The organism is Alteromonas lipotrueae, assembly GCF_019249215.1.
In the GTDB taxonomy this organism is placed as follows: domain Bacteria; phylum Pseudomonadota; class Gammaproteobacteria; order Enterobacterales; family Alteromonadaceae; genus Alteromonas; species Alteromonas lipotrueae.
The window spans coordinates 1-57,671 of record NZ_JAESDI010000002.1; the positions used below are offsets into that span (position 1 = coordinate 1).

Below are 57,671 nucleotides of genomic sequence, written 5' to 3' on the forward strand. Positions count from 1 at the left end.
GAGCGGGAAACGAGATTCGAACTCGCGACCCCGACCTTGGCAAGGTCGTGCTCTACCAACTGAGCTATTCCCGCATACAAAAAAAGGCACTTCGTTTTGAAGTGGTGCGCATTGTACAAAAATAATTTTATTTGGCAACCATTAATTGGATTTTTTTGTACAAACGCACCTTTCCCGCTTAAATCGTGAACACTTTCTCACGATAGTAGCGCATTTCTTCAATAGACTCGCGAATGTCATCAAGGGCTAGGTGAACCCCCTTTTTATCAAATCCATCTAATACTTCTGGCTTCCATCGCTTAATCAGCTCTTTTACGCTGCTCACATCAATACTGCGGTAATGAAAGTAATCTTCTAGCTCTGGCATGTACTTCACCATAAAGCGTCTGTCTTGCCCTATAGTGTTTCCGCACAAAGGAGATTTACCGGCATCAACATAGTCAGATAAAAACGCCATTGTTTGACGGGCGGCTTCAGCTTCATTCACCGAACTGGCTCGACAACGTGCAGTAAGCCCAGTTTCACCGTGTACACGCGTACACCACTCATCCATATTATCAAGTACATCATCAGGCTGATGCACTGCAATAACGGGGCCTTCAGCAAGCACATTTAGCTGTGCATCTGTCACTATGGTTGCAATTTCCATCACCACACAAGTCTCTGGATCGAGCCCTGTCATCTCCATATCAATCCACACTAAATTACTGTCGTGCTTTGTCATCGGCTTCCTCTTAGTACTGAGGCATGGCAACCATGCCCTACAAACGTTATTATAAGCGCAGTATACGTGAACTAGAAAAGAATCGTGGCGAAAAAACCAAAACTTACACATAGACAGAAACGCCAAGTCGCAGCTAACAGAAGCAAACGGCTGCAAGATAAGCATGGTGACAACAAGCAAACGTCAGTAGATGAAAGCCAACTAATGAGCGGCGTTGTGACGGGTCGCTTTGGCAAACATGCCGATGTTGAAGACGCCGAGGGCAATGTGTCACGGTGTCATATCCGCCGCACAGTAGACTCTGTGGTATGTGGTGATAAAGTACTATTCAGTAAAGGCGACGATGCCGACTCTGGTAGTGTACGTGGTGTTATTGAAATAGTTAACGATCGCCATTCAGTCCTCACTCGCCCCGACTTTTACGACGGCATAAAGCCCATTGCGGCTAATATCGATAAAATTATTGTGGTAAGCGCTACCCTTCCATCACTCTCTACGCACATTATCGACCGCTATTTAGTGGCTTGTGAAGACATTGGCATTACCCCTTTTATTGTTTTAAACAAAGTGGAGCTCCTTTCACAAAGCGAAAGAGAAACCATTAATGAACAATTAAAGGTTTATAACGATTTAGGTTATGAAGTGCTTTTCACCAGCTGTAAGACCGGTGAAGGCATTGATGAACTTAATGCCTATCTTGATAACAATGTAAGTGTTTTCGTAGGTCAATCGGGTGTAGGGAAATCTAGCTTAATTAATAAAGTATTACCTGGTGCCGACATACTCACCGGTGAAGTATCAGATAACTCAGGCTTAGGCCAACACACCACTACCGCAGCCAAACTACTGCATTTACCGGCTGGCGGTGATTTAATAGATTCTCCAGGCGTCCGTGAGTTTGGCTTATGGCACATTCCTACCGAACGCATTACTTGGGGCTTTATTGAATTTAGGGATTACTTAGGTGGGTGTAAATTCCGTGACTGTAAACACCTTAACGACCCTGGCTGCATTCTTCGGGAAGCCGTAGAAGAAGGTAAGATTAATGCCGAGCGTTTTGCTAGCTACCACAAAATATTAACCACCATGGACGAGCAACGTCCGAGCCACAGCCAACCACCTGGCGCATAAGGCTTATATTTACGCTTTGTTTGGCTTGTTGAAACAGAATATAGACACGACTTCAACAAGCCCAACCTTTCTGGCTTATTCCAAGTTTGTAGCATACATAATCTTAAAGTTGCTTACGCGCTTATAAGTTAGGGTACAATTAACCTGTCTTTTTAATGGAGAGCTTTCGTGCTGGACTGGCTTAAAATAAACTTACAATACATTACCCCTAAACATTTGTTGTCTCGCCTAGTAGGCAAATTAGCGGCAGCAGAGCTTGGTGGTTTCACTACGTTTCTTATCAAGCTTTTCATCAAGCAATATAATGTTGATATGAGCGAGGCATTGCATTCAGATCCTGCGCATTATCGCAGTTTCAATGCCTTCTTTACTCGCCCACTAAAACCTGAAGTGCGCACCGTTGACCCACGAGAAGACGTGTTAATTCAAGCGGTAGATGGGGCGGTAAGTCAATTTGGCGACATTGAAGCTGACAGTATATTTCAAGCTAAAGGACACGATTACAGCCTAACCAGCTTATTAGGCGGTAAGCCAGATTTAGCGGCGCCGTTTAAAGACGGAAAATTTGCCACCATTTATTTAGCCCCTCGAGACTACCACCGCATTCATATGCCGGTAGAGGGCACGCTTACCGACATGGTTTATGTGCCTGGTGAGTTGTTTTCTGTAAACCCGCTTACCGCACAAAACATTCCAAGTTTATTTGCCCGTAACGAGCGCGTTGTGGCGTTATTCGATACGCCCGTAGGCAAAATGGCTATGGTACTAGTGGGTGCTACGATTGTTGCCAGTATAGAAACCGTTTGGGCAGGTACTGTATCGCCGCCTACCGGTAAAAATGTACAACATTGGACTTACGAGAAAGATACCGAAGCGAGCGTTCACCTTGCAAAAGGTGACGAACTAGGTCGCTTTAAACTAGGCTCTACCATTGTGGTATGTTTCGAAAAAGACATGATAGATTTTGATGCATTAGCGCCTGGGCAAATAACTCGCCTAGGTGAACCTATGGCTTTTGTTACGAACGCGCCAGTAAATACTGATGCGAGCGCTGATTTAGGCGATAACACTGGCGATGACGCAAGCGCTGATTTAGGCACGCAAGCGACAACAAGCTAGTTTATGAATGCAGTAAAACGAAGTTTGATATCACTGCACTTTACCGTTGCATTGTTGGGCGGTACCGCACTTTTTTCACATTTAGTGCCCCTGAGTGCCAGTGATATCACGCTAATGCGATCGGTATTTGCCTGTATCGCATTATTTCTCTTTCTAAAATTTTCTAGCGAAAATTTGACGCTGGCAAGCCGCAAAGATTATCTGATAGCCATAGGGCTAGGTATCTTGATGGCCCTGCACTGGGTAACCTACTTCGCCGCAATGCAATACTCTAGTGTGTCGGTGGGTATGATTGCACTATTCACGTTTCCGGTGATTACGGTACTGATAGAGCCGTTCTTCGAAAAAGTAAGCTTGGTATGGCAAGATATTGTATCTGCGCTGACCGTTATTGCAGGCGTCTATTTTATTGTGCCTGAAACGTCACTGGATAATGACATCACTTTAGGGGTGCTGATTGGCGTAGGTTCTGCGGTGCTTTACGCGTTCAGAAACCTAATACATCGAAAACACTTCAAACAATACAGTGGCGCTAAAGCCATGGCATGGCAAACCTTAGTGATTGCTATTTTCCTGCTACCTACCGGCAGTAATGAAATTGCAAATGCCCCGATGAGTGCATGGTTAATGCTTTTGCTATTAGGTACGGTTTTTACCGCGTTGCCACATGCACTAATTGCGGCAAGTTTACGGCATTTACGCGCTAAAACTTTTTCGCTGATTGCCTGTATGCAGCCTTTCTACGGGGTTATTCTTGCCGTATTGCTGCTGGATGAAAACCCCAGTGGAAGCACACTTTTAGGTGGTATTCTTATCACCTCAGCATCTATCTACGAAACCTTAAATACCCATAAGCTACACGGTAAGTCAGAAAAGGACAGCGACTAAATGCTTATTATTGCCCACAGGGGCGCGAGTACGCTTGCGCCTGAAAACACGCTTAAAGCATTTACGCTAGCCTTCGAGCAGCAATCTGATGGTATAGAATTCGACACCTACCAGCATGATGACGCCATTATAGTATTTCACGATAAAACCCTTGTGCGCACCACAAACGGTTCAGGATTTTTATTACAAACTTCACTGGCGGATTTAAAGCAGCTAGATGCTGGGGAAGGTGAAGTTATTCCTACCTTGGAAGAAGTGCTGGCTACCGTACCAGATGGTGCGCTGTGTAATATTGAAGTGAAGCACTTGCGCAATGCTGAAGCCTGGGTGCAAGACGTAAAGTGTGCAGTAGAAGATGCACAGATAAACTCAAATTCCTTACTTATTTCTTCGTTTAATCACCATTGGCTAGCCGAAATAAGCGCATTATGGCCACAGGTGGCTATTGGCGCATTAACCGCCACCTACGCACTTGATGCAACGTACTGTGCCCGTCAGCTTAAAGCGAAATCGATTAATATTGCGTTAGATGTGGTGAATGCTGATTTTGTGAATGCGGCGAAGCAAGCAGGATTGGATGTGTATGTTTATACGGTAGACGAGCCAGAAGATATGCTGCAATTGAAGCTATGGGGCGTGAGCGGTATTTTTACCAACGTGCCGGATATTGCAAAGCGAGTTCTGGGTTAGGAAGCTAAAATTTAGCGTTATTTTTAAAGCTTGGGGCGTAAAGCTTGAGTTAAAAATTTATGCCAGTTAGCTTACGGAAGCGGCTATTCTACTTCGGTAGATAAGTGATTAGAGAATACCGTTTCTTTACAGCACTTACATTGACGGCACAAACGCATGTTAATCCAATGCCCTGCCACAATAAGTAAAGCCCCCACAGCGATGGTGAACGGCTCATAGGCTTCACCAAACATGTTCTTGTTCCAATAAATTGCACCTCCCGTAAACAGCAACGCCAACGGATAATAACGGCCGTGATAGCGTGTGGCCCCGCCGATAAGTGCAACCGCACCAATAAATAACGAAATGGTTAATATAGTACGTTCAAACCAAACCTGTGCGAAAAACGATGAACCAATAAGTGGCAATAATGGCACAACAACAGGCAGCGCTAGGCAATGCAACGCACACAAGCTCGACACCCAAATGCCAAGTCTGTCTAATTTTGTTGGATTGTCATCTACCGGATTCATTTACTGTACCTTTACAACATCAAAAACTTTAAAACACGCCACTTTACACATGCGCTTTAGTCTTAAGGGCATTGCTTATATTAACAATAGCCGCACGTGCACTGTAGACGCAGAGTAACTCTGCCAGAGACGTTATAATATAACATTTTAAAGGGAATGCGAAACTTTCCCCTATGATATTTTAAATCTTTAACAGAACAAAATGCCATAAGTGAAGATTCAGGTCCGGAAATGGCTGATTATTAAAAGATTAAATGTCGACCGGCTAATCACGGAAAAAGCAGAAAGGAAGAAAAAGGTAGCGCTTATTACTTCAATGAAACTAACAAGGGCTATTCATTAGGCGCGGCCGCTTCGGTTTCTAACAGCGACTTTTGATGAACCTCTTTTACCAAAGCGTTATTGGAGATGCTATAGGAGGTATTAGCCACCTGTGTGAAATAATCGTTTACCGACGCTAAAGAGATCCCCTCGTTAGCGAGGCTAGGCAAACTGTGCGCTAAAAAGGTAATAGTTTCTGGATAAGGGTGTGCAATAACCACAACGGTGCCGTTTCGTTTAGCCAATCGTTTTGTGTATTCGAATTGCTTACTAAGCGATGCTACTGAGCGATCGTTATCAAGAAACACCTGCCGACTTGCGTTCGGCACCCCCACTCTATCCGCCACCTGTTGCGCTGTGGTATTTACGCTGGTTCGACTATCTACAAAGAAGAGTCCTTGGCGCTTTATCTCTTCCATAATGGTTTGCATGGCAGGCTCTTCAACCGTAAATGCACTGCCCATATGATTGTTAACCCCCACTGCATTTGGCACACTTTTAAGTGCTGCTCTTAGCGTGTGAGTAATGGCAGCAGGATACATATCGGTAGATAACCCTAAGGGTCCCATGGCTTTGCCACTGGTCGATTGCATTGGCATGTGTAACATGACAGCGCGGCCTTGTTGCTCTGCTTTACGTGAAATAGTTTGCGCAAGAGGGGTTTGCGGAAGGATGGAAAAGGTCACTTCACTGGGAAGCGCAAATGCCGCCATATCTGATTTTCTATAACCCAGATCATCAAGAATAATAATAACACGAGGCTTTACTGGGATAGTCGCTGACGCAGCAGCATGACTGGTAAAGCTACTCATTAAAATTAACGATAAAATACACAGACGCCAAAGCACCTTCATCTACGTTTCTTCACTTCCATTATTGATTTTATTATTTCCACGCGCACTGCTGATATTAACAACGAGATACTATGCCTAAAAAGAACTGAGCCTAATAAGAGCTGAGCCTGACAACAATAGTTTGGCTACATCTTGGCTCCGTTGAACCAGCATTAATGCAGCATACCAATTTACAAAAAGGAAACAAGCACTGCTGAGCAGTTGTTAGCATGTAAAGGTTGCGTAAAGAGTGACCACTAAGCTCAATTTCCGCTTTAATAGTCGATAAGGTTAAAACGTATACTAATTATTGTGGAGTAATTATGATTTCTTCTGTAAACAGCTCGGCCATGCAAGCTGGCATGTCGCCTCGCCCTGAAGGCAAAGCACTTAGCGATACACAAAAAGAGTCCGTGAGTGCTATTCTGTCATCTTACGATCCCGAAAACCTATCAAGCGAAGATGCGGCTTCTATTGTAGAGCAATTCAAAGAGGCTGGTATTGAGCCAAGTAAATCATTGAATACCGCGTTAAGCAGTGCTGGATTTGAAGGTAAGAATATTGCTGAATTAGCGGGAATGGGTAAACCACCGCCTCCACCGCAACAAGAAGCATCGAATTTACCTGACAATTCAACATTTTCGATAACGGTGTAACCGCGGAAAAAGTTAACTTTTCGCAGTGTAGTGTGCTTGGCGATTAGTTAAACCAAGCGGTGGGATTTAACGCTTTTCCCTTGTGGCGTATTTCAAAATACAAATTAGGGTAATCTTGTCCGCCGCTTCTGCCTACCAAGGCAATACTTTCGCCTAAAAGAATATCGTCGCCAGCTTGTTTCAACAACGCTTGGTTGTGCCCGTAAACACTCATGTAACCTTCTCCATGATCGACAATGGCCACTAAACCAAACCCGCGAAGCCAATCGGCATAAAGTACTTTGCCCGATGCCACGCTCTTTACCGCTTCGCCTTCCGAACCATCGATAATAATACCTTTCCAGCGCACTTGTCCTTGCCTGCGATTGCCAAAGAGTTTACGAATGTGACCTTCAACAGGCACTGACAACTTACCCTTTAACTTGGCTAACCCATCTAGTGATACCTTAGCTCTAGCCGCAGCGCGTTCAGCGGCAATACGGGCAGCTTCAATAGCATCAAGTAAAGCCTTTTCATTTGCCTGCAAGGTGGCAATTCGTCCGCTTTCACTGGCAATGGTTTTGTTGAGTTTTACTAAGGTTTGCTTTCTATCATCTTGGCGAGTGAGTAACACCCCGCGCTGACTTTCTTGTGTCTTGCGAAGGGCAAGCAAAGATTCCGCTTTATCAGCAAGCTCTTCGGTTACCGCTTCAAGGCGAGCCACGTTGTCTCTAAATCGGGTAATTTCTTGCTGACGTGCTTTTGCCAAATATTGATAATACGTAATGACCCGTTCGAAATTACGGGCATCTTCTTGATAAAATAGCATTTTGGCGTAGTCGTAATGCCCCGCCATAAAAGCACTTTTCAATTGACTTGAAAGCAAGGACTGTTGCTGGCGAATGGCTTCTTTTAACCCTTCCTGCTCTTTTACCAGCGCTTCTTCTTCCGCTAACACACTATTTAATTGCTGTTTGTTTTGCGCCAACGCTTTCGCCACTTTCGCTATTTCAAGCTCTGAGCGCTTGAGTACTTGCTCAAGTTCTTGTGCGCTAGCTTTGTTATTTTCTAAAACCTGCTGACGCGCTCTTAATTCAACTTGTAGCTCTGCCAGCTTCTCTTGGCTAACATCTTGCGCCTTTACGGTAGATGAGACTAAACCCATACCGAATATGACAGCAAGTAAACAGACAATTGTGCAAAATCGTTGAATAAACATAAAAAGGTAATAGCGGCCTTTAGCGGTGTATTGGTGGCAAAAACAAATTGCAGAATCCGCCTACAATCATGATGATAGTTAGCGTATCAGTGTATCTGAGGGCTAGATTAAATCCCAGTGCAATTTGATTGTAATATCAAGCCGCTATTGTACCGCGCACAATTACAAGACACGCTTGACTATTGCAGGGTGGTTTCTCGCCCGTTTTTCTATATACTTTGCACTCTTTTTATGGTCTGTAGACAAGGTTAGAAGTAATGGATCAGCTAATAGCGTTTGCCAGCGATAATATTGTACTTGCTGGTGTATGGGTTGCTTTGGTAGGCATGTTGGTGTTTAGCTACATTTCAACGTTTACCTCTTCAATCAAAGAAGTAAATACACACGAAGCCACTTTGTTAATGAATAAAGACGACGCAGTTGTCTTTGATACTCGTGCGGCAAAAGACTTTAAAGCAGGGCACATTTTAGGTGCTAGACAAATAAAACCGGAAGAATTGCGCGAGAAAAACTTCGCTAAGCTTGAAAACAGCAAAGATAAACCCATTATCGTTGTATGCGCTATGGGCAATCAAGCTCGTGGTACAGCCGGTGCGATGTCGAAAGCAGGCTTCACTAATGTGAAAGTTCTTAAAGGCGGCATGAACGCGTGGCAAAGTGCAAGTTTACCGATTTCAAAATAATAGGCGATCATAGTGAGTAAAGTAGAAATTTACACCAAGGGCCATTGCCCATACTGCCATCGTGCTAAAGCACTTCTCGCACAGAAAGGTGTTGAGTTTCAAGAGTACCCTATTGATGTTCAGCCAGAGTTGCGTGACGTGATGATTGAGCGCGCGAATGGCGGTTGGACAGTGCCACAAATTTTCATCGACGATAAGCTTGTAGGTGGCTGCGATGACATGATGGCACTAGAAGCACAGCAAAAACTAAATCCTATGCTTGGGTTAGCATAACGCGTCAGCGCGTAAAGCAACGCAATACATTAAAGTAAAACGACAATTAAACAGGAAATATCATGGCTGACGATAATCAGACTACTAACGGCGCCGCAGCAGGCGACCAAGCGCAAGCCCCTCAATTCAACATTCAGCGTATCTTCACTAAAGATATCTCTTTTGAATCGCCAAATGCGCCGGCTATTTTCACGAAAGAGTGGAAGCCAGAAATTAAGCTAGATATTGACACTAGCACCAACAAACTAGACGAAAACGTTTACGAAGTGGTGTTATCAGTAACAGTTACCGCTACACTTGGCGAAGAAACTGCATTCTTATGTGAAGTTCAGCAAGCCGGTATTTTTGCCATTGGTGAAATGCCAGATCAGAACAAAGCGCATACGCTAGGTTCATTCTGCCCGAACATGCTTTTCCCTTATGCACGTGAAACGATTTCAAACCTTGTGAACCGTGGAACTTTCCCTCCACTAAATTTAGCGCCAGTTAACTTCGACGCTATCTTCGCTGCTTACGTTCAAAAGCGTGCACAGCAAGCACAAGGCGAAACGCCTAAGATGGACGCGTAAGCACCATTATGATGAACCCGAATTCGGTTTCAGTATTAGGGGCGGGGTCTTATGGCACCGCCCTTGCTTTTTGTTTAGCCCGAAATGGCAACCCTACTTTGCTGTGGGGTCGCGACGAAAAGCACATGGAAGCACTGGCCTCAAGTAGAGAAAACGCGCGCTATTTGCCAGGTGCTACCTTCCCTGATGCGCTTAGTGTAGATGCCAATTTAGAAACGGTCATTGCCGCAAGCCAAGATATCCTTGTGGTGGTGCCAAGCCACGGCTTTGCTGCAATGCTTCATAGCATTAAGCCTTTGTTGCAGCCTAACCATAGAATTATTTGGGCAACCAAAGGGCTTGAACCTAAAACCGGCAGATTGCTTCGAGAAGTTGCAGAAGAGATTCTGGGTACTGCCTATCCGCTAGCCGTATTATCAGGCCCCACATTCGCGAAAGAAATGGTGGCTGGCTTGCCTACTGCTATTTCGTTATCGTCCACCGACAACACTTTCGCTGACGAATTTGCCGCTAAGCTACATTGCGCGAAATCGTTTAGGGTATACAAAAACCCAGACTTCACCGGCGTACAATTAGGCGGTGCAGTGAAAAACGTGATTGCCATAGGCGCTGGTTTGGCAGATGGGTTAGGTTTTGGTGCGAATGCCCGTACCGCATTGATTACTCGTGGTCTTGCAGAGCTTACACGTCTTGGCGTGAAGCTAGGTGCTCAGCCGGAAACCTTTATGGGCATGGCTGGCCTTGGCGACTTAGTACTCACCTGCACCGATAATCAATCACGTAATCGTCGATTTGGCTTAGCCTTAGGCCAAGGTAAATCTGTCGATACTGCCATTGAAGAAATTGGGCAAGTGGTAGAAGGCTATCGCAACACGGAAGAAGTACATGTGTTATCACATAAAGTAGGTGTTGAGATGCCAATTTGCGAGCAGATTTATGCTGTGCTTTATCATGGCAAATCGCCCAAAGAAGCCGCATTAACCTTGCTCGGCCGCGATCTTAAAAACGAAGCCTAACTAAACAAATTATACAAAATTGATAAAACGCGCAGCGTCAACACTGCGCGTTTTTTATGTCTAGCGCGCGCCGTCGTAGCCTAACTGGCGCCAGCTTTCATACACAAAAACCGATACCGCATTCGATAAATTCATACTTCTGCTGTCGGGTAACATGGGAATACGTACCCGCTGTTCTGGCGGTAGCGCGTCAATAACATCGTCGGGCAAACCTCTGGTCTCTGGCCCAAACAATAAAGCATCACCCTTCTTGTATTGAGCGTCACTGTGAAATGCTTTGCCCTTCGTGGTGCAAGCGTAAATACGACTTGGCTTTTCAGTTTCAATGTAAGCTTCCAATGAGGCATGGCGCTTAACGTGGGCAAATTCGTGGTAATCCAGCCCTGCCCTACGTACACGCTTATCGTCCCACTCAAACCCAAGCGGCTCAATCAAATGCAGCATAAAGCCGCTGTTGGCACATAAGCGGATAATATTTCCCGTATTGGGGGGAATTTCTGGCTGGTAAAGTACGATGTCTAACATGCTGGCTCACTGTCGAAATGCTAAATTGCCACGCTTTTAAATGGCGATATGACGTACGGGCGCTCATCGCCCATCTACTTTATTTTACGCACTTAAAAAATCAAATACAGTAGAAAGTGCGGCATCGCGAATGTCGTCCGATTCGGTAAGCACCTCATGATACGCCACAGGTATAATTTCTACCTGAGCATTGGGGAACTTTGCCGCCACACGACGTTGGCGTTTGTTCTCTATAATACTGTCGCCATCAGCACTTAAGATTAACGATCGCGTAGTAATCGAGGCCGCATTGAGTTCAATGGTATTCATCGCGGCTTGCGCTGCACGTAACCATTCGGTGGTTACACCACCAAGTTGAATTTGGCGCTCTTCATCATACAGCTGACGAAATAAGCTGTAGCGGTTTTTACTATGCGTAAGCTTATTAAGGGCATAAGGAAAGGCAATATAAGGGGTTTGCCCAAAAAAGTAACCCGACTCGCGCTTTTTCAGTTTATTGATACTAAGCCCAACCTTTATAAGGCTATTGGCCAACCAGTTTGGTAGCGCAGGTTTAATACCAAACATGGGGGATGCGAGTACTGCTTTGTCGAACAAGCTAGGGTCTCTTAACAGGGTTAGTGCGCCAATAGCGCCGCCCATAGAATGGCAAAGTAACTGCAACTCGCCCTGTTGTCGCGGCATGACAATATCATTTACGAAGGTGATTAAATCATCCACATAATCGGCAAAATCTGCCACGTATCCGTGTTGAGGATCGTGAGTCATACGCCCCGATAGCCCTTGACCTCGGTGATCAAGAATGAAAACTGCAAAGCCATTTTGGTACAAATCAAACATGAGCTCTTTGTATTTTAAGTACGACTCGATACGCCCAGAACTGATCACTACCGTGGATTTCGGGTTTTCTGGTATGCACCACGCGTAGCGTACATCAATACTGTCTTTACCAACAAACTCGCCAAGGGTGACAGAAGTTTGCCAAAAAGGATTAATTGCAGTGGCAAACGTTGAAGCTAAGTCTTGCTCTGACGTAAACGTCCAGCTCATAGAAGCATATCCTAATAGAATTGTGACGCAGTGATGATTTGAACGCTACACGGCAGTGCGAAGCTATGCGCGTTAACGGTTTTCTAACTTACGAGGGAAGGACAGTGTGACACATAAGCCACCTTCTTCTCTTGTCACTGCTTTAATAGCGCCATGATGCAATTCTACAGCAGCTTTTGCAATGGATAAGCCCAACCCCACCCCGCCAGAGGCTCTTTCTCGGGCTAAGGTTGCACGATAAAAAGGGGCAAATACCCGCTCGCACTCCTCACTTGATAAACCTTCACCATCGTCGCAAATGGTCACTGCCCACTCCGATTCTGTAACGTTAAACTCAACCGTCGTTAAATATGCGCTGTGGCGGATGGCGTTACGTAATACATTCTCTACCGCTCGGCAAAGTAAAACTTGGTCTACCAACACGGTCAACTTGGGTATTTCATCGATATCGAGGGCTTTGTTGCTATTCGCGGCTTCAAACTGCCCGTCGGTAAAAATGTCGCTAAACAACAAAGATAATGAATAAGACGAGAAGGTAGTTACCCCGTTTTCAGCGCGGCTCAGTTCCAGCAATTGCGTCACTAAGGCTTCCATACGCTCGGCCTCTCGCTCAATACGCGCCAGCGAGGCTGGGTCTACATTTTGCTGATGTGCCAAGCCAAGTGCCATTTGTAATCGAGCCAATGGAGAACGAAGTTCATGGGATATATCTGCCAGCAAGCGCTTTTGAGCGCTCCACATTTTCTCTAATTGATTGGCCATAGAGTTGAAATCTCTGCCCAACTGGCCTAGCTCGTCTTGGCGCTTATCCGTGTTACAGATACGCGTTTCCCAGTGTCCACCGGATAACAAGCGTGCAGATTTCTGAATTCGCAGAATAGGACGGGTGAGCGATTTTGCGAACAACCATGACAGTAAAGAGGTAGTTATGATGGCAATACAAAGAAACAATATGAAAGGCGGCGCATTTTCGCTAGGGCCCTCAAATTTTGCTAAGAAAAGCCCGAAACGTCGTCCATCACGCTCAAAAAAAACGGGGCCTGTAATTTTTAGCGCGCCACGATTTAGTGTGATGGGCACTTTTTGATCTATGATGCGCTTTATGTCACGTTTGTCATCTTGGGGGATTGGCGGTCCTCCTGACGTTATTACCATGCCGGAATCAACATCCACAGCAATAATTCTGCCTCTCACACCCCGCGCATTCCTGTCTAAAACCATCCTTAGCGGCGTACGAATAGAGCGATCACGAGAGACCCCCTCAAGAACTCTTTCTAGCTGGCTAACTTCTTTTGGCGATGCACTATTGACTTGAAGCTCTTCAAAGAAAAAACGACTTCCCCACCCAGCCAGCACAGCGGTAACAATAAAGGTAGCCCAAAACCATAAAAACAAGCGCCCCATAATGGCGCGAGCAGGATTTATTTTACGAAAAAACGTCATTGACCAGATAGCAACATATAACCCACGCCGCGGATGGTTTTAATTTTTTCAATATGACTAATAGCGGCTATTTTTTTGCGCAAGTTACTTACGTGCATATCGATACTTCTATCAAACGCTTGAAGAGATTTACCTAATACCTTCAAACTGATTTCTTCTTTCGTCACTCGGCTTCCTGTGTTTAGCATAAGCAACCGAAGAATAGAAAATTCTGTACTGGTTAAGGTCATTTCAACCTCACCGACTTTGGCGACTTGGCTACTGGTGCTTAAAAACAATTCATTCACAACCAAGTCTTGCTCAATAGTACCACCGCTGTTGGTCAATGCTAGTCTACGGAATATGGCTTTAATTCGCGCGACCAGCTCTCTATGATTGAACGGCTTTGGCAAGTAGTCGTCGGCACCTAGCTCTAACCCTAGAATGCGGTCGTAGTCATCACCGCGCGCCGTCAACATAAGCACAGGTGTAGCATGACTTATTCTTAACTTTTTAAGTACGTCGAAGCCATCCATTTTAGGCATCATAACATCAAGCAGAATAAGGTCGTAATGACCGCCGGCCGTCGCTTCCGCCAACCCTGACTGCCCGTCATTACTGACGTGAATTTGATACCCCATACTTGAAAGGTAGGTGGCTAGCATGTCAGTTAGTTCATTATCATCATCGATAATAAGAATGGACTGCAAATGAAACTCTGAACTCATGTTTTTGAAACCTACGACGGCTTGATTCATCTTTCGGATACCCAAGTATAATGCATAGAGGAATGACAACGATTAAATACTGCGCGCTGCGTTAAAAAACTAGGAAACGCAACGAGCGACGACCTAGCCATTCCCACACACAAACGATGGAAATGATAAACTTTGTGACCGATAGAATCTGCGTATGGTTCAAACTTTACACAAGCTTTACAATGCGTTGACTGCTTTTGGCCGCAGAGCTAGTAATATTCTGGGGTGCGAATACAAAGGAGACGCCCGTGAAATCAATTCTCATTGCTGGGTTATTAGCGACCACTTTTACCCTAGCCCACAGCGCAAATGCGGCCCCTCAAGGCCCCAAAATGCGTGATCATGCTCCTGGGATGGAAATGATCAAAACCTTAAGCCGCCTTTCTCTTTCTTCAGAGCAAATGGATGAGGTGAAAAAGCTTGTTACCGCGTTTAAAGCCAATCATGAACGCCCAGACGCCTCGCCGGAGCACCCAGACAAGCCCGACCTCGCTACCCTTTCAGAAAGTGAAATTCGTAGCCTTGTAGAAACCAGAATACTGAAACAACAATCGCATCATTTTGCTAGTGCAGAACTTCGCAATGCAATTTATGGACTTTTAACCGAATCGCAGCGCGCGTTACTTTCTGAGCAAAAATCAGCACAGGATGCCAGAAGAAGCTCAATGCAAGATGAAGCGCAAAATAGACCGCAAGGCAAGCCATTTGGGGCCCGCAGAGGTAACCCGTTAAATAACCTTAGACCGCCGTTTGAAGCACTTCAACTGACTGACGAGCAGTTAGCATCACTTGAAACCTTAAACGCCACTTTTCGTGAAACCCGCTTTCAACTTAAAATGACACTGGATGAACTCAGAGACGCTGAGCAAGCCCTTGTGCGAAGTGGCAATTTCTCCGAATCTGCATGGGATGCACTTTACGCTGAATATAAAGATGATCTCGTTAATGCAGCAATAGAAAATATTACTCATAAACAAGCCACGTTTGCGGTACTTACCGACGCCCAGAAAACTGAGCTACAGCAAAGGCGAGAAAATGTGGACGCGCTTCGCCGTTTGTTCAGCGATAATTAACACTACTCGCTAGAAAAAGATAACAACATGGAACATAAGCAAAGACGCAAACTTTAGTTTGCGTCTTTTTTTTGTACTGGCGACACTATGTCATATAAGTGAACTGCCGATTCTGCGCCTTCAACCTTTAACACACTCACTTCATCCCCTAAATGGGTAATGGCGAATTGTCCATCTTCTACCGGTAACATAACGCTCTTAGTTGGTGATAAAAGTACCGGTAACGACTGCTGCTTGTACAACTGAAAGCTGTCGCCTTCGCGGATACCTTGGGCAAGACCTAAATCGACAATCAACTGCTGGTTACTGGTATTAACCACGCGCGCAAAGGTAGGCTCGCAGGTAATAGCGGCAGATATATCGGTTACTGCTGCATTTACGGTGTTTAATACCATTCGCCCATACTCACTGCGCCAGAATAAGCTGTTGTTAGTATCGACTTGATAGCTATTTTCAAACTCCCAATCTGCTTCACTGTGATAACTGTCGTTATAAATGATACGTTGCCTGAAGGTATCTAGCACGAACACTTGAAGGGTAAAGTTGCGCCTAACCGCTACCTCGTCGCTGCTAAAAAAGGACTCACTTTGTGCTATTTGCTCAAACAGACTTACATCTTTAATGTAGCCGAATAGTGCGAACTGCTGACCATAGGTATCGCGTAAGTAAGTCGATTTTTGTTGTAACTCTACGCCTGAAAGTGCTTCGGCAGACCACATATCGGCGCTAGTCATGGCTTGTGATATCTGCATGACATTAGGTGTATCCGCGGTATTTTTCAGTTGCTGCGCAAATCGTTGTGTAATGTGTTTACCAATATTATAAATACCGCCTGTGGCCGCCTGTCGTGAGTCGAGTAAGGCAAAGTGCGTCACCAGCAAACGCTTTTGAAAACGATTGGGTTCACAATCAAACAAGGGAGTTAGATTGACATTCACCACTACCGATAGGACATTGCCTTTAACGCTTTCGCTAATGATTTCAACCCGCTGTATTCGGCCTGCTGTACGAAGCTCGGCTTTGCTGCTGAGTATTAACCCATTGATTAGAACATCTTCGGCAGCAATAACACTTCCGCTCTTGTAAGACGCATCCGCGATAGCATTTTTAATCACTGTAGGGCGCACAGAATCTAAGTCTGCACCGGTAAAATTGAGACTTGCTTCACCTTGTACCCATATCGCCATGGCCGGGACATGCCACAGCGTTAATAGTGCTATACCCAGACGAAGATAGCCTTTCATACTTTTCACCTATTAACCGAATATTGCGAACAATTTGTCTATCACAGAGCGCTCTTGATTCTCTTGCAAATCACCGGTTCCACTATATTCAATGAGTGCGTTGCCTACTTTTGAAGACACCACTGTATTGCTTTCATCAACGTCTTGCTTGCGTACTTCACCAGAAAAGCGAATGTATTCTTTTCCTTTATTCATGGTTATCCATTTTTCCCCTGTGACCAGCAGGTTTCCCGCAGGCGTAATGGCGGTGACGTAAACCGTAATGCTGCCTTGCAATGAGTTTGACTGGCTTGATTGAGCCGAACTGGTAAATTCACTGTCTCGTCCGTGGTCTACTTCAAGATCATCGCCTTCAATTTGAATTCCCCCTACCCGCACAGTTAAAGGTTCTATATCAAAGGTGCTGTTTTTATCTTGGTTGTAATCAAGTGACTTCTCAGACTGGGTGGTCTCATCCAGTTTTATTAGAATCATATCGCCCACTTTGTACTGACTATGGCGCTGGTATAAACCCATGGCTAGCTCCGGGTTAAACAAAGAGCCACTAGGAATACGAACTTGTTCAACAGGATAAGCCCGCGGTGGAGCATAAGTGGGATCGCCGGGCGCAGGGTTATCAGAGGTAGGCGAGATGGCTCGTTGCTCTACTTTTGGGTTAGTTGGACTGCTTGCCACCACTTCTTCTTCTTGTGAAACCGTTTGGGCGCAACCGGTCATTGTAAAGATTATGGCAAGAAACACTTTCTGGCATCGATTTTTCATAATGTGCTCTGAAGGAAATAAAAAATAATGTTAATTAAATGCCATCCATGACCCGAACAGGAGCAAGTTTAAACGAATAATTTCCACACGAAATACGTTCTTTAGTAACTTTGCAAAACCTTTACAAAACAATGATATGCCTGCGGGTATGGGGGAGTTATGGCCATTGAAACATCGACACAAGGCACAATAAATTCGTTGCTTTCAGCAGTACCATTAACGGGGGACAATTCCACCTCGAATACGGCAGAGGAAGCGGCAACAACTAGCCAGTCTTTGCCGTCTATGTTTGCCGCTTTGTTGTCAAATGAAGAAGCTAGCAATGACGAAACGTCAGATTCACAAAGCAGTACTAGTACAAGTCAATTTGATACCAGCTTGTTATCGAACCTCGTCCCTGATGACGCCATTAGTCTAATGCAAAACCAATTGCTTGGTGCGCTACAAAATAATGTCTTCGCGGCGCTTACTGCGGCAGCATCAACGTCTTCAACCGATACCGAAACACAAGCATCAAGCAGCGCTGCTATTTCAACTACCACTTCAACTTCTGTAGAAGCAGCAAGTACTGAAATCGATGCCGAAACAACCTCGATGTTCGATAGCATGATGACATCGGCATTTGGTGAGGACGGGCTGGGGCTTCAAGACGGGTTCGACGCACTAAATATTGTGAACCACTTGCCAGTTGTGTCTGATATTTATGAGGCGACGACATCAAGCCATATTGCGGCGGCATCCAGTATGGCAGGCAGCTTCTTATATGGTGGCCTCGGCGGATTACTTTATAACGCCGTCGACCTAACTGTAGAGGGGCTTACCGGTAAGAGTATCTCAACTAATTTATGGGATGCGGGCAAACAAATAATAAATGGTAATACGGCCACTGAAAGCACAGGTGAAAATAGCCTAATGATAGATGAGGCCGATGGCGAGACATCATCAACACCTGCCAGTGACGTTTATGAATTTGTACGTCGACAAGCTGGTGGCTAAGGGGTTACGCAAACTTTGGGGAGGTAACGTACGAGAGCTATAAGCGGCGGCTAGCGCCGCCACGCTTAAAAATTGGGCTTAATTGGTTTGTATTCAGACGATAAGAAAAGTGGTGACGTTACCATTAAATCGGCGGTGGCTGGCGTACATGCCACTGGCACATTCCACACTGAACATAATCGCAATAGTGCGCGAACATCAGGGTCGTGAGGAGCTGCGTTTAACGGATCCCAAAAGAAAAACAGCGCATCAAGTCTGTTTTCAGCGATTAATGCACCAATTTGCTGATCGCCGCCAAGTGGACCACTTTTAAACCGTTTTACTACTAGTCCGGTTTCGTCACTAATGAGCCCGCCTGTAGTACCTGTTGCCACTAGGTCACATTGTTTCATTATTTCGATATGATTATGAACCCATGCCAGTAATTCAGGCTTTTTATGATCGTGAGCGACTAGCGCAACGGTAAGTTTACTCATACTTAGAAATTCCAACTGTCGTTTGTTTAACCATGGATAATCCGTATCTTCGCCGATTTATGCGATAATTAGTATAAATATTCAGTTTTATACACTCAATTGTCAACATTATGTCATATCTCAGTGGCTACTATAGACAAAACTCCTCACAAGCTATTTCGTGCCAATTCTTCGGCGCTGAAAACTTAAAATATTTATACATTTTTATTGCATAAATATTCCATATAAGTAAACTAGGTGACGGTTAAGGCATCCAACCCACTTTAGGGTTGATACAGACACAGGAAGCACTGATGACACAACCAACTCTCGTTCATGGTAGTAATACTGGGAACGTAAAAGAGTTAACCTCTCCCCTGGATAGCTGCACATTGCATGGCTTGCGACGACGATTGTCTGCGAATATGCTTTTTCGGTAGCACACTTTTTACCTTTGTAATGTGGTAGCGGTTAGGCAAAGGATTACGCCAAATCAGTTTACAAAGGTAAAAAGTGATTTTTTTCTCCATTTATTGAATTTTTCATTATGTATAACGTTTCGATTATTGGTGCCAGTGGTTACACCGGCGCACAGCTAGTTCAATTAGTTCATCAACATCCTGCTTTGTCGCTTGAGGGTACTTATGTCTCTGAAAATAGCGCTGATACGGGCAAAAACATTGCGGCTCTGCATGGCAATCTAGCCCACCTCAACTATACGTTGACGCCTATTAGTAATGACATATTAGTCGAGCTGGCCGCCGAGATGGACTTCGTATTGTTAGCAACGCCGCATGAAGCTAGCCACGACTGGATGGAAACTTTGTCTGCGGGCAAAGCAAAAATACTCGACTTATCTGGTGCATTTAGAATTAAAGACACCCAAGTTTTTGAGCAGTTTTATGGTTTCCCTCATACCGCAAAAGCCAGTTTGAGCGAGGCGGTATACGGTCTGGCGGAATGGTACGAAGACGATATTGCACAAGCAGATATCATTGCAGTACCTGGCTGCTACCCAACTGCGAGCTTGTCAGCACTGAAACCTTTGGCTGCAAATGGCCTATTAGATGATGCGGTTCGCCCTGTGATCAACGCGGTATCGGGTGTCTCGGGAGCAGGCAGAAAAGCCAGTCTAACGTCAAGTTTCTATGAAGTTAGCTTGCAAGCTTACGGTGTGCTTGGTCATCGCCATACGCCAGAAATTGAAGCCTATTTAGCGACGCCGGTTATATTTACTCCTCATTTAGGCAACTTTAAACGGGGCATACTTGCCACTGTTACGGTTAAGTTAAATAAGGGAGTGACTAGCGCTCAACTAGATGCCGCCTTTACCGAAGCATATGCTAATGCGCCTTTGGTAAGATTACGCGAAAGCTTCCCTAAAATTGACGATGTGGCGCATACGCCTTTTGTTGATTTACACTGGAAGTTTGATGAAACATCTGGTTATGCAGTAGTGACGGCAGCCATCGACAATGTTATGAAAGGGGCAGCATCCCAGGCGATTCAGTGCCTTAACATTATGACTGCCCAACCGGTTGAAACAGGACTCGTGCAATAATGAACAGTTCACCCGTTGTAATAAAAGTGGGCGGTGCATTGCTAGACGACGCAGCCGCTATGCAAAAGCTATTTTTAAGCATTAAACACGTCAGCCAATCACGCCCTGTCGCCGTGGTTCACGGTGGTGGTCCTTTGGTTGAAACCCTCATGGCAAGTTTAGGCTTGGCAAGCACCAAAATTGATGGTTTGCGGGTTACCCCGGATGAGCATATGCCTTATATCTGTGGTGCATTAGCCGGCGCTGCAAACAAACAGTTATGTGCTGCGGCGATTGCCTCAGGATTAACGCCCGTCGGTCTTTCTTTACTTGATGGCAATATGGTAGTGTGCCAACCGATGGCTGAGAAATATGGCGCTGTGGGCATTCCTTCAACTGCCGATGCCTCTTTCCTTAAGAGTGCATTAGCGCAAGCCACATTACCGATTATAAGCTCAATTGGCAGTAGTCCTGAAGGGCGTTTGTTGAATATCAACGCAGATCAAGCCGCCACTGTCGTTGCCGAGTTGCTTGATGCTGAATTATTGTTGCTATCGAACGTTGATGGTGTACTTGATGCTGACAAGCAACTCATTGAAGTGCTTAATCACGATTCAATTACCGAGCTAGCACATGCAGGGGTGATTACCGACGGTATGAAAGTTAAGGTAGACGCCGCGCTGCAGTCTGCCAATACCCTTGGACACCCGGTTTATATTGCTAGCTGGACGGCTGACATAACTGATATTTTAAATAAGAATACGGGCACGCAGGTATTACCTACATCGCAAGCACCGGAACATGGCGTACTAGGAGACGCATTATGAAACAAGACCTACTGACTTTTTCCAATTGGACACCCGAAGCAATGCATAAGCTGTTGAATTTGGCTGTTGAAATTAAGCAATCACCTTCGAGCTACAGCAATGTATTAGCCGGAAAATCGGTAGTCGCCTTGTTTGAAAAGCCTTCCTTGCGTACCCGTGTCAGCTTCGATATTGGTATTAATCGCTTAGGCGGCCACATGGTGTATCTAGATAGCCAAGGTGGAAAACTTGCAGGCCGTGAAGACGCGGTCGATATGGCGGCTAATCTAGCATGCTGGGCAGATGCTATTGTCGCCCGAGTTTTTTCTCACAACACGTTAGAGCAGTTCTCTACTGCCTCTAAAGTGCCTGTAGTCAACGCACTCTGCGACAAGTATCACCCTTGTCAGGCATTAGCCGATTACCTCACCGTATTCGAACGCTTTGGTAAGACCCAAGGCATTACCATGGCCTACATTGGTGATGGCAATAATGTAACCCACTCTTTGTTAATTGCAGGTGCATTATTAGGCTGCAATCAAGTAGTGGTTACGCCAGAAGGTCACGAATGTGATGCCGAGATTGTCGCGCATGCTAAAAAGCTTGCCGAAAAAACGGGCGCGACCATCGTTGAAAGCCACGACGTTAGCGCTGCAAACGGCGCTGATGTGATCTACGCTGATACCTGGTTGTCGATGGGTGACGAAACGCCGCTGGCTGATATTAAAGCGAAATTTATGCCGTATCAGGTCAATGAAGCGCTGATGGAATCTACCGGTGCAAGCTATGTAATGCACTGCCAACCGGCACACCGCGACCTAGAAATTACAGGTTCGTTGATTGATAGCGACAAGTCGTTACTAATGCAACAAGCCGAAAATAGAATGCATGGCCAAAACGCCATTCTCACTCAATTATTAAGTGCCTAAGAGGACTCTTTTAGATGCAAAACGTAAAGAAAATCGTACTCGCCTATTCAGGCGGCCTTGACACTTCAGCCATCATTCCATGGCTTAAAGAAAACTATCACTGCGAAGTCGTTGCCTTTGCGGCCGATGTTGGCCAAGGCGATGAAGAACTAGAAGGTTTGCATGAAAAAGCAATCGCTTCAGGTGCTAGTGAATGTCACATCGTTGACTTAAAAGAAGAGTTCGTGCGCGAATACATATACCCCACCATTAAAACGGGCGCGGTATATGAAGGCGAATACCTACTTGGTACATCAATGGCTCGCCCGGTTATTGCCAAAGCGCAAGTTGAAATTGCCTTAAAAGTAGGTGCTGATGCACTTTGCCATGGTTGTACCGGTAAAGGTAACGACCAAGTTCGCTTTGAAAGTACCTTCGCTGCCCTTGCACCACAGCTCACTGTTATTGCGCCATGGCGAGAGTGGGACATGGTATCGCGTGAAGACCTATTGGCTTATTTAGCTGAGCGTAATATCGAAACCACGGCATCTGCCACCAAAATCTACAGCCGCGATGCAAACGCATGGCATATTTCCCACGAAGGCGGGGAATTAGAAGATCCATGGCAAGAGCCAACCAAACAAATCTGGACCATGACGGTTGATCCAGAAGATGCTCCAGATGCACCTGAGCGTGTTACGCTTTCTTTCAATGAAGGTGAACTCACTCACGTTGACGGTGAAGCCTTATCGCCTTACCAAGCGCTGGTTAAGCTAAACACAGTGGCAGCTGCACACGGTGTGGGTCGTATTGACATTGTTGAAAACCGTTTAGTGGGCATGAAGTCTCGTGGTTGTTATGAAACACCAGGGGGCACGGTAATGCTTAAAGCATACAAAGCCCTTGAAACGATGGTGCTTGATAAAGCCGCGCTTAAATACCGTGAGCAAATTGGCCTTGAGTTCTCGCACGTAATGTACGACGGCCGTTGGTTCACTGCCTTAAATGATGCCTTACTAGCGGGCGCAGAATCTTTCGCTAAGAAAGTGACTGGCGACATCGTAGTGAAACTTTATAAAGGTCAGGCGACCGTTACACAACGCCGCTCACCTAACAGCCTTTACTCTGAAGATTTTGCTACCTTTGGTGCAGATGACGTTTACGACCAAAAACACGCTGAAGGCTTTATTCGCCTGTTCAGCCTTTCAAGTCGTATTGCTGCATTAAAAAATCAAGGTTAAGGAGTAACACATGGCATTGTGGGGTGGTCGATTCGAATCAGGCGCTAGTAGCATGTTCAAGCAGGTTAACGATTCGTTGCCGTTTGACCAAGTGATGGCAAGCCAAGATATTCAAGGCTCTATTAGCTGGTCTCGTGCGCTGCAAAAAGCAGGCGTACTGACCACAGACGAACAAGCACAACTTGAAGGTGCACTAAGCGATTTGAAAGCGAAAGCTGACGCGGGTGAACTAGACTTTAACGCTTCTAGCGAAGAAGACATTCATAGCTTTGTTGAGTCTGCACTTATTGAACAACTTGGTGATATTGGCCGCAAACTTCATACGGGCCGAAGCCGTAACGATCAGGTAGCTACAGATTTTCGTTTGTGGGTGCGTGAGCATATTGCGTCACTTCGTAGTGATGTTGTGGCCGTTATTCGCTCACTCCTTAATGCCGCAAGTCGTCACCAGGAAGCCATTATTCCTGGTTACACCCACTTGCAACGTGCTCAGCCTATACACTTTGCTCACTGGTGCTTAGCATATGTTGAAATGTTTAAGCGCGACTTAAGCCGCTTAGACGATTTAAAAGACCGTATGAATCAGTGCCCACTGGGCTCTGGTGCATTAGCGGGTACGACTTACCCCGTTGACCGCCACGCTATTGCACAAGAGTTAGGCTTTGACTCGCCATGCTTAAACAGTCTAGATGCTGTATCAGACAGAGATTTCGTATTAGAGCTTTTGTTTGTCGCGAGCACCAGCATGATGCACCTGTCTCGCGTGGCCGAAGACATGATTTTTTATAACTCTGGCGAAGCGGGCTTCTTGCAGCTTGGCGATAGCGTAACCTCAGGTTCGTCGCTAATGCCACAGAAGAAAAACCCTGACGCATTAGAACTTATGCGCGGTAAATGTGGCCGTGTATTCGGTTCACTGCAAGCCTTGCTGGTGACCATGAAAGGTTTACCTCTTGCGTACAACAAAGATATGCAAGAAGACAAAGAAGGTGCCATCGACACGGTAAACCAATGGCATATTTGTTTGTGCATTGCTTCCGAGGTGCTCGATTCATTGCAACTTAATGAAGAGCGTTGCCGCGAAGCCGCGACACAAGGTTTTGCCAACGCCACTGAGCTTGCCGACTACTTAGTAGGCAAGGGTATTCCGTTTAGAACGGGTCATGATATTGCCGGTAAAGTGGTACTAGAAGCCATTGAAGCAGGCTGTGCGATTGAAGATTTACCATTAGAAAGCTTGCAAGCTGTATGCGATAAAATTGAAGATGATGTTTATACCGTATTGCAATTAGAGTACGGCGTAAATCAGCGCAACATATTAGGTGGCACTAGCAAAGAAACAGTGACTAAAGCACTGTATCAAGAGCTAGAAAACCTAGATAAGCAAGGGTAATCACATGGTGCTTGCCCATCATGACGGCGTTAAACTTTTCAGGAGTTCACTGCCGTATATCAATGCTCATCAAGGGAAAACCTTTGTTTTGATGTTCGGTGGCGAAGCCATTGAACATCCTAACTTCCCCAATATTATTCATGACATTGCCCTGCTGAATACCTTAGGTGTTCGCGTGGTAGTAGTACATGGTGCACGCCCGCAGATTGATCAACGCGTGGCCCTTCGCAACATTGAAGGTCGATTTGAAAATGGCGTGCGTATTACCGACAAGCAAACCCTAGAGTGCGTTAAAGATGCCGCAGGCTCTGTGCGCTCACAAGTAGAAGCCTTACTTACCATGGGACTACCTAATTCACCGATGCACGGCGCACAAATTCGGGTGTGTTCAGGTAATTTGGTGGTTGCTAAGCCTATGGGTGTGCGAAATGGCATTGATTTCGAAAATACCGGCATGGTTCGCCGTATTGATACCACCGGCATTAACGACCACTTAAACGATGGTTCTATTGTGTTGCTCTCCCCTATGGGGTATTCAGCTACAGGGGAAGTATTTAATCTTTCCCATGAAGATGTAGCCACTCAAGCGGCCATTGCGCTTAAGGCTGATAAGCTCATTGTGTTTTCTAACTTCGACGGTATTTACAATAGTGAAGAAAAGTTACTTCGCACTATTGAGCGCCCGCAGCTAGAACAGCTCATTATGAGTGGCAATATCACTACCGAAGATACCGTTTTGCGTGCCCTTACCACCAGCGTAGCCGCTGGTGTGCCAAGAGCGCACTGCATTAGTTACGAAAAAGACGGCGCATTGCTGCAAGAGCTCTTTACCCGCGATGGTACAGGCTCGTTGGTGATGGAACATCACTACGAACAACTGCGTGCCGCGACTATTGATGATGTGGGTGGCATTTTAAAACTCATTAAACCGCTAGAAGAAAGTGGTGTATTGGTTAAGCGCTCACGTGAACGGCTGGAAAGTGAAATCAATCAATTTATTGTAATTGTTCGGGACGGGATGATCATCGCGTGTGCGGCGCTTTACCTTTACCCCGAAGATGGTTGCGCTGAATTAGCCTGTGTAGCTACCCACCCTGATTATCGCGGTAAAAATCGTGGTGAACGAATTTTAGATGAAGTTAAAATACGAGCCCGCGAAGCGGATATCAATCGTGTATTCGTGCTTACTACAGTTACTGCGCACTGGTTTTTAGAGCAAGGTTTTGAACACGCAGATATTAGTGCTCTGCCAGAAGTGAAAAAAGAACTTTATAACTTTCAGCGTAACTCTAAAGTGTTCACCCTAAACATATAGATTATGATTTAGCGCGCACCTTAAAAGAAAAATTAAATTATCAATAAATATCAGCAATTTAAAACAATATTCTCGACAAACAGCCAAGGCTGAGATAACGTTGATGATAGAATAATTACTCGGTTATATGTAGTGTTTAATCGTTGCAGTACGTTACTCAAACGTTACCTTCTTCTTGATGCAGAGCATGTTCGCGCCCCAGACGCTGATACATGGAAGCTTAGCGTGCTGCGAATTATCCTTCTTATTGGTGTTACCTTAACCTCAGCCATCGTACTGCACTCATCTTATGCCGCCTATCAAAAGGGCATGTATTACGTTTTGTATCTTACTATTGGCTTTTCAGCGTTACTTTACGCCACATTGGGGCTTCGTAAAGGTCAAATAAAACTCGCGTCAGCCAGCCTTACCCTCACTATTGTATTAGCGGGGCTGAGCATACTTTTCTTCACAATTGATATTGCCTCGGCTCGCTACGGCTTGTTATTTTTCTTCACGCTTCCTATTATTTTACGGCTATTTTATGGCAATAAAGCCGCCATGATTGGTATGTTTGTGAACCTTATTCCTTTTGCCGTTCTAATAAACAACCAGCCAATTGCCCCACTTTTCGGCATCGACATCACCTTACCCGACACTCACACCTATTTAAGTTCGTTAATATTCCTGTTTTTTAACTTTTGCCTTCCCATGGCAGTGATTCGCGTGATGACATCATTGGAAAGTCAGTCATCGCAAAACTTGAAGCAAACGAAAAAGATGGAAAAACTGGTAAGTCGCTATCAAGAAATTTTTAACAACGGCGGCACCCCTTCCCTTTTTTGTGATCAGCAAGGGAAGATATTGCAAGCTAACAAAAGCGCCCGAAAACTGATTAATCAATTACCGGAACCCTGCCATTATATTCATCAACTTTTTGAGCTAAATGAGCCGCTAAGTGCAGGTCATCGGCAAAAGACACATATATCGGGCAATCCACATGCCACCTTCGAGCTTCAATCTGCCAGCCTTCAGCATCACAAAAAACAATTGATCCATTGCTTCGACGTATCTGAGGCAACGGAACATGACCGCAAGTTTGACGCTTTTAAACGCCAGCATTTTGAAAAGCATTATTACGATGAGCTCACCGGCCTGCGAAACCACCATTATTGGAATTGCAGTATTAATCAGCCCGTTCCCGCAAACACACACGCGGTCATGCTAAAACTTGCGAATTTACGTGACATTAATTTGCAGTATGGTTACACCCAAGGTGATAAAGCATTGGCCAGATGTGCGGCGCAGATACAAAGTGTGCTGCCCGCATCGGTGAACGTATATCGATTACCTGGCGCTAGATTTCTGGTCTCAAGTCAACATGACTCCCGCAAGTCCAAAGACTTTAATACTTGGCTTCGGAATAAGCTTCCCCGCACTATTCAGATTGATGACAATTTCGTAAAGCGAACTCAAACACTAAACTGGTTGGGCGGTTTTGTACAAGTAAACACCCCCAAGTCGCCCTCTCAGGTTACTGAGTCTTGTGCAATCGCCTTAAGCCAAGCCAGTAGCGACAAAGATTTCAGTCAGTTCGATAGCAACGTAGTAAAACTTATTCGTAAAGACACGCAACATAGAGACAAGGTGAAACGGTTACTCGACAATCGCTGCTTAGCGTTATGGCTACAACCTCAAGTTTCAATTGATAATGCAATTGTCGGCTTTGAAGTGCTTGCTAGGCTCAAAGATGATGAAGAGGATAAGATACTTCACCCCTACCATTTTCTTCCTGTTATTGAAAAGAATAACTGGCATATTCTCTTTACTCAAAAGGTGCTCGATAACACCATCGAGCTTATAGAAAACTGGCCGAACACTATTCCGCCAGTTCCCGTGGCAATAAACTTGTCAGGCCCTGAACTACTCAGTGATTTGTTCTACGAAAAGCTACTACGCCGCTATTCAGAGAGCCCATTTTTACGAGAGCGCCTGAAACTTGAATTAACAGAAACATCAGTATTGGCAAGTCACCAAGAAACGAAACGCAGGCTAACTTCATTGGCCAATGTGGGCGCAACTATTATTATTGATGACTTTGGTACTGGCCACGCGTCGTTGTCGCAACTTATTGATATGTCAGCATCGGTATTAAAGGTTGATAGAGAATTTATAGATCGTATAGACAGTTCAGAGCGTCACCGAAAAATTGTTCAGATGACGCTAGAGTTGGCAAAAAGCCTCGATATGAAAACCATTGCCGAAGGGGTAGAAACCCAAGCACAGCTTAAGTTACTCACCGACATGGGTTTTACCCTATTTCAAGGCTACCTTTTCGGGAAGCCAGCTCCTCTTGAGGCCTGGCAAGGAATGGAGACAGCCATCATCGTTGGAAAATCCGCAGTTTGATAGCGGTCTATAACAAATTTAAATACCCATTCTCTTGCAATTTCAATCGGCTCCCGCTTTACTGGTAAGACCAGAAGAGCGAGAACGACGAATGCTTAAAGATATCAGCGTTACCTGTGAAGACAGTACTCACTTAACCGCGACACTTTACACACCCGAGCACGCCGTTAGAGGCGCAATAATGATAGCGCCAGCCACGGGTATCACGCGTCAATTTTACGCGGCGTTTGCTAGCTACCTTTGTGAGCAGGGATTTGGTGTGATCACATTCGATAACCGCGGTATTGCTGAATCGTTAAAAGGTAAGGTTAAACACAGTAAAGCGTCGCTAGTCACTTGGGGGCAACAAGATATGCCCGCCGTATTAGAAACCCTAAAAATGCACTTCCCTAAGACCCAATACTTTTTAGTTGGCCATAGTGCAGGCGGCCAACTTTTAGGGCTAATGCCAAACGTAAACGATCTTACTGCATTTTGTAACTTCGGAAGCTCATCGGGCAGTTTACGCAACATGCGAGCAAGCTACTTACTAAAAGCTCACTTCTTCATGAATTTTTATATTCCCTTGAATAACCTACTTTTCGGGCACACTAAATCGCATTTAGTGGGTATGGGTGAGCCTTTGCCTAGCGGTGTTAGTAGGCAGTGGCAAAAGTGGTGTAATGGCCAGGGTTATGTAAAGGAAGCCTTTGGTAAAGAAGTACTCAAGCACTGGTATGATGATATACGCCTGCCATCTAAATGGTTGTTAGCCAGCGATGATGATATTGCCAACCTGTTGAATGTTGAGGATATGATTAGCGTTTTTCCAGAGCTAGACGCTGAAATCCGTCTCATCGAGCCAAATGACTATAACCTTGCAGAGATAGGCCACATGAAGTTCTTCTCAAGGAAATGTCAAGCGCTGTGGCCGGAGGTAAGTGATTTTCTGACAGCTCACCTCAACGTTTAATTTCTGTAAGCAACGCTTCGGCCTGTGAGCGGATATCAACATATTCTTCGACGGCAAGTAATGACGTTAGAATTCGTTCGGCCTCATCAAGGCTACCCAAGTTATAAAGTGTATAGGCTAATCGATATTTAAGTGATGGTGATATCGCATCCCTTGCCGATGCCTCTCTTAGAATAGGTAAGCTTTCTTTGTAACGGCCATTAAGCGCTAAGCTCCACCCATAGGAATGCAAGACATCTGCATTGTTGGGCGCAAGCTCAAACGCTTGTTTTGCATAAACGAAGCTTTGGCTAGTATTGGTGGGAAAATGTAAAATAGCCAACCGATTTAACATGGCATATCGGCTATTGTCATCAACAAGACTAAGTAATTGCTGATAATGACCAATAGCTTGTATTCTATCGCCATAGTAGTAGTGATATTGAGCAAGTAAATTGCGAGGGAAATAACGCGTTGGATCTTGCTTTACTATACTATCTAAGCGCGCCAACAAGCGGTTAAAGCTTTGCTGTTGCACACTAATTGAATACAGCTTTGCTAAGGCCAAGTCGAAACTTGCATCTAGTGCCAAAACGTTTTCAAAATACTGATAGGCTGTGTCTAATTGCCCTTGCGCTTGTGCTAATTCACCTTGCTTAAATCTCACTAGCGGGTCATTAGGGAAGTCGCTTTCAAGTATTTCAAGGGAAGTCGCGGCAGCTTTCAATTCCCCAGAAGCAAGCATCAACTTCACCAGCTGCAAATGGATATTTTTATCACCTGGCACTAGTTCATGTGTACCTTTCATGACCTCTAACGCCTTGGCTTGCTGGCCTAATGCTGTCCAAAGCGCGACTTGCGCGAGTCGAGTGTTGATAGAAAGCGACGGGATAATATCCATCTTTTTAAGTGTAGTAAGCGCTTGTTGTTTATCTCTTACTTTTACATAGAACCCTGCTAGTTGCACTAACGCGACTTGGTTTCCAGGTTCACTAGCTAACAGCGTTCTCAGCAAGTCTATAGCACGCTTGTAGTCGCTTACTTGCGCATAGGCTGCTACTGCCGCAAAGGTAACGTTCGATGGTGCCGCAGCACTATTAGACACTAATATTTTACGAAAGCCTGAAATGGCTGCCTGAAGATTACCCATTTGGAAATCAATTTTGGCCAGCTGAAAAGCAACTTGCAAATGTTCAGGACGTAAAGCAGATAGGGAGAGTAATATTTCCCTTGCTTCATCTAACTCATTACGCTGGAGCAACAAGGTTGCCTGATTATAGCGTGCTGCGAACAACCTCGGTGATTGTATAAGTACCTTATCAAGAACCTCTTGCGCTTTTTCGTACTGCTTATTAATAATAAGCTGCGCAGCGTACATATTTTGAATCGACACGTCACTTGGAAAGCGTGTTATCAGAAGCGCAATTGCTTCACCAGCGAGTGCCGAGTTTCCGTTATTGAGATGATTTAGCGCATAGGTCATCAGTACTTGCCGATTTTCAGGGTAACGTGCTTTTAAACGAGACAGTTGCGCATTGCTTTGCGCAACTTTCCCGCGACTTAAGTTTACTCGCACCGCATATAAAGCGACGTTCACATTATTTGGATATACCTCTTCCAACTTATTCAATAAGTTTACTGCTGCAAAATTTTGCTTGTTCTCAAGAAAAAGCGTTCCGAGCATTAAGGCTTGATCAATATTGTTGTCTATCAAGGTGTCTGCATGAGGCTGCAAAGCTGACATCGCTGATTTCTTATCCCCAAGCGCAATATTAGTACTTGCTAGCAATATCGCCGTTTGTACATCTTCTTCTGTGTACTTCGCATAACTGAGAAAATTATCGCGGGCTGTTTCGTAATTTTTCTGCATCAACGCCACCATACCGCGTAGGTAATAAAGTGCGGGGTCAGTATGCAACATCACGTCATCTACGTTGGCTAATTGGGTAGCAATTTGCTCTAACTGAGGCCGGATAACCGCTAAGGATTCAACCTGACTAGTCAGCCAACTATTGACGAACAATACGTAAAGATCGCCTTCCGTTTGCAGCAACAAATCTTCAGTGATTAAAAGCGCAGCATCAAAGTCAGAAGAAGAAATGTAAGCATCAATTAAACTACGCGCCATGGTTGGATTATTGGGAGACAACAAGAAAGCTTTGCTGTAAAACGTTTGTGCTTGCGCATACTCCCGACGTTCTTTGGCCAGTTGCCCCTTTAGCCACCACGTTTGCGCTTGGATATCACTTTGCCTCATGGACTTCGCTAATAGGGATTCAGCTTCTTTAAAACGACGCTCAAGTATGGCTAATAGTGCCAACCCGTTGAGGCCTTTGGGATGGTCAGCAGCGCGTGTTAAGATCTGGTCATATTCATACCTAGCGCACAATATTCTAGATTGCTGTATACACGCCTTAGCACGAATTGTATGCCAGTTTATTCGCGCTTCAACAGGAAAGGTTGAATCAAAATCAAGAGAGAGGATGCGCTCACTCTCACCTAAGCGAAGTAGTACCTCGCCCCAAGATTCGAAAATAAGCCCTGCATCGCCCCCTGCGTCATAGGCAGCTTGAAATGCAGCGTCTGCTTGGTTAAACATGCCGTTAACCTGATACAACTGTGCCAATAATATCTGTGCGGGTAAATAGTCTGGTTCAGCTTGAAGTGCATTCTTCGCATAAATAAATGCTTCTTTGTATTCCTTTTGGGCGAAGAAAGCCTTCCCTTTTTCATAGTCTTCGTTATTCGCAGGATATACTGAGAAAGAAAAAGAAAAACACACAAAGAAAACAAGCGCACACAGTGCGCTTGTATTCATAGAAAGCGGGGGAGAGATTTTACTCATCAAGTAACATAGTCTGCTATGGAAACTTAGTCGCAGCGTGCTCTTCTAAAGCTTAAGAATAACAACAATAACGCTAATACTGCAATGGTAGGTGGCTCTGGCACACTCACCACTGGAGGCGCTGAAGGTGTCTCATAATTAAATACATAGTTATGAAATTCTCGGGCGCCGGTATATGAAACCGCAGCGAAAGAGCCATCGAACGACGCACCACCACGGGTTGTCGCTAAGGGCGCTAACACCGAACCTTTAACCGCTAAACTATTAAAGTCAATGCTCTCTGCGTCGTAGAAGTTCCACAGTACATTTGAAAACGCTTCACTACCGTTGAAACCATTGTTCAGGTTCACTCCACCACCTACTACTATGTCATTCGCAAGCGCGTTGCTCGCAGAAACATTGATGATAACGGTTTCTGCATCGCCCCAGTTTAGTGACAAATTACTATTTTGCGCAAAGATATCGTCAGCTGACACATTAAATACTGCAACGCTGTCAGTACCTATATAGTTAAATATACCATCACTGTACGTGCCATTCGCGCTAAGGCTAGCAAAGTAAGCTGAATCGGCGTGAAGTGAGGCCGCGACGTCATCAACACTGAGGTCGGCGTTATAGATTGCTTTGCCATCATTACCGTCATTCAGTTCTACGTGCGATACATTAAGTGAACCGCCATAAACTAAATTATTGTCATTTAATACACGAATTTGGTTAGCATTGACGTCGCCCATAATGGTAACGGCATCTATGGCAGTATTTGTATTTGCAAGTCGACTTCCGAACTCAGCCGCATGACCGCTAGCATTCAAATCACCACCGATAAGCACCTGTCCCTGCACGTCTCCACCTTGAAAGTTATAATCTTCCAACAAGATGAGGTTGTAAGTACCTAATGTGCTTGAAGTAGTCTCTTCGGCGCTCACCGAAGCTATAAATGTAAACAACGACATCACTAACACTGCTAAGCGAATCATTACGCACTGCCTTATGTTTGTATAAAGTATGGCCAAGTCTATTAACTTAGGAAATAAAGCTAAAACTTGTGCCTTTTAGTACGCGATTTGCAAAATTCACACCAAACATTCAAACTCATGATTTAAATAAAATTTATAGACTCAGCTATTATATTAAATATCAGCTTGTAAAATTTACTGACATCCGACAATATTTTTTACATTAAATTAACTTAAGGCACAACATTAGTGCAATGAGTATTCTAAAATACGTTTTGTGTCTCCGCCCCCATTTGAAAGGGCGGCGTTAAAAATAATTTATGGCGCGAATATCAGGCCTTCTTTAGGTGAAACATCGCCATGACAAATAGCGTCAAAGTTATGCAGTAACGACGCAATATTTTCATGCTCTCTTACCGATAACCACGATGCTGTCCACAGCATAGCTTCTTTTACAAAAGCCCCGCTTTTTGCGTGAAATACACCCGCACCTAACTCAGTCATTCTGGTTTGAATGTGTGCAGGAGCAAAAAAGAATTCATCACTTACGCCAGAGGCGTCTTTTGTATTTTCAGTGCCATCACCTGTGCTTACTTCTTGCCAATGGGTTAATCCCACTTGCACATAGCGCATAAGATCATCGCCAAGCTTATTCTTAAGCCGCAGCTTTACCTTATTGTTGCCCGACATATCTACCACAATGCTGGCTTTGTTGGCGATGTCATCTAGGTCGTCATAACAGACCACTTGATGGTAAACATCTAGTCCTTCAACAAATCCTTGGCTTTTACCAGAAGTCACACCTACCACGTGATAGTCATCTTTTTTAAGAGCATAAGCCAATCCCAGACTGGTTTTACTTGATGCGCTTAATACAATCACTTGTTTTGGTTTAGGTGCATTGCACTGGTCGATTAAATCCCATAAGCAATAGGATGTGATGTATAAAGGCCACAATAACATTTGCAGGTTTTCACGGTGTGACTGAGCTTTATCACCACTACGTTCTAATGGCCGATACAGGTTATAACCCTGCGGTAGTGCTTTTCTATGCGCGCTGGTATCAATCAAATTTCCTTGAGCAAAAGTAATGGCGTCCATATGCAGATGAGTGGCAGGCGGGAAATACCCAAAATAACGACTGCCTACGTCCACACCTTCTACGCTAGATGCTGATACCTTACCTATACCCCACACAGGAATAACGCCCCATTTGTCGTTGGCGTTGTTCTCCAAAGGTTTGTTGGAAGTCGCGTCACCCGAAACAGCTGGAAAAAACTGCCAATACCCAAGCTTTTCACCCATCATGAAATAAGTGAGATTGTTGGCCGTAAACGCAAAACGCTCTACTTCAAAGGTCACACCCTCTTTGGACTGTTCTTCTTTTAATGGTGCGTCTTTTAATGGCGCTTGTTTATAAAGATCGGCATGTTCTATGGAGACTATACGGTGTTGGCTTAAGTCCTGTTTATCAACTTGAAACTGTTGCATTACTTTATTTCCCTTTTCTTAAGATGCGAGTTTGCCGCTGGCTTTCAGCATATGCATGTACTCCATGAGTTTACCCATAGCAGGTTGCGACCCGGCTTTTAGGCGCCCTAACACTTGTAGTTTTGGCATATCGTCTTTGGCCACACCATGAACAATTTTGGAAAAACCATCGAGTCTACAATTATGGATCCATGCACGAAGTTCAGGCGCTTCGCCCCAAACATGCATATTTCGTAGCATCGCTGCCGTCATAGGAACCCAGTCAATATCACGATTTGGCAGAGGAACAACTTGTGTCAGTTTCTGTTTGGTGGCTTCATCATCATAGGCTGCCTCAACATGCGCAATCAGCGCTGCACTGAACACCGGTTGGTAAGCTCGCACGGTTTGCGGCGTAATCGTATTGCCTTCAAAAACAGGTTTTATTTCTAAATTTGTGAGTGCTGATGCCGAACAGTCCACCACCAATGCATCTTCTGGCATTGCCCACTGAGTATCCTCAAACGTAAGCGCCTCTTTTCCAACATGCGTTACTCTGCCATGGCGAATTATATTAGGTAAGGTTTGCAGTGCTGCCAATTCGGCTTCACTTACCGTGGCACCATGGAACATAGCAGGCCTGACGTCTTTATCTATACGCAGCATGACGCCCTTTTCCTCTAATTTATCGAACATGTCATCGATAGAGGTCGACTGTGCAATGGCTTCCATTTGGTTAGCTTGCGCGCCAATGGTATCGAAGAAAAATTCATCTAGTGGCTGGGTGTTTTTTCTATTGAGCAGCCATGCGTCCCGAGATACCACCCAATGAATGTTTTCAGGGTTTACAAAATTGCTAAGTAACCATAAACAGGTGTCGATCCCCGTTTTACCTCCCCCAATGACGACATAATTTTTATGACCTGTTACTCGTTGGGTTAAGGTATTGACTGGCGTAAAATCAACCTTGTCATCACGGGTAAAGCTTGGCTTGTGGGTAATGGGAATACTGGTTTTTAAATAAGTCGCGTCTACTGTCTTTTTGTTGACGGTAACGTCGTACGTTTTACCGCCAGTGATATTGGTAAATTTGCCCTCGCCTTCGTATTGGCTGAGGGGAAAATATTGAACACGACCCGAGGGCAAAAAGGTCTCTTGCATGACTGAATCGAAGTAGGCACTCACCTCAGCACCAGAGGCTAAGCTCATCAAGCCCTCATTCATTCCTGTTTTATCAATCACTCCGCGATTTAGCTCTCGTGAACAAACACCATAGAAAGCAGAAGGCTGATGTAAGGTGACAAAAGGGTAAGCTAAGTTCCAATGGCCGCCAGGCTTGGCATATTTATCGACTATGATAATGCTGGCATCGGTTTCACTGAGTAGTACATCGGCAAACGCCATGCCTACCGCCCCACTTCCCACAATCAAATAATCGCAAGTTAATTGTTCTGCTTTCATATACTATGTCCTTTATGTATGAACCTGCCTGCACGCGGGTTTAATAAATGTAATCACGCTAAACGACAATCTAATGGAACGATTGAATATAACAGTGTTATATTCAACATATATAACGCCGTTATATTGCGCAACATGTAAATTCAATGTAAATGAAAAAAGATACTCGTCAGAAAATTTTAGAAGCGGCTTCAACCCTGTTCTTAAAAGGGGGGAGTCACGCGTTAAGCGTACGTGCTATTGCTGAGGGTGCGGGTATGTCTACGATAGGCATCTACAGCCACTTCAAGGGGAAGCAAGGTATTCTTGATGCCCTGTATATTGAAGGCTTTACCCTTGTTGATGAAATGATGAAGCAATCTGAGGGTAGTACCCCATCAGATAGGTTGCTCAATGCCTGTGAACACGTACTTCAATTCTCTGAAGCACATGCAGCGCATTACAATCTAATATTTGGCTCTAATCTAAAAGATTACACCCCCAACGAAGACGCGATTGCTGCTGGGGAAAAGGCATTTATTACCTTAACTAAAGTGGTATCAGCGATAATTAAAAAAGAGATTGCTGTAGAAGAGCGTCAGGATATAGCAATGCAAATATGGGCGTTGTGTCATGGCTATATAAGTTTAAACCAACATGAGATTCGCAATAGAATTAATTGGGTAGATTGGAAGACGCGGGCGTTAAATGCTATTCGGCTGCACGTTTACGCGTTGGTAGCTACGCACAACAATAATTCATAACAACAATACAAAGCGGCAACACACAAACCAGCCTATCAAGAGAGTATACTCGAAATAGGTAACAATTTTATGTGTTGCTAACTCTTATCGCTGTTCGAGGGCTTATTTCACTTCGTTTAGCGCATCATCGATGTCTTTAGCACTATGTCTATTTTTAAGCTGCGCATCCCCCCACGTACGATTAACAATCACCCCTCGCGTTACAGCAGGGCGCGCCTCAATTTCTGTTGCCCAGCGTAAAAGGTGTTTGTAGTCGTTCACTTGCAAAAAAGTGGCTGCATCATAAAGATTACCGAGTACTAAGTTGCCATACCATGGCCAAATAGCCATATCAGCAATACTGTACTCCTCTCCGGCAAAATAGGTATTTTTGGCGAGATGTTTGTCTAGCACATCCAGTTCACGCTTTACTTCCATGGTAAAACGGTTAATGGGATATTCCATTGGGTAGGGCGCATAACTGTAAAAATGCCCAAAACCGCCGCCTAAGTAGGGTGCTGAACCTACTTGCCAAAATAACCAGTTGAAACATTCTACTTTTGCAGCAGGATCGGTAGGAATAAATACCGTAAACTTATCCGCTAAGTAACGAAGTATTGAACCCGATTCAAACAGCTTCGTTTCTGGTGAAGTGGAAGTATCTACCATGGCTGGAATTTTTGAATTTGGGTTTACGTCAACGAAGCCAGATGAAAATTGATCACCTTCACCGATATTAACCAACCACGCATCGTAATCAGCGTCAGTAATACCTGCGGCCAAGAGCTCTTCCAACATGATGGTGACTTTTTGTCCATTTGGTGTTGCCAACGAATAAAGCTGAAGTGGATGCTGGCCTACAGAGCGTTCTTGCTCATGGGTAGCACCCGATACTGGGCGATTGATACTAGCCCACTTGTTACCGTCATCTTCATTTTGGCTCCATACTTTTGGAGGGGTATAGGTATTACTGTCAGACATATCAGATCCTTTTCTATCGCATTAGCATGATTATAAATTTGATGTGTGTACTGAATATGGAATTACAATGAGCAGGATTAAGGATATACGACCAAGCGCTTCTCGCTAGGACAGTTCGCAAAGAAGGCAGAATAAAATCGTTTTTAAACGTATTTTAAACTGCCCCTGCGATAATAAAAGGCGCGCAATCCATTGCCCGCAAACTGTGTGGCCATTTGGTGCCTGCTAGTCATAGTGCATTCACTATGACTAGCAGCCCCAGTAACCGAATTCTATTCGAACAAGTACTCAATGTTGCTTGAAAAAGCCTAGTCTTGTTCCAAAGAGGACAATGCATCAAGCAACATGCACGTATTGAAATCGTTCGACATAAGCTCATTATCAAAAATGCTTCTGGTAAAATTCCTTACTATTGCAAACATAAGCTTCCTCCCTGTGGGTATTGGGTTAACTCACAATACCGATGCTGTTATTACCGTGTTTCCAGTGCCGTGTTCCAAATACTATACAACTAGCATTACGATGCATTAAACCAAGCGATGCCCAAACTTATTAGGCTTAAAGCCCCCTTCCTCTTTTAAAGAGTACTACTTAAAAGGCGCGAGGCTGAGCTAGGCGAACCGACCAACGTAATGGAGCGGTTGCTGGCTTTCTAACTTGGAGCCCTACTAGGGTTCTTACCCGAACTTCTTAAGCTAAGCAGCATTTATGCCATCACAACAAATCAAATAATATCAATAACTTAATAGGAATATGAAATTAGGAAAGATAGGGGGGACTGAGAAAATGTTGCACTCTCGCAACACTTTATTACTGACGTGGAGAATAGCTGGAACTTGTAGTGAAAAGAGTAAGTACATGTGAGCTAGAAAAAGCTACCAGAAGAAACAAAAAAGCAGCCCTAGGGCTGCTATCGTATACTTGAACAAACGCGTGCAAAGATACTTATTTAAATACTCACGCGCTTATATGGTCTGTATTCAGCTTTCCAGAAATTACGTTCAATATGGTCATTCAACGCATCGTCTGACATCTCAAGGGCTAGCCCTTGCGCCATTGCGACCTTACCTACTTCAAAGGCTATTTTACGGCTAAGCTCAGCAATAGCACCCAATGGTGGTAATAAGGAACCTTCACCTGTGTTTACCAAAGGCGACGCGTCTGCAAGTGCGTTACTTGCCGCCATCAGCATTTCATCACTAATTAATTTTGCTTTTGCAGCAACCACACCAAGGCCTATGCCAGGGAAAATATACGAGTTGTTACACTGGGCAATGGTAAATACTTTACCTTTGTATTCAACTGGCTTGAACGGGCTTCCCGTTGCAATAACCACTTCGCCATCGGTCCATTCAATAACCTGCTCTGGTCGTGCTTCAACCTGACGAGACGGGTTACTTAATGGAAAGATAATCGGTAGCTCACAGTTTTGCTTCATGGCGCGAACCACCTGCTCAGTGAACAAACCAGGTTGCCCCGATACCCCAATAAGAATATCTGGCTTGGCACAGTGCATAACATCAAGTAGCGATGCGTAATCGCCGCTAAAAGTCCAAGTTTCAAGGTCGACTAACTGCTGATTGAGCTTTTGCTGGAAATCGCGTAGGCCTTCCATACCTTCGGTCACTAGGCCAAAGCGGTCTACCATGAAGACTTGCTTACGCGCCTGCGCATCGCTAATACCTTCATGCACCATTTGCTGAATAAGCATCTCAGCAATACCACAGCCGGCTGAACCTGCCCCAACAAACACCACTTTCATGTCAGATAACTTTTGTTGTTTCATGCGACATGCCGCTAAAATAGTGCCTAACGTAACCGCAGCAGTACCTTGAATATCGTCGTTAAAGCAACACACTTGATTGCGATAGCGGTTCAGCAAAGGCATCGCATTAGGTTGTGCGAAATCTTCAAACTGAATCATTACTTCAGGCCAGCGGCGTTTTACAGCCTGAATGAACATATCGACAAATTCATCGTAGTCTTCTTGCCCAATACGAGGGTGACGTGCCCCCATATACATAGGGTCGTTGAGCAACTTCTCGTTGTTAGTTCCCACATCAAGCATAACGGGCAAGGTATACGCAGGGCTAATACCACCACAAGCGGTATATAGCGAAAGCTTACCAATCGGTATACCCATTCCACCAATGCCTTGATCGCCAAGGCCAAGAATGCGTTCGCCATCAGTCACTACAATCACTTTGACTTTACGCTTGGTGGCATTACGAACAATGTCATCTATTTGGTGGCGCTCTTCCCACGATACAAACAGCCCGCGCGAACTACGATAAATGTCCGAGAACTGCTCACAAGCATCACCCACTGTTGGGGTGTATATAATTGGCATCATCTCATCAATATGTTTTTGAATAAGACGATAAAACAGGGTTTCGTTGTTATCTTGAATGGCGCGTAAATAGATATGCTTGTTCAGTACTTCGTCGAAGCTACTGTATTGCATGTACGCACGCTCAACTTGCTCTTCAATACTTTCGTAACGAGGCGGTACTAAGCCCGTTAAGTTAAATGCAGCGCGCTCTCTCGAGGTAAATGCACTGCCCTTATTTAACAGGGGCGTTTCCAACAGCGAGGGTCCAGCATGAGGAATATAAAGATATCGATTTGAATCTTCTGACATGGGTAATCCGGTTTTATTTACAGGCAATTACTTAGCTGCAACCTGATAAGCGTGCTTTTGCACGCTTTTTATTAAAATATTTCTTCAGGCTCTGGCGTCGTCGTTTTATTTTGCGAGGCAGGGTCGACCACTTCATCATCAAGAACATATGAGGTGGGTTCAGTGCCTTGCAAGAAATATTCGAACAGTGTCGTATGGTCTGTCCTTCGGGTCAACTTCCCACTGGTACGATCAATGCGGACACGCACTATTTTTTCAGGTACAGGAATAGGTGAATGAGGCTTTTCTGCCAATGCATATTCCATAAATCTTATCCATGCCGGACCGGCCGCTTTTGCCCCGTCTTCGGTACCAATTAACGCATTACCAATCCAATTGAATTTTTCAGGGTTGCGATTAACGAGGTTTTGATTGCGAGTAGCACGGCCAAGTTGTCTTCCCATGTTGTCAAAACCAACCCAAGCGGTCGCGACGATATCTTTTTGGAAACCACTGAACCATGTATCTCTTGAATCGTTCGTGGTACCTGTTTTACCTGCAATATCGGTGCGCTGCAGAATATTTCGTGCACGCCAACCTGTACCAAGCCAATAAGTCTTCTTACTCCAATTCCCATTAGCACGGACACCGGTACGCATCATCTCACCTACCAAGAAGGCATTTTGTGCGGTAATGACTTGGGGTGCACTCTGCTGTTCCGTTGTTTCGCTCTGTGCTAGCAATACATCTTTATTAAGCTGGGCTTCGAGTAAGGCTTCAACATCAACATCGTTATTGTCTAAATCGTTTTCTACATCACTTTCCGGATAGCTTTCAGGCGCATGAGCCTTGGTGCAGTTATCGCATGCCCAAACAGGGTTAGCTTCCCACAACACTTGATTATGTTCATCCAGCACTTTAGCAATAAAGTGAGGGTTTACTAAGTAGCCGCCATTAGCAATAACTGACATACCACGAACCACTTCTAGCGGTGTATGAGAGCTAGACCCTAACGATACGGTTTCGTCTAATGGAATATCGTCTGGATCGAAACCAAAGCGAGTCAGATAGTCTGCCGCTTTACGAAGCCCAACACCCCGCAGTAGACGAACTGACACTACATTCTTCGATTTACCCAAGGCTTTACGCATACGAATAGGACCATCGTACTCCGCCGGTGAGTTTTGAGGGCGCCAAGCAACACCGGTTGCCGCATTCCATTGATTGATAGGGGCATCATTAATAATAGAAGCGAGGGTATAGCCGCTGTCTATCGCCGCAGAATAAATAAAGGGCTTAATGTTAGAGCCTACTTGTCGTTTTGCTTGCGTCGCACGATTAAACTGGCTTTGGTAAAAACTGTATCCACCGACTACCGCTTCAACCGCACCATTTTTTGGATTAAGCGCAATAAACGCCCCGCTCACTTCTGGCAATTGCGCGATACGCCATGCGTCGTCTTGTTCACGAACATAAATTACCGCACCAGGTTGGGTGATATCTGAGGCTGTTTCGGGCTCGCTACCTTGCCTAAAGTCGGTGATATATCGTCTCGCCCAGTCTAAACCTTCCCAAGTGATCGTTCGCTTCTCGCCGTTTACATCAAGCACATCAATAGATTGATCAGCGGCCAAAAGTACAACTGCAGGCACAAGAGGCTTAATATATGGCACTCGTGACAACGCAGAAAGCATCTCGCGCTCGCTCCAGTCACTGGCGAGCAACTTTTCACTTACGTCAAAATCTAAAGAAAGCTGAGGTACTGGCTCATCTTGGCTCTCTGGCGAAGGGGCGTCCCACAAATAGCCAAGCGGCCCTTTGTAACCATGGCGCTCATCGTAGTCGTGTAGATTCCTTACCACCGCGCGCTGAGCAGCGAGTTGTAAGTCGGAACCCGCGGTCGCGTAAACCTGATAGCCGCCTGTCTCCGCTTCATCTTTACCGTAAATATCGACCATTTCGTTATAGATGATGTCGGCTAAATAAGGTGCATCCACTTCAATTTCAGCCCCATGCTTACGTGCAGTTATAGGCGCGCTTGCCGCATTATCAAAGTCCACTTTAGATATGTATTTTTCATCAAGCATGCGCAGCAACACCACGCGGCGACGGCCTGCTGATGCTTCAGGGTCAGTAATAGGGTTTAGCGCTGAAGGCGCTTTTGGAAGGCCTGCAATAGTGGCAAGTTGTGCCAAAGTGAGTTCATTAAGAGATTTACCATAATACACTTGGGCAGCGGCACCAAAACCAAACGAACGATGGCCTAGCTCAACTTTATTTAAATAGAGTTCAAGGATCTCTTCTTTACTGAGTTCCTGCTCCATGTGCCACGCGATAAATATCTCTTTTACCTTACGAATATACGTTTTTTCTCGACTTAAAAAGAAGCCTCGAGCAAGCTGCATTGTTAATGTACTCGCCCCCTGCCTTTTTTCTCCCGTAATAATTAAACTTAACGCAGCACGGGCAATTCCAATGGGGTCAATTCCGTGATGTTCAAAGAAGCGACTGTCTTCGGTTGCCAATATTGCGTGGATTAATTGTTCAGGAACTTCCTCAAGTTTTACGGGTATCCGCCGTTTAACGCCATATTGGGAAATTAATTTTCCATCATGAGTATATATCTGCATGGGCGTTTGGAGTCTAACATCCTTAAGTACAGTAACGCTTGGTAGGTTAGGTTTGATATAAAAGTAAATACCAACAAGCGCGACACACCCAATAAGGCCTGAGATGACAAAGAATAATAATAACGGTTTAATGTACTTCACAATTTAAGGATACCAAGGCATTTTTGCGAAAATGACGTATATTTTCATACGTATGTGTTATCAATAGAACCATACGCACAATAAAAACTGAGTAATATTGTACTTTAGAGCAACTACCATTGAAACCGGACACTTGTAAATGAAATCGCTGTTCAAGAAAAAGATGCCTCCCATTGTGGGTTTAGACATAGGCACACGTCAAATAAAAGCGGTATGGCTAGAACCTTCAGTCAATGGCTATATGCTTCAAGGCTATGCTTGTGAATCTATCAATAAAGTGGCTTTTTCTGAGCGAGATATTAAAGATTACGAGGCGGTAAGTTTAGCACTTAAAAAAGTACGTAACAGCTTAAAAACTAAAATAAAGCAAGCTAATGTAGCGGTAGCGGGTACATCAGTAATCAGTAAAATCGTTTATATGGAGCCAGACCAAAACGATTATGAACTTGAAAGCCAGATAGAAATTGAAGCGGACAGCCTCATTCCTTTTCCCCTTGAAGATGTTTATATAGACTTTGAAGAACTAGGCCCAAGTGAAACACATTCTGGCAAGGTCAATGTTCTGTTGACGGCCGCACACAAAGATTTAGTAGATAGCCGATTGCTACTGTCCCGCGAAGCCGATTTCGAACCTAAAATTGTTGATGTGGAAAATTACGCAATTGGAAACGCTATCGACTTTTTCTATAACGGAAAAGTGGAAGATGAAACCATTTGCGCCATTAATGTAGGTGCCTCATTACTTCAAGTTAGCGTGGTACGTAACGGCAATGTTGTCTATACAAAAGAGCATGCGTTCGGGCTAAATAACTTAGTCAACGACATTAGCGCTATTCAAATGATTGAGCGTGATGAAGCCGAGCGTCTATTGATGGACGAGTCATCGTCTGACAGTTGGTTAGACGAAGTGTTACCTATCTTTGCCGCTAATTTACAGCAGAACATCAATCGTGCATTGCAAATGTACATGACGACATTTCATGTTGACCGGCCTGCGAAAATTTTACTTTGCGGCGGCGCTGCCACCATCCAACCTTTGGTCGATATTTTACGCCAAGACTTGGGCCTACACGTTGATGTATTCGACCCCTTTTTGGGCATGACCATGAACCCTAAGTTAGATTCCCAGCGGTTACGTCGTATCGCCCCACAGCTAACTATTGCCGCGGGCCTTGCTAGCCGGAGTTTCACATCATGGCACATGTAAACTTACTTCCTTGGCGCGAGCAGCGACGCCAACATCAAAAGCAGCAGTATTTGATGGGTCTGCTAGCCGTTGCTGCTATCGTGGGGTTAATTTTTTGGTTTATCGGTCAGGCCATCGACCAACAAATTAATCATCAGAATTCTAGGAACCAGTTTCTTGAGCGCGAGATTGCCTTATTAGATGCGAAAATAGCAGATATAAAGAATATTAAAGAAAGTAAAAATGCGATTGAACAACGCATGGCCCTCATTGAACAACTACAGGCTAGCCGAAATGTAGCGGCCATTATATTTGATGAGTTGGCCAAAATCGTACCTGTGGGTGTGACCTTTCAATCCATGAAGCGCATGGGAAATAAGTTAGAAATTGAAGGCGTTAGTGATTCAAATAACCGACTTTCTGATTTCATGCGTTCATTAGATAACTCTGATGTTTTTGTTGGAGCAGAATTATCGTCAATAAAAGCAGACACCAATGCCTCGCGCGCGATTAGCACCTTCACGCTTACCTTTATGGTTAGCGCTTCGGTATCACCGTTGAAGCAAGGCGCTGAAGGGAAGACTAATAAATGAAATTTGATGTAGAAAAGCTCAAAGAACTCAATGAGCTAGACTTTGAACAAATTGCTATTTGGCCCAATGAAGTACGCATAGTGGTTGCTGCCTTCGTGGCAATCTTAATTGGCGCGCTTAGCTATTATCTGCTTATAAGCCCTAAACTGCCTATCCTTGATACGGCCGAGTTAAAAGAACAAGAGCTGAAACTGCAATATGAAGCCAAGTACCGCATTGCGGTAAATGAAGAAGCGTACCGAGAACAGCTTGCCCAACTGGAAGATGACTTTTCTTCCATGCTGAAAAGCTTACCTACCAGCAATGAAACCCCAGGTTTGCTAGACGATATAACCTATGTAGGCACATCATCTGGGCTTACCTTTAAATTATTGAACTGGCAACAAGAAGTACCTAAAGAGTTTTACACCGAACTGCCTATTGAAATTGAAGTCAGTGGCGGATATCACCACTTTGGAGAATTTGTCTCCAAAGTGGCTGGACTTTCTCGTATTGTCACCTTACATGATTTCGATATTTTACGAGATAGCAATGGGCTCACATTGCAACTGCAAGCGAAAACCTACCGCTCAGAAAACAGTACCGGAATAAGCGGAGGATCTCAGTGATGCGCTTTTTTTTAGTACTTGCTGCGGTTGTTATGGTAACCGCTTGCTCGCCAAAACTTGATGACTTGCAGGCATATACGCAGAGTGTCAGCGAAAATGTAGTTCACAATATAGAGCCCTACCCTGAGTTTGCTACACCTACAACCTTTATATATTCAGCGAGCGAATTGCCTAGCCCTTTTGATTCGCCTAAAGAAAACACGGCGCCATTAACGCAAACTCGACAAGAAAACTGTTTTCAACCTGACTTTGAACGTACAAAGCAGAAATTGGAAAGGTATGGCTTAGACTCATTAGGCTTAACCGGTAACTTTAAAAGCCAAGGCATTGAATGGGCACTAATCACCAGTAATGACGGCGTTTTACATAAAGCCAAAATTGGCAGCCGCATCGGGTTATTTTACGGTAAAATCACCGGAATTAATCCAAACTCACTAACAATAGAACAGTTAATACCTGATGGCGCAGGTTGCTGGCAGAAAAAAGAGATAACGTTGAGCAAAACCTCAACGTCAGGAGAGAAAAAATAATGGCTGAGCGTTACCTATTTAACAAGTCTTTAAATCGTAGAAGTGCTCGCTGGCCTTGGTTGCTGGGTTTTGCCGCTATCTGTACGGTATTGATACTTTATGTTGCGCCCGCCAAAGCGTTAGAACCCGTATTGTACGACCCAAGTGACAACACACCGTCAACCCGGATTACCGATATAGACTTTACCCGAGAAGCAAATAATATCGGTGTTGCGCTAGTCACCTTTGAAGGAGCTTCACCTACCCCGCAACTCGTTGAGTCTCAAGGAAAGGTTACCATTACCCTCGCTGATAGCGAGTTAGATGAAAGTCAGCTCGTTGAATTAAACGTGACAGAGTTTTCCACGCCAGTATCAATCATTGAGACATTTCAAGACGAAAAAAGTACCCGCATAGAAATTCTTTATAGCGATACCGTGACCGCCCGCCACGCGGTAGAAGATAACGTCATTCGCATCAAAATTGAGCCGATGAGCTTGTCGCAACAAGAAGAATTAGAAAACAAAAAAACCTACACTGGCGACCCGATTTCGTTAGATTTTCAAGATGTACCTGTACGTCAAGTGTTGCAAATTATCGCGCAAGTTAACGGCTTTAACTTGGTGACCACAGACACAGTTACCGGAAATGTCACCATAAGCCTGTCTGGTGTTCCATGGGATCAAGCCCTTGATATGATTTTACGCGTTAAAGGGCTGGATAAACGCCTAGAAGGTAATATTTTACTGATTGCACCAACAGAAGAGCTTACCGCCAGAGAAACCCAAGCGCTGCAGTCAAAGAAACAGGTGTCTGATTTGGCCCCTCTTAGCACCGTCAATATTTCGGTAAATTACGCCAAGGCAGCCAAGCTAGCGACTATCTTGAAATCTTCAGAGGGTGGCATTTTATCTGAGCGCGGCACTGTCACCGTAGATGAGCGCACCAACACTATGCTTATTCGAGATACCTTACCTTCAATTGATGAAGCAAGAAAAATGATTGATGCACTGGATATTCCGGTTAAACAAGTATTAATTGAAAGCAGAATGGTCACCGTACTTGATAACGTTGATGAAGAGCTAGGCGTTCGTTGGGGCTTAAGCGATAGAGAAAGTGACAGTGGCGTTTCAGGGACTATTGAAGGGGCGGAAACTATTGCAGGCGGCTCTGTTCCAAGTATTGACGATAGACTAAACGTAAACCTCCCTGTTTCTGGTGCAGCTGGCACTATTGGCTTTCAAATAGCGAGCTTGGTTGATGGCACCATATTAGACTTAGAATTGTCAGCACTTGAATCTGAAAACAAAGGTGAGGTTATTGCTAGTCCGCGTATTACGGTAGCGAATCAGCAAGAAGCTTATATTGAACAAGGAACTGAAATTCCGTATGTTCAAGCTACCTCAAGTGGTGCTACTTCGGTTGAATTCAAAAAAGCGGTGTTATCGCTTCGTGTAACACCACAAATTACGCCAGATAATCGCATTATTTTGGATTTAGTTGTTACTCAAGATACCCGTGGTGAAACCGTTTCAACTTCAACCGGTGATGCGGTGGCCATTGATACCCAAGAAATCAAAACTCAGGTCTTAGTAGAAAACGGCGAAACCATAGTATTGGGCGGTATTTTCCAGCAAACGAGTACCGATAGCGTGTCAAAAGTGCCATTATTTGGCGACTTGCCGTTTTTAGGTGTACTGTTTCGAAATACATCAGAGTTTCAAGAGAAGCGTGAGCTACTTATATTTGTAACGCCCAAAATAATTACAGAAAAACCGTAACAACCTATAATTCAAGGTAAAATGCGGACTGAGAGTAGTCCGCTTTTTACGTTTTCTCGTACTGCAATGCCTCTGTATTTACATTATAGTGCTAATTGTTTTCAACAATACTTGCAAGGGCTTGTTAGAAACTGAGATAATCGCGGTCTCGAAATTTTAGCGAGGTTAAAGGAGTAGTGCTTATTGGACATTAAATAAGCACGAGTCAATGGGTAGGCTGGTAAGGCAACAGTGCATGCCCCTAACATGATAAAGTTGTGATATAAGCAAATATGGCTGAAAAACGTAATATCTTTTTGGTTGGCCCAATGGGTGCTGGCAAAAGCACCATCGGTAGACACCTAGCAGACGAACTTCACCTGGATTTTTATGACTCCGATCAGGAAATAGAGCGCCGTTCTGGTGCTGATATCGCCTGGATCTTCGACCTTGAGGGCGAAGATGGATTCCGTGCGCGTGAAGAAAACATCATCAATGATTTAACAGACAAGCAGGGTATCGTGCTTGCCACTGGTGGCGGTTCAATTGTAACCAAAGCAGTTCGTAATCGTTTGTCTGCACGAGGCATTGTTGTTTACTTGCAAACTACGATTGACAAGCAAGTTGCTCGAACACAGCGCGATAAGCGTCGCCCTTTACTTCAAAACAACGATCCGGAGCAAGTACTTCGCGATCTTGCTGATTTGCGTAATCCTCTTTACGAAGAAGTTGCAGATTATGTAGTTGATACTGATGACCAATCTGCTCGCGCAGTGGCTAACCAGATCATTAGTAAAATCGGTTTATAAATAAAATAATTAGGAGGTGCTACGCCCATGTCAACTTTAACTGTGGAACTTGGCGAACGTAGCTATCCTATACATATTGAGGCCGGGCTGCTTAAGCAGCCTGGCCTTTTTGTGCCTTATATAAAAGGCCCATTAGCGGTTATTGTCACCAACGAAACCGTGGCGCCTTTATATCTTGATGCAGTGAAAGCCGCATGTGGTAGCAAGCAAATCGAAACCATTGTCTTGCCTGACGGTGAACAATACAAAAACCTTGAGCAATTTGAGGTTGTCATGACCCACTTGCTTGAAATCAACGCTGCACGCGATACCACCCTTATTGCATTAGGTGGCGGTGTTATTGGCGATTTATGTGGTTTTGTTGCTGCAACGTATCAACGCGGCGTCCCCTTTATTCAAGTGCCCACTACCCTACTTTCTCAAGTAGACTCTTCTGTTGGCGGTAAAACCGCGGTTAATCATCCGTTGGGTAAAAACATGATTGGCGCTTTTTATCAGCCAATCTTAGTCGCCATTGATACGCAATCATTGTCTACGCTACCTCCCCGTGAATTCTCTGCAGGTATGGCGGAAGTCATAAAATACGGCATCATTTATGATGAAGCCTTTTTTTCTTGGCTTGAAGCGAATGAGCAAGCGCTAAAACAGCTTGATGAATCAACCCTTAATGTCGCCATTAAACGTTGCTGTGAAATTAAAGCGGAAGTGGTTGCTAAAGATGAACGTGAAGGTGGACTGAGGGCTATTTTGAACCTGGGTCACACCTTTGGTCACGCAATCGAAGCTGAGCAAGGTTACGGTAACTGGTTACATGGCGAAGCCGTGTCAGCTGGTACTATAATTGCTTGTATAGCAGCAGAGCAGTTAGGTTGGTTTACAGCGTCAGAAACTCGTCGCGTACGTTCACTCTTCGAGGCATTTTCACTTCCAGTGGAAGGCCCTAGCACAATGAGTAAGCCGGATTATGTTAAGCATATGAAGCGCGATAAAAAAGTAGAAGCAGGTAATATTCGTTTTGTGCTGCCTAAGAATATGGGTAATGCAGTCGTCACTAAAGACGTCACTGACGATATTCTTACTGAAATTCTGCGCTAGTCGTTTACTGGCGCATACCTAACTAACACCAACATTCGTTTTTTGCTAGCCCTTTTACGCAGGTATTGGGCTTTATGGGGTTATTGCGCATGCACAGTGAATTGCATGAACGTCTTGAGTATTTAGTTAATTATTCCTCTCAACTGGTTTTTGTCAGTGGCGACTCTATTGCAGAGCAACAGCAAACCCTTGAAGCCTTCGTTTACCAGCAGCATGACGATACTGAAATAGCATATTTAACTGCTGAGTCTAATATGGATATTTCTGACTACCGTGGTCAGTTATGCCGTCAGTTGTTAGGTCAAGTAGTAGGCAGTTTTGTACGCCCTCTTAACGAACTTTTATCCGCACTTAACATCCATGAAGGGCCAGTACTCATTGCTATAACGCAAGCCGAGCACATGCCCGACAAACTGCTTCAAGAACTATGGGATTTGGTGTTACAAAGCCGCTTTGCGGGTAACAAGCAGCATTTGAATGTATTGCTATTTGCCACAACCGAGTGGGCTGAAAATGCCAAAAAGTGGCTCCCAGCCAAAAATACCGATACGCCATTGCTTATTAGTAGTCAGTCTATTTCTTCAAATCTTCAAGGTTCAAAGTCTCAAGGCTCTGAACTAGATAGGATGATTTCCCAGCGCAGAGAAGCGTTTCAAGCTCACCTTGATAAACGAAACCTTCCTATCGAAACGACCCCGTCAAATCCACTTACCTCTACGGGGTTCTATATTGCTATTGCCTTAGTTTTCTTAATAACCTTTGGCGGGTTGGTTACCTGGCAATATGGCGATTCAATATCGTCATTATTTTCACCTATTGCACAACCGTCTATGCCTTCTGAGTCTGAAAATGTGATACCAGGCTCTGCTTTTAGCAAGGTTGCAGACAATCAAGCTGAACAGCCTATTGCCTCAATCACAGACAATGAGAGCAATGTAGAACTGGTGACTGACTGGAAAGGTGCCGTTTCCTCGCTTAATGGCGACGCAACAGATAGCGTTTTAATAGACGGCTCTGCTGAACAGACTACGCTTGTAGTAGATTCAATAGTGCAAAGCAGTAACCAAGATTCTCAGCAAAGTGGATTGTCTAATGAAGTTGACAATAACGCGCCTTCATTGAGCAAATCTGATACCAATACACCACAGCCCACTGAAAATGACACTAAACAAACCGCCACGGCTCAACAAGGCAACGCGCAGGCACAAGTTCAACCTCAAAGCGGTGATGAGACAAGCAGTGAAGGCATTACCTCCACCAAGGCAGAAATGTTACGCCCCAACATGGTTTTACCCAATGACTTTGTCATTCAAATGGTCGGCATTAAAGATAAAAACGTTGTTCGACAATTTATTGCTCAGAATAACCTACATGCCGTTACTCGTCAGTATGTGACTACACGGTATGGCGGTGATTGGCACGTGGTGGTCTTTCATCAGCCATTCAAATCATTAACACAAGCTCGTGCGGCGCTGTCCGCGTTGCCCGATTACCCGACTAAGAACGAAGCGTTCATTAAACGTGGGCAGCAAATTCTAGACGAAATGGCACTGGTAGCTGGCGAATAATAGTACGTTGTGCCCATTGTACTGACTTCAAACAAAAGAAAAGCCGTCAGCTTTACTTTTCATGGTTGTTCCATCGTATGAGGAAAGATACAATCTATCTTTAGCGTGGTATTGCGAAGTAATTGCAACGCCACTCCCCAGAATTACGCCAAACTCGGCGAGTACCGGATTGACAACCGTCTATATTCCGTGCAGGTAGTAACGTTTACGCATGATGCAGAAGAAAAACCGGGCCTTTTTAAAGTGGGCCGGTGGCAAGTACAGCCTAGTAGAGCATATTCAGGCAAGGTTACCTCAAGCAAACAAACTTATTGAACCGTTTGTAGGCGCGGGGTCAGTGTTTCTGAACACTCAGTATAAGCGGTATTTGCTGAACGACATCAACCCTGACCTTATAAACCTGTACAACTTCTTAAAAGTTCAGCCCGATGCCATCATCCACGACGCACGCAGTTTCTTTAACGGCGAACGTAACGATGAGAAAATGTACTATGCATTGCGAGAAGAATTTAATGCAACCGAAGACGAGTACTACCGAGCTATTTTGTTTCTATACCTCAATAGGCATGGGTACAATGGATTATGTCGCTATAGTTTAGCGGGCAGGTTCAACGTCCCTTTTGGCCGCTATAAAAAGCCTTACTTTCCTGAGCATGAAATGTTTGTGTTTGCAGAAAAAGCCCAAAAAGCCACGTTCACTTGCTTACCTTTTGAAAAAGTATTTACTCGCGCTCGTCGTGGAAATGTCATTTATTGTGACCCACCCTATGCGCCTATTAGTAAAACAGCTGCGTTTACGAGTTATGCGGCACGCAGTTTTGGGCAAGACGCGCAAGAAAAGTTAGCTGAACTCGCGATGCGATCAGCAAAAAAGCGGGGAATTCCTGTATTGGTATCAAATCACGACTTGCCACTTACTCGCACCTTGTACAAGGGCGCAGATTTCAGCATGTTGTCAGTAAAGCGCTCCATTAGTCAAAATGGTGCTACTAGAAAGCCTGTAGATGAAATTTTGGCGTATTTCCCGCCTAGCGCAGTAGCAAAAAAGCCAAAACGAAATCAACGCAAAAGTATAAAATTAGAAAAATAGCTAATAACCAGTTAGCCATTTCACAAACATCATTAACGATATCACCATCATGGCAACGAGAACTATGCCAATGATCAAAAAGCTGACAAAGGTTCCTTTCGTAAAATCACGCTCGTAGTTTTTATGGCTTTGCACACCGAAAACACCCGCGACAACACTCATAAGCACTGACCAAAAGCCGGTACCCGGTTGTTGACTCATTACTGATAAGTCTTTTGTTGGCAAGCGGCAATGTTACTTGCTGTCATCGTCATGAAGCAACTCAAGCAAGTCGAGAAAATGGAACTGAAATGAGGGTGACTTTCCAGCAATCCATGAAAGCCAACTGACTTCAGCAACGCCATCTCTGTGCCTGGCACACTGATTTTGCACATGGCTAGCGGGTAACTTAGGATTAAAACTAGAAGAAGGTTGAAACTCGCACACTGAGGCTTCCGAGCCCGAACGTGGATAGACCGCTACGCTAACTAGCGCAACCATGCCGCATACTGCATAAAATGGAAGTACTTTCATCCTGAACACTCCTTACGCTATTTTGCTTTGAACATCATTATAAATAAAACCTTATTAGTCACAAGATAATATTCATTAATGATGAATATAATTACTATTTCCAACAGTAAAAAAAACCTGACACATACGCATCAGGCTTTTAATTTTAAACATCAATAACAATTAATTCATTGTTTTTGATGTCATTTATCAATTTACAGTTCGAAGTCCATGCTATAAGCAACAGTAAACTTAACTGAATCGTTATCTAACGAATCATCATCACCACTGTCATCTAAATCAGTACCCGTTACTGCGAAGCTAAATCCGTCTTTGGCAATAGAAACACCCCAGTCTGCGTAACCGCCAACTACACCGTTGAAGTCTTCTGCAAAGTCACCTTGATGGTAACCAACATGGAAACCAAGTTCCGAGCCATTTAGCACTTCCATACCGTAGTCTAGAGAAACATAGGTAGCTTCACCAAAACCGTAATCGCGATTGGTAGGCTCATCTGCTTCAGTGTGAGCAAGTACAGAAAGAGTAAGACTTAACCCGCCCATACCCACTGAGCCATATACTTCAGCAAAGTCAAAGTTTGCTGCAGCATCATAGTTGTAGTACAGGTAACCAACATCATAAGAGATGTCGCCAGACTCTCCTGAGAAACCGAAATACATATCGTGTTCGTACGAGTAATTATCATCTGAACCGTATTTCACGTTTGATGCCCAAGTACCTGCGTAAAAGCCGCTTTCGTTTGCGTAATCAATTCCGCCCTGAACTGCAGCTTCATTCATTGTTTGAGTTAGACCACGCCAAATATAGTTACTTGTTGCACCAGCGTTAGCAGTAACTTCTGCGTAAGTAGGTAGCGCAGTAAACAGGCAAGCTGACGATACTGCAACAGCAAGCAATGTGCTTTTAGTAGATAATTTCATGTGTGTGTTCTCCAGTAAATTCCAAAACTTGTTTTAATTAATTTTTCTGTCTTGATTTTTCTTATATTTGGGTTGGATTACGCAAGAGTGATGCCCACTTAATGCACATATACCAGCTCTCACAGAAAATACATAAGCAATTGATTTTATTACAAGTAAATTAAATAAAGTTATTTGGAAGAAAATTAACGTCTAAGATAAGTGCACAGAAATGCACCAAAAAAAGGCAGGCTCACCAATAGAGTGCGATTAATTTAATCTTTTGTATCCCTTCTATTTACTTACTCGTAACACAGCGGCGAATGCAATCAGCGCTGTTTTCAACTGCTAACTTTCGGTAAACTTCCCCCTTTACCACGTGCATCGCCTCGTAAATAGGGAAAACTGATGAAACCATTTTTGATTGCCCCCTCAATTCTGTCTGCCGACTTTGCGCGACTAGGAGAAGAAGTAGAGAACGTACTGAGCGCAGGTGCCGATGTGGTCCATTTTGATGTAATGGATAATCATTATGTGCCCAACCTCACATTTGGCCCTATGATATGCGAGGCGTTAAAAAAGTACGGCATTAGCGCACCTATCGATGTACACCTGATGGTGAAACCGGTTGATGACTTAATTGAAAAATTTGCTGATGCAGGTGCCAGTTATATTAGTTTTCACCCTGAAGCATCAGAGCATATCGACCGGTCACTGCAGCTTATTATTGATGCAGGGTGTAAACCAGGTTTAGTCTTTAATCCTGCTACGCCTTTGCATTATCTGGATCATGTCATGGACAAGTTGCACCATATCCTTATTATGTCGGTCAATCCGGGGTTTGGTGGGCAAAAATTTATTCCCAGCACATTAGATAAAATACGCGCCGTTAAGCAGCGAGTACTGGAAAGTGGTCACGATATAAGAATAGAAATTGACGGTGGCGTAAAAGTCGATAACATTCGCGCCATTGCTGAAGCTGGCGCTGATATGTTCGTAGCCGGCTCTGCTATTTTTTCCGAGCCCGATTATCGCGCAGTTATTGATGACATGCGCACTGAATTATCTCGTCTTTCTAAGGCGTAACTAAATAACGTTAACGTACAGGTACACATTATGAGTAACAAGCCTATTGTATTAAGTGGCTGTCAGCCTTCTGGACAACTTACCCTTGGTAATTACATGGGTGCGCTTAAGCAGTGGGTTTCCATGCAAGACGATCATGACTGCCTATACATGTTGGTCGATTTACATGCCATCACAGTTAGGCAAGACCCTAAGCAATTGTTTGAGGCCTGTCTTGATGGATTGGCGTTATACCTAGCTTGCGGTATTGACCCAGAAAAAAGCACCTTATTCGTTCAGTCTCATGTGCCTCAACATGCCCAGCTTTCATGGGTACTCAATTGCTACACGCAAATGGGTGAGCTAAATCGCATGACTCAATTTAAAGATAAGTCAGCGAAAAACGAAAACAATATTAATGTTGGCCTTTATGGCTATCCGGTATTAATGGCAGCAGATATCCTAATGTATCAAGCTGATAAGGTACCTGTTGGCGACGACCAAAAACAGCATCTTGAACTTACCCGTGATATCGCTAACCGCATGAACAACTTGTACGGCGATATTCTACGTGTACCAGAACCTCATATCCCAGAGTTTGGTGCCCGTATCATGAGCCTACAAGAACCAGAAAAGAAAATGTCGAAGTCTGACGTTAACCCGAACAACTTCATTGGCTTGCTTGAAGATCCTAAAAAAATCACCAAGAAAATTAAGCGTGCGGTAACCGACTCAGACGAACAAGCAAACATTTACTTCAACCCACAAGAAAAGCCAGGGGTATCAAACCTGCTTACCTTATTGTCATTATCGACAGGAAAGTCGATAGATGAATTAGTACCGGCCTACGAAGATAAAATGTATGGTCATTTGAAGGGTGACGTAGCTGAAGCAGTAGTGGGCCTGTTAGAGCCAATTCAGCAACGCTATGCCGATATTCGCACCAATCGTGACTACTTAAACGATGTTATGCGAAATGGCGCTGAAAAAGCATCAGCCCGCGCAGAAGAAACCCTTAAGAAGGTTTATGAAGCCGTTGGTTTTATCCCAAAACCTTAATGAATGTTTTATGGAACAGGTTAGGTTGTCGTGTTGCTGTTAATTGACAATTTCGATTCATTTACTCACAACCTGGCCCGTTACCTTACTGAATTAGGTGCATGCGTTAAGGTGGTAAGAAGCAATGCCCTTAGCATAGCCGATATAGAAGCCTTATCACCGAGTCATTTAGTGATTTCACCTGGCCCCTGTACACCTAATGAGTCGGGTATCAGCTTAAATGCAATCAGGCACTTTGCTGGGAAGATCCCAATACTTGGCGTGTGCTTAGGCCATCAAGCCATTGGCCAGGTTTTTGGGGCCTCTGTTATTGGGGCAAGAGAAATTAAGCACGGCAAAACGTCTGCGCTCTTTCATAAAGACCGAGGCTTATTTAGCGGGTTTGCGCAAGGTTATGCGGTAACCCGCTATCACTCGTTAGTGCTTGATGAAAGCCACTTGCCCGAAACCTTAAATATAGATGCATGGTGCGTGACTGATGACGGGGAAAAAGAGATTATGGGCATCTCCCATAAAGCACTCCCTATCTGGGGTGTACAATTTCACCCTGAATCCTTACTGACCGAGTATGGCCACGATATTTTAAGTGCGTTTCTAAACGCCTAGAGCGTAACCCTTATTTATTCTTCCGTGGGTTCAGAATAAACTTAAGCTATATGGCTTCCTGCCGATAAAAAAGTTCTGCAATTATTCGCATTTGGCGTTGTTTTTCTTTACTTTTTATAGGTTAATCAACAAAGCGCCTTTGTTAGTATTTAGATTTAGGAAGTAGGGCGACCCAATGCACGGCATCTATGAACAGACGCACGAACAGTTACTTAGCAGGAGCTACTTTAAGATGACGACCCCAGCATCGACCCCGCCGCCTATCGATGAGCGCTTTGAGAGTCTATTAATTTCTCCAGAGCTCGCGATAAAAATGCTGGGAAAGCGTGGTCCAGGTGAGGTCAGCTTTGAACAATCAGAACAAGGTGACGCCCGCAGACAATTACTGCATGTAGAAAAAGTCGCTATTGAGAATAAGCGCCTAAAAGCCCAATCTGATGCCTCGTATACCGAAACGGTTAACCATTACTTACATGAAGTCTTATTGGGTGAGCTTACTGAGCAGCTATCGTTTACCTCAGATGTTTTCAACAACACATTAAATTTAAGTGATGACACAGGTGCGTTACTCGACGCGCTATCGGTACGCGCAGCATCGGTATCAAAACTAGAGCCTATTGCAGCTAATTTACCTTGGCTTTATGATGAGTTGATGCACGTTGTGAACTCTCCGGCTTTTAGAAGACGGGATTCTAAAGGTAGAGTAATCGTTGTTGAAACTTTCAGAACGGCGCTGAGCTTTTTGGGGATTGAGAATTTACGCTTGCTTATTCCTTCTCTCGTCATAAAGCGCGCCATGCCTCAGGTAACCGACCCCTACCCGTGCATTAAACTCAAACTCACTCAGTTTGCGCACGGCACAGCGGTATCGGCTAGGCATCTCGCGCCACATTACAAACTAAATCCCGTTCAGGCTTATACTTTCGGCATGCTAAGTCAATTAGGTCGCTGTGCCATTATACGGTTGTACTTCAAGCTATTTGATAAGGTGCAGCTTCACCTGTTAACTGAAAGCCAAAAAGACAAAGAACGCATGCGTCATGAAGCCTTATTAAAATTGGCTCC

General features: G+C 44.5%; 54 protein-coding genes and 1 tRNA gene (1 of these 55 running past the window's edge). 33 read left to right on the forward strand and 22 right to left on the reverse strand.

The genetic code is table 11. The features are described 5' to 3' along the window. Window position 1 precedes the first annotated feature (1 nt). Window positions 2–74 (reverse strand) — tRNA-Gly (locus JKP82_RS01770). 104 nt (window positions 75–178) lie between these two features. After that, window positions 179–724, reverse strand: a complete 546-nt coding sequence (orn, locus tag JKP82_RS01775; RefSeq protein ID WP_013785622.1) for an oligoribonuclease — start codon at window positions 722–724, stop codon at window positions 179–181. An 84-nt stretch (window positions 725–808) separates the two neighbouring features. Here orn and rsgA point away from each other — a divergent pair, with 84 nt between their 5' ends. The 4 genes from rsgA (at window position 809) to JKP82_RS01795 (ending at window position 4,552) form a co-directional block, all read left to right on the forward strand. After that, the gene (gene rsgA, locus JKP82_RS01780; protein WP_126872918.1) at window positions 809–1,855 is read left to right on the forward strand and encodes a small ribosomal subunit biogenesis GTPase RsgA; all 1,047 of its coding nucleotides are present in this window, start codon (window positions 809–811) and stop codon (window positions 1,853–1,855) included. 168 nt (window positions 1,856–2,023) lie between these two features. Then, window positions 2,024–2,974, forward strand: a complete 951-nt coding sequence (gene asd, locus JKP82_RS01785) for an archaetidylserine decarboxylase (RefSeq protein ID WP_218395598.1) — start codon at window positions 2,024–2,026, stop codon at window positions 2,972–2,974. Between the two features lie 3 nt (window positions 2,975–2,977). After that, a complete protein-coding gene (locus tag JKP82_RS01790) occupies window positions 2,978–3,862 on the forward strand; it encodes a DMT family transporter (RefSeq protein ID WP_218395600.1) in 885 nt (294 codons plus the stop codon). Next, on the forward strand, window positions 3,863–4,552 hold the full coding sequence (locus tag JKP82_RS01795; RefSeq protein ID WP_159528373.1) for a glycerophosphodiester phosphodiesterase: 690 nt from the start codon (window positions 3,863–3,865) through the stop codon (window positions 4,550–4,552). Between the two features lie 83 nt (window positions 4,553–4,635). Here JKP82_RS01795 and JKP82_RS01800 read toward each other — a convergent pair whose 3' ends face one another. Together JKP82_RS01800 and JKP82_RS01805 are read right to left on the reverse strand one after the other, a co-directional pair. Next, window positions 4,636–5,064, reverse strand: a complete 429-nt coding sequence (locus tag JKP82_RS01800) for a MerC domain-containing protein (RefSeq protein WP_159528371.1) — start codon at window positions 5,062–5,064, stop codon at window positions 4,636–4,638. 332 nt (window positions 5,065–5,396) lie between these two features. Then, the gene (locus tag JKP82_RS01805; RefSeq protein ID WP_218395602.1) at window positions 5,397–6,239 is read right to left on the reverse strand and encodes a divergent polysaccharide deacetylase family protein; all 843 of its coding nucleotides are present in this window, start codon (window positions 6,237–6,239) and stop codon (window positions 5,397–5,399) included. Between the two features lie 302 nt (window positions 6,240–6,541). Here JKP82_RS01805 and JKP82_RS01810 point away from each other — a divergent pair, with 302 nt between their 5' ends. After that, window positions 6,542–6,874, forward strand: coding sequence for a hypothetical protein (locus JKP82_RS01810; RefSeq protein WP_218395604.1), 333 nt, complete (start codon window positions 6,542–6,544; stop codon window positions 6,872–6,874). Window positions 6,875–6,917: 43 nt separating this feature from the next. Here JKP82_RS01810 and JKP82_RS01815 read toward each other — a convergent pair whose 3' ends face one another. After that, on the reverse strand, window positions 6,918–8,018 hold the full coding sequence (locus tag JKP82_RS01815) for a murein hydrolase activator EnvC family protein (protein ID WP_373996582.1): 1,101 nt from the start codon (window positions 8,016–8,018) through the stop codon (window positions 6,918–6,920). 311 nt (window positions 8,019–8,329) lie between these two features. Between JKP82_RS01815 and JKP82_RS01820 the strand changes: the two genes are divergently transcribed. From JKP82_RS01820 to gpsA, 4 genes are all read left to right on the forward strand, one after another. Beyond that, window positions 8,330–8,755 carry a rhodanese-like domain-containing protein gene (locus tag JKP82_RS01820; protein ID WP_159528363.1) on the forward strand — a complete coding sequence of 142 codons (426 nt, stop codon included), beginning with the start codon at window positions 8,330–8,332 and terminating at the stop codon, window positions 8,753–8,755. Window positions 8,756–8,767: 12 nt separating this feature from the next. Then, window positions 8,768–9,028: a glutaredoxin 3 gene (gene grxC, locus JKP82_RS01825; RefSeq protein WP_159528361.1), complete on the forward strand. Its 261-nt coding sequence runs from the start codon at window positions 8,768–8,770 to the stop codon at window positions 9,026–9,028. 62 nt (window positions 9,029–9,090) lie between these two features. Beyond that, window positions 9,091–9,597 (forward strand): protein-export chaperone SecB, encoded by a 507-nt coding sequence (gene secB / locus JKP82_RS01830; protein ID WP_218395606.1) that lies wholly within the window; start codon window positions 9,091–9,093, stop codon window positions 9,595–9,597. Between the two features lie 11 nt (window positions 9,598–9,608). Next, complete coding sequence (gene gpsA, locus JKP82_RS01835) at window positions 9,609–10,613, forward strand: NAD(P)H-dependent glycerol-3-phosphate dehydrogenase (RefSeq protein WP_218395854.1); 1,005 nt, start codon at window positions 9,609–9,611, stop codon at window positions 10,611–10,613. Window positions 10,614–10,673: 60 nt separating this feature from the next. On the opposite strand, the gene trmL is transcribed toward gpsA, so the two are convergent. From trmL to JKP82_RS01855, 4 genes are all read right to left on the reverse strand, one after another. Further along, window positions 10,674–11,138 carry a tRNA (uridine(34)/cytosine(34)/5-carboxymethylaminomethyluridine(34)-2'-O)-methyltransferase TrmL gene (trmL, locus tag JKP82_RS01840; protein WP_218395608.1) on the reverse strand — a complete coding sequence of 155 codons (465 nt, stop codon included), beginning with the start codon at window positions 11,136–11,138 and terminating at the stop codon, window positions 10,674–10,676. An 84-nt stretch (window positions 11,139–11,222) separates the two neighbouring features. Next, window positions 11,223–12,188, reverse strand: coding sequence for an alpha/beta fold hydrolase (locus JKP82_RS01845; RefSeq protein ID WP_159528357.1), 966 nt, complete (start codon window positions 12,186–12,188; stop codon window positions 11,223–11,225). A 72-nt stretch (window positions 12,189–12,260) separates the two neighbouring features. Beyond that, window positions 12,261–13,631 carry an ATP-binding protein gene (locus JKP82_RS01850; RefSeq protein WP_159528355.1) on the reverse strand — a complete coding sequence of 457 codons (1,371 nt, stop codon included), beginning with the start codon at window positions 13,629–13,631 and terminating at the stop codon, window positions 12,261–12,263. Further along, on the reverse strand, window positions 13,628–14,368 hold the full coding sequence (locus tag JKP82_RS01855) for a response regulator transcription factor (protein WP_159528353.1): 741 nt from the start codon (window positions 14,366–14,368) through the stop codon (window positions 13,628–13,630). The genes JKP82_RS01850 and JKP82_RS01855 overlap by 4 nt, the downstream gene beginning before the upstream one ends. 248 nt (window positions 14,369–14,616) lie before the next feature. Here JKP82_RS01855 and JKP82_RS01860 point away from each other — a divergent pair, with 248 nt between their 5' ends. Further along, window positions 14,617–15,441, forward strand: coding sequence for a Spy/CpxP family protein refolding chaperone (locus JKP82_RS01860; protein WP_218395610.1), 825 nt, complete (start codon window positions 14,617–14,619; stop codon window positions 15,439–15,441). 53 nt (window positions 15,442–15,494) lie between these two features. Here the strand turns inward: JKP82_RS01860 and JKP82_RS01865 are convergent, their stop codons facing one another. Beyond that, entirely contained in the window at window positions 15,495–16,685 is a 1,191-nt protein-coding gene (locus tag JKP82_RS01865; RefSeq protein WP_218395612.1) for a flagellar assembly protein T N-terminal domain-containing protein, read from the reverse strand. A gap of 12 nt (window positions 16,686–16,697) precedes the next feature. After that, complete coding sequence (locus JKP82_RS01870) at window positions 16,698–17,447, reverse strand: flagellar basal body L-ring protein FlgH (RefSeq protein ID WP_218395614.1); 750 nt, start codon at window positions 17,445–17,447, stop codon at window positions 16,698–16,700. Between the two features lie 159 nt (window positions 17,448–17,606). Here JKP82_RS01870 and JKP82_RS01875 point away from each other — a divergent pair, with 159 nt between their 5' ends. After that, window positions 17,607–18,443, forward strand: coding sequence for a hypothetical protein (locus tag JKP82_RS01875; protein WP_218395616.1), 837 nt, complete (start codon window positions 17,607–17,609; stop codon window positions 18,441–18,443). Window positions 18,444–18,508: 65 nt separating this feature from the next. On the opposite strand, the gene JKP82_RS01880 is transcribed toward JKP82_RS01875, so the two are convergent. Further along, window positions 18,509–18,919 (reverse strand): methylglyoxal synthase, encoded by a 411-nt coding sequence (locus JKP82_RS01880; protein ID WP_159528343.1) that lies wholly within the window; start codon window positions 18,917–18,919, stop codon window positions 18,509–18,511. 526 nt (window positions 18,920–19,445) lie between these two features. Between JKP82_RS01880 and argC the strand changes: the two genes are divergently transcribed. From argC to JKP82_RS01920, 8 genes are all read left to right on the forward strand, one after another. After that, window positions 19,446–20,459: an N-acetyl-gamma-glutamyl-phosphate reductase gene (gene argC / locus JKP82_RS01885; protein WP_218395618.1), complete on the forward strand. Its 1,014-nt coding sequence runs from the start codon at window positions 19,446–19,448 to the stop codon at window positions 20,457–20,459. Then, entirely contained in the window at window positions 20,459–21,265 is an 807-nt protein-coding gene (argB, locus tag JKP82_RS01890; protein ID WP_159528339.1) for an acetylglutamate kinase, read from the forward strand. The genes argC and argB overlap by 1 nt, the downstream gene beginning before the upstream one ends. Next, window positions 21,262–22,173, forward strand: a complete 912-nt coding sequence (locus JKP82_RS01895; protein ID WP_218395620.1) for an ornithine carbamoyltransferase — start codon at window positions 21,262–21,264, stop codon at window positions 22,171–22,173. The genes argB and JKP82_RS01895 overlap by 4 nt, the downstream gene beginning before the upstream one ends. 14 nt (window positions 22,174–22,187) lie before the next feature. Beyond that, window positions 22,188–23,393, forward strand: a complete 1,206-nt coding sequence (locus JKP82_RS01900; protein WP_159528335.1) for an argininosuccinate synthase — start codon at window positions 22,188–22,190, stop codon at window positions 23,391–23,393. Window positions 23,394–23,403: 10 nt separating this feature from the next. Continuing rightward, window positions 23,404–24,786 (forward strand): argininosuccinate lyase, encoded by a 1,383-nt coding sequence (argH, locus tag JKP82_RS01905; RefSeq protein ID WP_159528333.1) that lies wholly within the window; start codon window positions 23,404–23,406, stop codon window positions 24,784–24,786. A 4-nt stretch (window positions 24,787–24,790) separates the two neighbouring features. Continuing rightward, a complete protein-coding gene (gene argA, locus JKP82_RS01910; protein ID WP_159528331.1) occupies window positions 24,791–26,101 on the forward strand; it encodes an amino-acid N-acetyltransferase in 1,311 nt (436 codons plus the stop codon). A gap of 132 nt (window positions 26,102–26,233) precedes the next feature. Beyond that, window positions 26,234–28,489, forward strand: a complete 2,256-nt coding sequence (locus JKP82_RS01915) for a sensor domain-containing phosphodiesterase (RefSeq protein ID WP_218395622.1) — start codon at window positions 26,234–26,236, stop codon at window positions 28,487–28,489. 91 nt (window positions 28,490–28,580) lie between these two features. Then, on the forward strand, window positions 28,581–29,441 hold the full coding sequence (locus tag JKP82_RS01920) for an alpha/beta hydrolase family protein (RefSeq protein WP_218395624.1): 861 nt from the start codon (window positions 28,581–28,583) through the stop codon (window positions 29,439–29,441). Here the strand turns inward: JKP82_RS01920 and JKP82_RS01925 are convergent. From JKP82_RS01925 to JKP82_RS01940, 4 genes are all read right to left on the reverse strand, one after another. Next, window positions 29,431–32,265: a tetratricopeptide repeat protein gene (locus JKP82_RS01925; RefSeq protein WP_218395626.1), complete on the reverse strand. Its 2,835-nt coding sequence runs from the start codon at window positions 32,263–32,265 to the stop codon at window positions 29,431–29,433. The genes JKP82_RS01920 and JKP82_RS01925 overlap by 11 nt on opposite strands. Before the next feature lie 26 nt (window positions 32,266–32,291). Continuing rightward, on the reverse strand, window positions 32,292–33,242 hold the full coding sequence (locus tag JKP82_RS01930; RefSeq protein WP_159534337.1) for a choice-of-anchor A family protein: 951 nt from the start codon (window positions 33,240–33,242) through the stop codon (window positions 32,292–32,294). 297 nt (window positions 33,243–33,539) lie between these two features. Further along, window positions 33,540–34,712, reverse strand: coding sequence for a DUF2855 family protein (locus JKP82_RS01935; protein WP_218395628.1), 1,173 nt, complete (start codon window positions 34,710–34,712; stop codon window positions 33,540–33,542). A gap of 18 nt (window positions 34,713–34,730) precedes the next feature. Beyond that, window positions 34,731–36,152, reverse strand: coding sequence for an NAD(P)/FAD-dependent oxidoreductase (locus tag JKP82_RS01940; protein ID WP_159528321.1), 1,422 nt, complete (start codon window positions 36,150–36,152; stop codon window positions 34,731–34,733). Between the two features lie 152 nt (window positions 36,153–36,304). On the opposite strand from JKP82_RS01940, the gene JKP82_RS01945 reads away from it, so the two are divergent. Beyond that, on the forward strand, window positions 36,305–36,895 hold the full coding sequence (locus JKP82_RS01945) for a TetR/AcrR family transcriptional regulator (RefSeq protein ID WP_218395630.1): 591 nt from the start codon (window positions 36,305–36,307) through the stop codon (window positions 36,893–36,895). A 102-nt stretch (window positions 36,896–36,997) separates the two neighbouring features. Here the strand turns inward: JKP82_RS01945 and yghU are convergent, their stop codons facing one another. The 3 genes from yghU to JKP82_RS01960 form a co-directional block, all read right to left on the reverse strand. After that, window positions 36,998–37,855, reverse strand: a complete 858-nt coding sequence (yghU, locus tag JKP82_RS01950) for a glutathione-dependent disulfide-bond oxidoreductase (RefSeq protein ID WP_159528317.1) — start codon at window positions 37,853–37,855, stop codon at window positions 36,998–37,000. A gap of 949 nt (window positions 37,856–38,804) precedes the next feature. After that, the gene (locus JKP82_RS01955; RefSeq protein WP_159528315.1) at window positions 38,805–40,496 is read right to left on the reverse strand and encodes an NAD-dependent malic enzyme; all 1,692 of its coding nucleotides are present in this window, start codon (window positions 40,494–40,496) and stop codon (window positions 38,805–38,807) included. 71 nt (window positions 40,497–40,567) lie between these two features. After that, window positions 40,568–43,246, reverse strand: a complete 2,679-nt coding sequence (locus tag JKP82_RS01960; protein WP_159528313.1) for a penicillin-binding protein 1A — start codon at window positions 43,244–43,246, stop codon at window positions 40,568–40,570. A 139-nt stretch (window positions 43,247–43,385) separates the two neighbouring features. Here JKP82_RS01960 and pilM point away from each other — a divergent pair, with 139 nt between their 5' ends. The 9 genes from pilM to JKP82_RS02005 all read left to right on the forward strand — a co-directional run bounded on the left by pilM (window position 43,386) and on the right by JKP82_RS02005 (window position 52,464). Further along, window positions 43,386–44,453 carry a type IV pilus assembly protein PilM gene (gene pilM, locus JKP82_RS01965; protein ID WP_218395632.1) on the forward strand — a complete coding sequence of 356 codons (1,068 nt, stop codon included), beginning with the start codon at window positions 43,386–43,388 and terminating at the stop codon, window positions 44,451–44,453. Then, window positions 44,441–45,025 (forward strand): PilN domain-containing protein, encoded by a 585-nt coding sequence (locus tag JKP82_RS01970; RefSeq protein ID WP_159528309.1) that lies wholly within the window; start codon window positions 44,441–44,443, stop codon window positions 45,023–45,025. The genes pilM and JKP82_RS01970 overlap by 13 nt, the downstream gene beginning before the upstream one ends. After that, complete coding sequence (locus JKP82_RS01975; RefSeq protein ID WP_159528307.1) at window positions 45,022–45,633, forward strand: type IV pilus inner membrane component PilO; 612 nt, start codon at window positions 45,022–45,024, stop codon at window positions 45,631–45,633. Before JKP82_RS01970 ends, JKP82_RS01975 begins: the two co-directional genes overlap by 4 nt. Further along, window positions 45,633–46,163, forward strand: a complete 531-nt coding sequence (locus JKP82_RS01980; RefSeq protein ID WP_201299235.1) for a pilus assembly protein PilP — start codon at window positions 45,633–45,635, stop codon at window positions 46,161–46,163. Before JKP82_RS01975 ends, JKP82_RS01980 begins: the two co-directional genes overlap by 1 nt. Beyond that, on the forward strand, window positions 46,163–47,923 hold the full coding sequence (locus JKP82_RS01985; protein ID WP_218395634.1) for a type IV pilus secretin PilQ: 1,761 nt from the start codon (window positions 46,163–46,165) through the stop codon (window positions 47,921–47,923). The genes JKP82_RS01980 and JKP82_RS01985 overlap by 1 nt, the downstream gene beginning before the upstream one ends. A gap of 272 nt (window positions 47,924–48,195) precedes the next feature. Then, a complete protein-coding gene (gene aroK / locus JKP82_RS01990; RefSeq protein ID WP_013785664.1) occupies window positions 48,196–48,711 on the forward strand; it encodes a shikimate kinase AroK in 516 nt (171 codons plus the stop codon). A 27-nt stretch (window positions 48,712–48,738) separates the two neighbouring features. Beyond that, window positions 48,739–49,806 carry a 3-dehydroquinate synthase gene (gene aroB, locus JKP82_RS01995; protein WP_159528301.1) on the forward strand — a complete coding sequence of 356 codons (1,068 nt, stop codon included), beginning with the start codon at window positions 48,739–48,741 and terminating at the stop codon, window positions 49,804–49,806. A 74-nt stretch (window positions 49,807–49,880) separates the two neighbouring features. After that, entirely contained in the window at window positions 49,881–51,374 is a 1,494-nt protein-coding gene (locus JKP82_RS02000) for an SPOR domain-containing protein (protein WP_246604292.1), read from the forward strand. Window positions 51,375–51,585: 211 nt separating this feature from the next. Beyond that, the gene (locus tag JKP82_RS02005) at window positions 51,586–52,464 is read left to right on the forward strand and encodes a Dam family site-specific DNA-(adenine-N6)-methyltransferase (RefSeq protein ID WP_159528299.1); all 879 of its coding nucleotides are present in this window, start codon (window positions 51,586–51,588) and stop codon (window positions 52,462–52,464) included. Here the strand turns inward: JKP82_RS02005 and JKP82_RS02010 are convergent, their stop codons facing one another. The 3 genes from JKP82_RS02010 to JKP82_RS02020 form a co-directional block, all read right to left on the reverse strand. Then, window positions 52,465–52,665: a DUF2970 domain-containing protein gene (locus JKP82_RS02010; RefSeq protein ID WP_159528297.1), complete on the reverse strand. Its 201-nt coding sequence runs from the start codon at window positions 52,663–52,665 to the stop codon at window positions 52,465–52,467. A gap of 33 nt (window positions 52,666–52,698) precedes the next feature. Further along, the gene (locus JKP82_RS02015; RefSeq protein WP_159528295.1) at window positions 52,699–52,977 is read right to left on the reverse strand and encodes a hypothetical protein; all 279 of its coding nucleotides are present in this window, start codon (window positions 52,975–52,977) and stop codon (window positions 52,699–52,701) included. Between the two features lie 194 nt (window positions 52,978–53,171). Then, entirely contained in the window at window positions 53,172–53,897 is a 726-nt protein-coding gene (locus JKP82_RS02020) for a TorF family putative porin (RefSeq protein ID WP_159528293.1), read from the reverse strand. Window positions 53,898–54,284: 387 nt separating this feature from the next. Here JKP82_RS02020 and rpe point away from each other — a divergent pair, with 387 nt between their 5' ends. The 4 genes from rpe to JKP82_RS02040 all read left to right on the forward strand — a co-directional run. Further along, entirely contained in the window at window positions 54,285–54,962 is a 678-nt protein-coding gene (gene rpe / locus JKP82_RS02025) for a ribulose-phosphate 3-epimerase (protein WP_218395636.1), read from the forward strand. A gap of 30 nt (window positions 54,963–54,992) precedes the next feature. Further along, complete coding sequence (trpS, locus tag JKP82_RS02030; protein ID WP_013785674.1) at window positions 54,993–56,000, forward strand: tryptophan--tRNA ligase; 1,008 nt, start codon at window positions 54,993–54,995, stop codon at window positions 55,998–56,000. Between the two features lie 30 nt (window positions 56,001–56,030). Continuing rightward, window positions 56,031–56,606, forward strand: coding sequence for an anthranilate synthase component II (locus JKP82_RS02035; protein WP_218395638.1), 576 nt, complete (start codon window positions 56,031–56,033; stop codon window positions 56,604–56,606). 232 nt (window positions 56,607–56,838) lie between these two features. Then, window positions 56,839–57,671: the 5' portion of an HDOD domain-containing protein gene (locus JKP82_RS02040; protein WP_218395640.1), read on the forward strand. Its footprint extends 334 nt past the window's final position; the window shows 833 of its 1,167 coding nt (coding positions 1–833); it begins with the start codon at window positions 56,839–56,841; its stop codon lies beyond the right edge, outside the window.

Coding starts and splice junctions, on each gene's coding strand:
- orn (WP_013785622.1), bottom strand. CDS start 724: ATGACAAAGCACGACAGTAATTTAGTGTGGATTGATATGGAGATGACA.
- JKP82_RS01790 (WP_218395600.1), top strand. CDS start 2,978: ATGAATGCAGTAAAACGAAGTTTGATATCACTGCACTTTACCGTTGCA.
- JKP82_RS01795 (WP_159528373.1), top strand. CDS start 3,863: ATGCTTATTATTGCCCACAGGGGCGCGAGTACGCTTGCGCCTGAAAAC.
- JKP82_RS01800 (WP_159528371.1), bottom strand. CDS start 5,064: ATGAATCCGGTAGATGACAATCCAACAAAATTAGACAGACTTGGCATT.
- JKP82_RS01805 (WP_218395602.1), bottom strand. CDS start 6,239: ATGAAGGTGCTTTGGCGTCTGTGTATTTTATCGTTAATTTTAATGAGT.
- JKP82_RS01810 (WP_218395604.1), top strand. CDS start 6,542: ATGATTTCTTCTGTAAACAGCTCGGCCATGCAAGCTGGCATGTCGCCT.
- JKP82_RS01815 (WP_373996582.1), bottom strand. CDS start 8,018: ATGGGTTTAGTCTCATCTACCGTAAAGGCGCAAGATGTTAGCCAAGAG.
- JKP82_RS01820 (WP_159528363.1), top strand. CDS start 8,330: ATGGATCAGCTAATAGCGTTTGCCAGCGATAATATTGTACTTGCTGGT.
- secB (WP_218395606.1), top strand. CDS start 9,091: ATGGCTGACGATAATCAGACTACTAACGGCGCCGCAGCAGGCGACCAA.
- gpsA (WP_218395854.1), top strand. CDS start 9,609: ATGAACCCGAATTCGGTTTCAGTATTAGGGGCGGGGTCTTATGGCACC.
- trmL (WP_218395608.1), bottom strand. CDS start 11,138: ATGTTAGACATCGTACTTTACCAGCCAGAAATTCCCCCCAATACGGGA.
- JKP82_RS01845 (WP_159528357.1), bottom strand. CDS start 12,188: ATGAGCTGGACGTTTACGTCAGAGCAAGACTTAGCTTCAACGTTTGCC.
- JKP82_RS01850 (WP_159528355.1), bottom strand. CDS start 13,631: ATGACGTTTTTTCGTAAAATAAATCCTGCTCGCGCCATTATGGGGCGC.
- JKP82_RS01855 (WP_159528353.1), bottom strand. CDS start 14,368: ATGAATCAAGCCGTCGTAGGTTTCAAAAACATGAGTTCAGAGTTTCAT.
- JKP82_RS01865 (WP_218395612.1), bottom strand. CDS start 16,685: ATGAAAGGCTATCTTCGTCTGGGTATAGCACTATTAACGCTGTGGCAT.
- JKP82_RS01870 (WP_218395614.1), bottom strand. CDS start 17,447: ATGAAAAATCGATGCCAGAAAGTGTTTCTTGCCATAATCTTTACAATG.
- JKP82_RS01875 (WP_218395616.1), top strand. CDS start 17,607: ATGGCCATTGAAACATCGACACAAGGCACAATAAATTCGTTGCTTTCA.
- JKP82_RS01880 (WP_159528343.1), bottom strand. CDS start 18,919: ATGAGTAAACTTACCGTTGCGCTAGTCGCTCACGATCATAAAAAGCCT.
- argC (WP_218395618.1), top strand. CDS start 19,446: ATGTATAACGTTTCGATTATTGGTGCCAGTGGTTACACCGGCGCACAG.
- argB (WP_159528339.1), top strand. CDS start 20,459: ATGAACAGTTCACCCGTTGTAATAAAAGTGGGCGGTGCATTGCTAGAC.
- JKP82_RS01895 (WP_218395620.1), top strand. CDS start 21,262: ATGAAACAAGACCTACTGACTTTTTCCAATTGGACACCCGAAGCAATG.
- JKP82_RS01900 (WP_159528335.1), top strand. CDS start 22,188: ATGCAAAACGTAAAGAAAATCGTACTCGCCTATTCAGGCGGCCTTGAC.
- argH (WP_159528333.1), top strand. CDS start 23,404: ATGGCATTGTGGGGTGGTCGATTCGAATCAGGCGCTAGTAGCATGTTC.
- argA (WP_159528331.1), top strand. CDS start 24,791: ATGGTGCTTGCCCATCATGACGGCGTTAAACTTTTCAGGAGTTCACTG.
- JKP82_RS01920 (WP_218395624.1), top strand. CDS start 28,581: ATGCTTAAAGATATCAGCGTTACCTGTGAAGACAGTACTCACTTAACC.
- JKP82_RS01925 (WP_218395626.1), bottom strand. CDS start 32,265: ATGAGTAAAATCTCTCCCCCGCTTTCTATGAATACAAGCGCACTGTGT.
- JKP82_RS01930 (WP_159534337.1), bottom strand. CDS start 33,242: ATGATTCGCTTAGCAGTGTTAGTGATGTCGTTGTTTACATTTATAGCT.
- JKP82_RS01935 (WP_218395628.1), bottom strand. CDS start 34,712: ATGCAACAGTTTCAAGTTGATAAACAGGACTTAAGCCAACACCGTATA.
- JKP82_RS01940 (WP_159528321.1), bottom strand. CDS start 36,152: ATGAAAGCAGAACAATTAACTTGCGATTATTTGATTGTGGGAAGTGGG.
- JKP82_RS01945 (WP_218395630.1), top strand. CDS start 36,305: ATGAAAAAAGATACTCGTCAGAAAATTTTAGAAGCGGCTTCAACCCTG.
- yghU (WP_159528317.1), bottom strand. CDS start 37,855: ATGTCTGACAGTAATACCTATACCCCTCCAAAAGTATGGAGCCAAAAT.
- JKP82_RS01955 (WP_159528315.1), bottom strand. CDS start 40,496: ATGTCAGAAGATTCAAATCGATATCTTTATATTCCTCATGCTGGACCC.
- pilM (WP_218395632.1), top strand. CDS start 43,386: ATGAAATCGCTGTTCAAGAAAAAGATGCCTCCCATTGTGGGTTTAGAC.
- JKP82_RS01970 (WP_159528309.1), top strand. CDS start 44,441: ATGGCACATGTAAACTTACTTCCTTGGCGCGAGCAGCGACGCCAACAT.
- JKP82_RS01975 (WP_159528307.1), top strand. CDS start 45,022: ATGAAATTTGATGTAGAAAAGCTCAAAGAACTCAATGAGCTAGACTTT.
- JKP82_RS01980 (WP_201299235.1), top strand. CDS start 45,633: ATGCGCTTTTTTTTAGTACTTGCTGCGGTTGTTATGGTAACCGCTTGC.
- JKP82_RS01985 (WP_218395634.1), top strand. CDS start 46,163: ATGGCTGAGCGTTACCTATTTAACAAGTCTTTAAATCGTAGAAGTGCT.
- aroK (WP_013785664.1), top strand. CDS start 48,196: ATGGCTGAAAAACGTAATATCTTTTTGGTTGGCCCAATGGGTGCTGGC.
- aroB (WP_159528301.1), top strand. CDS start 48,739: ATGTCAACTTTAACTGTGGAACTTGGCGAACGTAGCTATCCTATACAT.
- JKP82_RS02000 (WP_246604292.1), top strand. CDS start 49,881: ATGGGGTTATTGCGCATGCACAGTGAATTGCATGAACGTCTTGAGTAT.
- JKP82_RS02005 (WP_159528299.1), top strand. CDS start 51,586: ATGATGCAGAAGAAAAACCGGGCCTTTTTAAAGTGGGCCGGTGGCAAG.
- JKP82_RS02010 (WP_159528297.1), bottom strand. CDS start 52,665: ATGAGTCAACAACCGGGTACCGGCTTTTGGTCAGTGCTTATGAGTGTT.
- JKP82_RS02015 (WP_159528295.1), bottom strand. CDS start 52,977: ATGAAAGTACTTCCATTTTATGCAGTATGCGGCATGGTTGCGCTAGTT.
- JKP82_RS02020 (WP_159528293.1), bottom strand. CDS start 53,897: ATGAAATTATCTACTAAAAGCACATTGCTTGCTGTTGCAGTATCGTCA.
- rpe (WP_218395636.1), top strand. CDS start 54,285: ATGAAACCATTTTTGATTGCCCCCTCAATTCTGTCTGCCGACTTTGCG.
- trpS (WP_013785674.1), top strand. CDS start 54,993: ATGAGTAACAAGCCTATTGTATTAAGTGGCTGTCAGCCTTCTGGACAA.